We start from the raw sequence: 56093 nt of genomic DNA, 5'->3' as shown, positions 1-56093 counted from the left end.
CAGTCGCGCCGGGTGGGCGTGCGGCCCTCCGGCAGTTGATCCAGCGCCGCCCTGATCTCGCTCAGCGGTATGCCGACACGCTGGGAGATGCGGATGAACGCCACGCGGCGCAAGGTCTCGCGGGCATATCTGCGCTGATTCCCGCTGGTGCGTCTGCTCGTGATGAGCCCCTCGCGTTCGTAGAAGTGCAACGCGGAGACCGCGACTCCACTACGCTCGGAGAGCTGGCCCGGAGTCAGCTCTTTCGCCCGCCAATCGGCTGCTGTCGACATGCACGCTCCTCCCAATCACCTCAACAATACTTGAGGTTAGGGTGTGCTGGGACCGGATTCGCCAGTCGCGAAGCGATCCATACGAGAAGCCGGGTTTACCGTGCTCTTCCGGCCGCGGCGCACTACGGTTCGATCATGGGAGCAGATGCTGTGTCCGCGCGGGAGGGTGCGCGTTTGGCCGTGACGTCCGAAGTCGGCGCGCTGCGTACGGTGCTGCTGCACCGGCCGGGCAACGAGCTGCGCAGGCTCACTCCGCGCAACAACGACCAGCTGCTGTTCGACGGTATCCCGTGGGTGGAGCGCGCGCAGCAGGAACACGACACGTTCGCCGAGGTCCTGCGCAGCCGCGGCACCGAGGTGCTGTTGCTGTCGGACCTGCTCGCCGAGACCATCCAGGTCAGCGGCGCCGCCCGTATCCAGGGCATCTCGGCCGCGGTCGACGCGCGCAGGCTCGGGCATACGCTGGCCGACGAACTGGCCGCCTTCCTGCGCGGCGTGCCCGCCGGGGAACTGGCCGACATCCTGATGGCGGGGATGACCTTCGACGAATTGCCGTTCGGGCCCGACGCCACATCGCTGGTACGCCGCATGCACCACGGCGGCGACTTCGTCATCGATCCGCTGCCCAATCTGCTGTTCACCAGGGATTCCTCGTTCTGGGTCGGTCCGCGCGTCGCGATCACCTCCCTCGCACTGCCCGCCCGCGGCCGGGAGACCTCGCTGACCGATCTCATCTACGCCTTCCATCCCCGTTTCCTCGGGGTGCGCCGGGCGTACGAATCGCACACCGCCCCGATCGAAGGGGGTGACGTGCTGCTGCTGTCGGAGGGCGTGGTCGCGGTGGGCGTCGGCGAGCGCACCTCGCCCGCGGGCGCGGAAGCCCTGGCGCGCAGCCTGTTCGACGACGACCTCGCCCACACCGTGCTGGTGGTGCCGATCGCGCAGACCCGCGCGACCATGCACCTGGACACGGTGTGCACCATGGTCGACGCGGACGCCGTGGTGATGTATCCGGCGGTGCGCGAATCGCTGTGCGCCTTCACCATCCGCAAGGAGGACGACTACGGCGGACGGCTCGGCAGCGGCCGGGTCGGCATCAGCGGCCCCGATCCGTTCCTGCCCGCGGCCGCCGAGGCGATGGGCATCGGCAAGCTCCGGGTGATCGACACGGGGCTGGACGGCGTCACCGCCGAACGGGAGCAGTGGGACGACGGCAACAACACCCTCGCGCTCGCTCCCGGCGTCGTCGTCGCCTACGAGCGCAACGAGATGACCAACGCCAGGCTGGAGGACGAAGGCATCGAGGTGCTGCGCATCCCCGGCTCCGAACTGGGCTCCGGCCGCGGCGGCCCGCGCTGCCTGTCCTGTCCGCTGTCCCGCGACGAGCTGTGAGCGCGGGCATGTTCACCATCACGGTCTCGCACGACTCGACTGTGCCGCCCTACGAGCAGCTACGCCTCGGCATCATCGCCCAGGTGCGCTCCGGCGAGCTGACCGCAGGAACCAAGATCCCGACCGTCCGCGCCCTCGCCGCCCAACTCGGCCTCGCCCCCAACACGGTGGCGCGCGCCTACCGCGAGCTGGAGGCCGACGGGGTGGTCGAAACCCGGGGCAGGCAAGGCTCCTTCATCGCTTCGTCCGGCGATCCGACCCGCGACGTGGCGGGCCGCGCGGCCACCGCCTACGTCGCGACCGTGCGCAGATTGGGTCTGGACGACGCGACCGCCCTCCGATATGTGCAGGCAGCCTTGGAAAGTTGACGTGCTCTCAGCGCCAGCTGGGCAGCCAGAGATGGTCGTGCCAGTTGCCCGGAGTGATCGGCAGCGCGGTGAGAATCGGCCAGAGCCAGATGAAGTTGGCGATCACCAGGCCCAGGTAGAGGCAGACCGCGAGTAGCCCGAGGCTGCGCCGTTCGTTCGGCGGTGCGGGCAGATAGGTCCCCGCGGGGCTGCGCGGGATGGTGCTCGGACGCGCCGGGCCCAGCACGTCGCCGAGCGTCAGCGCCACGCCCATCGCCAGGAACGGGGCCATCGGGACGGCGTAGAAGTAGTACATCTGCCGGTCGAGGGTGGCGAACCAGGGCAGCAGCGCGGCGCCGTAGCCGACCAGCACCGCGCCGTGGCGCCAGTCGCGACGGACCACGGCGCGCCACAGCATCCAGGCCAGCACCGGGAAGGCTACCCACCAGATGGCGGGCGTCCCGATCAGCATCACGGCCTTCACGCACTGGGTCTGCCCGCAACCGGTGACGCCGCTGTCGGCGTAGTAGTACAGCATCGGGCGCAGGCCCATGGGCCAGGTCCACGGCTTGGATTCCCAAGGGTGATGGTTGCCGGCCGAATTGGTCAGCTCCGTGTGGAATTCCAGCGATCTGGCGTTGAAGTACCAGAGCGAACGCAGCGCGCCGGGCACCACATGCGACCAGAATCCTCCGGTGCCGATCGGGTCCGTCGGCGCGGACGGATTGCCCGGCATGTACCGGTACACGCCGGTCTCGCTCGTGAACCAGGCCCAGTAACTGGCCAGGTAGACGCCGAGGGGGATGAGCACCAGCGCGTACAGCGCGGGGCCGATGTCGCGCAGCGCCACTCCCAGCCACGGACGGCGCACCCCGTATAGCCGCCGCGCCGAGAGGTCGAAGTAGACGCTCATCAGGCCGAAGGCGGCGATGAAGTAGATGCCGGACCATTTGGTTCCGCAGGCCAGCCCGAGCAGCACGCCGGCGCCGAAGCGCCACCAGCGCACCCCGAGGCGCGGTCCCCAGTCCGTCACGCCGATCCGGCCTTCCGCGTCGGCGCGCGCGATCCGGGCGCGCACCTCGTCGCGGTCGACGATCAGGCAGCCGAAGGCGGCGGTGACGAACAGCGCCATGAAGATGTCGAGCATGCCGATGCGCGAGGAGACGAAGGTCAGCCCGTCGGCGATCAGAAGGATGCCCGCGATCGCGCCGATCAGGGTGGAGCGCGTCATCCGCCGGGTGATCCGGATCACCAGCAGTACCAACACCGTTCCGGCGAGCGCGGCGGTGAAGCGCCAACCCCAGCCGTTGTAGCCGAACATCGCCTCGCCGATCGCGATGAACTGCTTGCCGACGGGGGGATGCACCACCAGCCCGTAGCCGGGGTTGTCCTCCACCCAGCCGCCGGTGAGCATCTGCCAGGCCTGCGGGGCGTAGTGCTTCTCGTCGAACACGGGGGTGCCCGCGTCGGTCGGGTAGTTGAGCATGGTGAAGCGCGTCACCGCCGCGATCGCGGTGAGGAATGCCGTCACCAGCCAGCCGCGCGCGCGGTCGGTCGGCCCGAAGTCGGGCGGCGGCCGCAGCGGTCCAGGGCTCGACCAGGAGGGCACGGTTCCGAACCGTGCGGTCGCGCGCTGGTCGGTCACCTGGGTCACGCCCCGATCGTATGCTCCTCCGCCTCTCCGGGTCTTCAGGCCGTACCAGTTGGGGGGTTCGGGGTTTCCGTCATGAAGGCTGCCGAACCTCGTTGCGCCGGTGTCTGCTGGGGCCGGTGGTGGCGGTGGATAGGCTGCGGGTGGGCGGTTGTCGCCGGATACATGATGCGGACAGGAGTGCGGTGGCTGACGAGACGGCGGGCGGGCTGGTGCTCGCGGCGACGCCGATGGGTGATGTCGGTGACGCCTCGCAGCGGCTGCGCGAGGCGCTGGCGACGGCCGATGTCGTCGCCGCCGAGGACACCCGCCGCACCAGATCGCTGGCCAAGGCGCTCGGCGTCGAGATCTCCGGCCGGGTGGTCAGTTTCTACGACCACGTCGAGACCGCCAGGATCCCGATGCTGCTCGACGAGATCGCCGACGGCCGCACGGTGCTGCTGGTGACCGACGCGGGCATGCCGTCGGTGAGCGATCCCGGCTATCGCATGGTGGCGGCGTGCGTCGAGCGGGACCTGCCGGTGACCTGCCTGCCCGGTCCGTCGGCGGTGACCACGGCGCTGGCGCTGTCGGCCTTGCCGGTCGAACGGTTCTGCTTCGACGGATTCCCGCCGCGCAAATCCGGTCAGCGCCGGGAGTGGTTGCGCACCTTGATCACCGAACCGCGCGCCTGTGTCTTCTTCGAGGCGCCGCACCGGCTCGCCGACTGCCTGGCCGACGCGGTCGAGGTGCTCGGCCCGGATCGCCGCGCCGCCGTCTGCCGGGAGCTGACCAAGACCTACGAGGAAGTGATCCGGGGGACCCTGGCCGAACTGGCCGAGTGGGCTGTCGAGGGCGCACGCGGCGAGATCACCGTGGTGCTCGCGGGCGCCCAGCCCCCCGCCACCGACCCCGCGGACCTGGTGGACGCCGTGGAGTCCCGCACCGCGACCGGCGTGCGTCTGAAGGACGCCTGCGCCGAGGTCGCCGCTGCCCACGCCGTCTCCCGTCGCGAACTCTACGATGCGGTTCTGGCCGCGCGCCGCACCTCCTAGCCGCCCGCGGCCGCTTCGCTCCGCGCGGGTGGTCGACCCGGAGCGGGGCGGCGGGCATGATCATCGGTATGACTTCTCTGGAGAGCAAAGCCACGACGTTTCTCGGGTTGCACGTGCCGGGTGATCCGGGCGTCTTCCCGACGGTGTGGGATGCCTGGTCCGCGAAAGTCGCCGTCGCGGCGGGCTTTCCGGCCTTGACAGTGGGCAGTCATCCGCTGGCCGATTCGATCGGCCGCTCGGACGGGGAAGGGATGACGTTCGACGAGTCGCTGACCCGGGTACGGCAGATCACGGCGGCGGTGGATGTCCCGGTGTCGGTGGACATCGAGTCGGGCTACGGGCAGGAGCCGGCACGGCTGGTCGAGGGCCTGCTCGCGGCGGGGGCGATCGGACTGAACATCGAGGACACCGTGCACAGCGAGGGCAGGCGCCTGCGCACCGGCCAGGAACACGCCGACCTCGTGCACGGGCTCCGCAAGGCCGCCGACGCGGCGGGGGTGCACGTGGTGATCAACGCGCGCACCGATCTGTTCCTGCGCCAGGACGGGGACGAGGCCGACCGCGTGGACCGCGCCATCGAGCGGCTGAAGCTGGCCGCCGAGGCGGGCGCCGACGTGCTGTTCCCGGTGGGCCGCCACGCCGAGGCCGACATGCGCCGCCTGACCGGTGAGCTGCCGCTGCCGATCAGCGCCACCGTCCTCCCGGATCAGGCCGACAAGGCCGCCCTCGCCGACCAGGGCGTAGCGCGGATCACCTTCGGCCCGTTCCTGCAGGCCGCGCTGACCAAGGAGATCAATACCCTGCTCGACCGCTGGAAGTGAGACGGGCGGAAAGCGATGACGCGCCCGGTGACAGTCACCGGGCCGCGTTCAGGAGGGAACCGACAGCCCCAGGGCGCTCATGACGAACTGGACGAAAAGCGGCGCCATGTCCGGGACGCGCGCGGGTCCGTCGGAGACGATGATCCGCCGCGTCCGCTCGCCGATCGCGTCCGGGATCAGGGCGATCAGCCCGTCGGACAGTTCGGGGAGCGTCGGGTCCGCCGCGCGAGCCTGGTCGTAGAACACCCGGTACAACTGGGCGAAGCGGTCCACCGCCAGGTCGCGGTAGCCGACGGCGTCCTGGTTCACCTTGAACGACTCCACGAGCACCAGCCGGGCGAAATCCGGCTCGGTGGCGACGGTCTGGCAGAAGGTGACCACGATGGATTCGATCTTCGCGTAGGCGTCGGCGTCCGGCGGCAGCTGGGCCAGTTCGTCGGCGATCCTGGTCGCCATGATGTCGACGCCGGTGTGCACCGCCTCGGCGAAGCACTCCTCTTTGTTCGCGAAATGGTCGTAGAAGGTCGTTCGCGAGACTCTGGCTCTGGCAACGATATCGGTGAGGGTGGTGGCGGGGTAGCCCTTGTTGTCGACGGACTCCACCATCGCCTCGACCAGCCTGCCGCGTTGCGACGTGAGCACGGCTTCGCGTGCCGCCCGATGCCGCTCGGCGAAACCGGACCGGTGAACGGATGCCGTCGCGTGCTGCTGGCCCATGTGTGCCCTCTCTGTGCCGGAACCGATTCCGAACGGAACGTCGTCGTACCGATCGCACACGGTCCGGGGGCGTCGCCAGGCCGCGAACCGGTGTTTCATTATCCGACAACACATTCCACGACGGGAAGCCAGGTGGATCCATCCGTGGGCATGCCGCCGTGGAGCACCGCGAAACCGTTGTGCGCCTTATGGTTACGGCAGGACGGAGGGGGTCAGTCCTTCGGTTCGACGTACTTCGGGAACACCGGTTCCGGCGCGGGCAGCGCCAACCCGGGCTCGATCGGCGTCGCGATATCGGCGAAGGTCCGGCTCTGCTGCCCTAGCTGATCGAGGATGCGGCCCGCCGATCCCGGCATCACCGGCTGCACCAGGATCGCGACGATGCGCAGCACCTCCAGCGTCACGTACAGCACGGTGGCCTCGCGGGCGAGATCCTCCGGGGTGCCCGACTTCGCCAGCGCCCACGGCGCCTGCGCGGAGAAATACCGGTTCGTCTCGCCGAGGGCCAGCCAGATCGCCTCCAGCGCCAAATGCATCTGCTGGGCGTCGAATTCGGTCCGGCAGCGCTCCAGCAGACCGCCCGCCAGATCCAGCAGGGCGCGGTCGTCGTCGGTGAACTCGCCCGGCGTAGGCACCACGCCGCCGCAGTCGCGCGCGACCAGCTTGGTGCTGCGCTGCACCAGGTTGCCGAACTCGTTGGCCAAGTCGCTGTTGATCCGGCTCACGATGGCCTCGTGGCTGTAGCTGCCGTCCTGGCCGTAGGAGATCTCGCGCAGCAGGAAGAAGCGCACCGCGTCCAAGCCGTAGTTCTCGACCAGCTCCAGCGGGTCGACCACGTTGCCGACCGACTTGGACATCTTCTCGCCCTTGTTGTACAGGAACCCGTGCACGAAGACGCGCTTCGGCAGTTCCACTCCGGCCGAGAGCAGGAACGCGGGCCAGTACACCGTGTGGAACCGCGTGATGTCCTTGCCGATGATGTGCACGTCGGCGGGCCAGAACTTGGTGAAGGCCGCGGAGTCGGTGTCGGGGAAGCCGACGCCGGTGATGTAGTTGGTGAGCGCGTCCACCCACACGTACATGACGTGATCGGGATGGTCGGGCACCGGCACGCCCCAGTCGAAGGTGGTGCGCGAGATGGACAGGTCCTTCAGACCCGCCTTGACGTAGCTGACGATCTCGTTGCGCCGGGTGGCGGGCGCGATGAACTCCGGATGCTCCTCGTAGAGGGCCAGCAGCTTGTCCTGGTAGGCCGACAGCCGGAAGAAGTAGTTCGACTCCTCGGTCCAGGTGACCGGCGTCTTGGACTCGGTGGAGATGCGGGTGCCGTCCTCCAGCACCGTGGTCTCCTCGTCGGTGTAGAACGCCTCGTCGCGCACCGAGTACCAGCCGGAGTAATTGCCGAGGTAGATGTCGCCGTTGGCCAGCATCCGCTCCCAGATGGCGACGCTGGCCGCTTGGTGGTCGGCGTCGGTGGTGCGGATGAACCGGTCGAAGGAGATGTCGAGCGTCTTGTCCAGCGCCTCGAACACGTCGGAGTTGCGGGCCGCGAGCTCTTCCACCGGGATGCCCTCGGCGGCCGCGGCCTGCTGCATCTTCTGGCCGTGCTCGTCGGTGCCGGTCATGAAGAACACGTCGTAGCCGTCGAGGCGCTTGAAGCGGGCGATGGCGTCGGCCGAGATGTACTCGTACGCATGCCCGATGTGCGGCGCGCCGTTCGGATAGGCGATGGCCGTGGTGATGTAGAAGGCGGGGCGGTCAGCTGCGCTCATGGTGTGTCTACTGTAATGCGCGTGCATTCTTTCGCTCGCGTGAATATGCCCCTCGTCGATTCGCGGGTCCCGGCGTCCGCGCCGCGGGGTGGCCGCCGATGAGTGCGAAGCGTTCCGCACCCGAGCTGCCCGAGCCGCTGGCACCGATCGTGGACGCGCACACCCACCTGGACGCCTGCGGCGCGACCGACGCGGCGTCCACCGTCGCGATCGTCGACCGCGCCGCTTCGGTCGGCGTGGGCCGGGTGGTCACCGTCGCCGACGACCTGGCCGCCGCCCAGTGGGCGGTGCGGGCCGCGCACTGGGACGATCGCGTGTTCGCCGCCGTCGCGCTGCACCCGACCAGGGCGAACGCGCTCGACGACGACGCGAAGGCTGAGCTGGAGCGCCTGGCCGACGACCCGCGGGTGGTCGCCGTCGGCGAGACGGGCCTGGACTACTACTGGCCGGGCAAGCTGGACGGCTGCGCCGACATCGAGACGCAGATCGAGGGCTTCCGCTGGCACATCGACCTGGCCAAGCGGGTGCGCAAGCCGCTGATGATCCACAACCGCGAGGCCGACCACGACCTGCTCACCGTGCTGCTGGACGAGGGCGCGCCGGACCGCGTGATCTTCCACTGCTTCTCCTCGGACACGAACATGGCGCTGTCGTGCGTGGCCGAGGGCTACATCCTGAGCTTCTCCGGAACGGTGAGTTTCAAGAACGCGCACGAATTGCGCGAGGCGGCCAAGGTGGTGCCGGACGATCAGATCCTGGTCGAGACCGACGCGCCGTATCTGACCCCGCATCCGTTCCGCGGCGCGCCGAACGAGCCGTACTGCCTGCCGTACACCGTGCGGGCGCTGGCCGAGTTGCGCGAGCAGGATCCGCTGGAACTGGCGAAGATCACCACCGCCAACGCGCGTCGCGTCTACCGGATCTGAGCGGGACGCCCGCCGAGGGGCGCGCGCACCCGAGGGGCATCACGGATGCCCGTAATGCATCGGTGTACACGAAATGTGTCCTATGTCACTTTCGGCGTCCCGTTTCGTGATTTACCTGCGGGGTCGATATTTGATCGTGATATTGAAAAGGCGCTGTTCCTGAGCTTGCTGTTGTCGGCGCCGGACCCCCTCGTTATCGTGCTGTGACCATGTCCCCCTTCACGCGGATCAACCAGTCGCGTTCGCCGCTGCTCTACATCGCGGTCGGCGCGCTGCTGCTGACGCTGATCGTCGGCGCCGGTCTCGCGATCGTGAATCGCAAGACGGTGACGGTCGTCGTGGACGGCGAGAAGCTCTTCCAGACCACGATGTCGCGCGACGTGCGCGGTGTGCTGAAGGCTGCGGGCTTCGCCGTGACCGACCGCGACAAGGTGGCTCCCGCCCTGGCCGCGCACATCGCCGACGGCGCGACGATCACGCTCAACCGCGCCAAAGAGGTCGATCTGTCGGTCGACGGAATGACGCAGAAGGTCTGGACCACCGGCGTGACCGCGGGCGAGGCGCTCGAACAGCTGAAGATCCCGAAAGAGGTGTACGTCTCACCCGCCCGTGACGAGCGGCTCCCGCTGCAGGGCGCGTCGCTGACGATCGCGACGCCGCGCGTGGTCTCGCTGGTGGACGGCATGGGCAATCCGGTGGACGTGCGCGCCGCCGCACCCACCGTGGGCAAATTCCTCGAGGTGACCGGAATCCCGCTGATCGAGCAGGACTCCGTCGAGCCGGCCGCGTCCACCCCGCTGACCAACGGGCTGCGCGTCACCGTGACGCGCAAGCGAGTCGAACAGCACACCGAGACGCTGCCGCTGGATCCGCCGGAGAACGTCATCGAGGACCCGACCATGAACATGAGCCGCACGGTGGTGGAGGCCCCCGGCGCTCCCGGCGTCCAGAACGTCACGTTCGCGGTCACCATGGTCAACGGCCAGGAAGTGGGCCGTCAGGCGGTCGGTTCCACGGTCACCGTGGCCGCGCAGCCGAAGACGGTCCGCAAGGGAGCCAAGCCGGGCACCGAGGTGCCCCCGGTGCGCGACGGCGACGTCTGGGACGCGCTGGCCCGCTGCGAGTCCACCGGCAACTGGTCGATCAACACCGGCAACGGCTACTACGGCGGCGTGCAGTTCGACCAGGGCACCTGGGAGCGGCAGGGCGGGCTGCGGTACGCCCCGCGCGCCGACCTGGCCACCAGGGAAGAGCAGATCGCCATCGCGGAGATCACCCGGCAGCGGCAGGGCTGGGGCGCTTGGCCCGCATGCACCGGTCGTCTGGGCATCAGCTGATACGGGGAGACGTCACGGCCGGCCGGATATGCCGGTTGATAGATTCTCGAGGTGTCCGAACCTGATATTTCCGCTCGTGGGAGTGCGGCGCTGCTCGGGCCCGCCGAAGTGCGGGTGCTCGCCGAGCGGTTCGGGGTGCGGCCGACCAAGCAACTCGGGCAGAACTTCGTGCACGACGCGAACACGGTGCGGCGGATCGTCGCGGCCGCCGGGGTGGGGCGCGGAGACGTCGTGCTCGAGGTCGGGCCCGGTCTCGGTTCGCTGACCCTCGCACTCCTGGACGTGGTGGACTCGGTGGTCGCCGTCGAAATCGATCCGGTGCTGGCGCGCCATCTGCCGGTGACCGTCGCGGACCGGGCGCCGGAACTCGCGGCGCGCCTGTCGGTGGTCGAGGCGGACGCCCTGCGTGTCACCGCCGCGGATCTGCCCGCCACGCCGACCGCGCTGGTGGCCAATCTCCCGTACAACGTGGCCGTTCCGGTGCTGTTGCATCTGCTCGCCGAATTGCCCGGTATCGCGGTCGCCCTGGTGATGGTGCAGTCCGAAGTGGCCGATCGCCTGGCCGCCGAGCCCGGCGGCCGCATCTATGGCGTGCCCAGTGTGAAGGCGGGCTTCTTCGGGACGGTCCGGCGCGCCGGGGCGGTGGGCACCCAAGTGTTCTGGCCGGTTCCGCGAGTCGAGTCCGGTCTGGTCCGGATCGACCGCTTCGCCGAGCCGCCGTGGCCGATGGACGACGAGCACCGCCGCCGGGTCTTCGAGGTCGTCGACGCCGCCTTCGCGCAACGCCGCAAAACGCTGCGCGCGGCGCTCGCCAATTGGGCCGGTTCGCCCGCCGAAGCCGAGCGCCGTCTGCTCGCCGCGGGCATCGCTCCCACCGCCCGTGGCGAAACCCTCGACACCGCCGCCTTCGTCCGGCTGGCGGCCCAGGCGTAGCGCAAAGCAGTGGCTCCGCTACCGGCATCGGCGGGTAGCGGAGCCACGCGAACAGGGGCGGGCCGGGTCAGACGGCGACTTCGTAGCCGGCTTCGTCCACGGCGGCGACGATATCGGCGTCCGCGATCTGCGCGGTGCTGTCGACGCGGACGGCGCCGCTGGCGAGGTCGACATCCACGCTGGTCACGCCGTCGATCTTGCCGATCTCGGTCTTGACGGAGCTGACGCAGTGCCCGCAGGTCATCCCGGTGACGGTGTAGGTGGTGGTGGGCATGTCCGACTCCTTCGCATCCATCTCATTCATACGGGCGGGGGGTACCCGACGTATCGAAAGATACCCCCTGCGGGTATTTACCGCAAGGGGTGTCGGCGTGATGGGCGCCGGGGCCGCGAGTCCGCCCTGGACGCGCTCAGCGGCTTTGCGAACCGGGCGGTGCGGCTCACACGCCTTCGGCCAGTTCCAGCCAGCGCTCTTCGGCCGTTTCCTTCTCCGCGAGTACCTGCTTGAGTTCCGCGCCGAGGGTGACCAGCTTGTCCGGGTCGGTGGCGGCGTCGGTCAGCGCGACGTGCAAGCGCTGCTCGCGCTCGGAAAGCTTATCGATGGCGCGTTCCAGCCGGGTCAGCTCTTTGCGGGCCGCGCGGTAGGCCGCGGAATCGGTGGCCGGGGCGTCGGCGGGCTTGGCTTCCGATGCGGCGGTGCGGGTCTGGTTCGCCGCCAGGGCCGCGCGCTTGGTCAGATACTCCTCGATGCCTCCGGGCAGGTTGGTGAGCTTCCCGTCGCCGAACAGCGCCCAGGTCGAGTCGCAGATCCGCTCGATGAGGTAGCGGTCGTGGCTGATCACGACCAGCGTGCCCGCCCAGTTGTCGAGCAGGTCCTCCAGCTGTTGCAGGGTGTCGATGTCCAGGTCGTTGGTCGGCTCGTCGAGCAGCAGCACGTTCGGTTCGGACATGAGGATGCGCGTCAGTTGCAGGCGCCGCCGTTCGCCGCCGGACAGATCGCCGACCGGCGTGCGCTGGCGGGCGGGGGTGAAGCCGAGCCGCTCGGCCAGCTGTCCCGCCGAGATCTCCTTGTCGCCCAGCATGATTCGCTGCGCGACCTGCTGCACCGCCTCCAGCACGCGCAGGTCGGTGGGCAGGTCGTCGAGTTCCTGGCGCAGCCAGCCGATCTGGACGGTCTGGCCTTGGACGCGCTTGCCCGCGGCCAAGGTCGCGTCGGTGTCGCCCGCCAGGGTGCGCAACAGCGTCGTCTTGCCCGAGCCGTTGACGCCGACCAGGCCGACGCGCTCGCCCGGCGCCAGCCGCCAGGTCAGGTCCCGCACCAGTTCCCGGCCGTCCGGCGTGGTGAGCGTGACGTCCTCCAGCTCGACGACGACCCGGCCGAGGCGTTTGCGCGCGAAGGCCGCCAGCGAGACGCTGTCGCGCGGCGGCGGCACGTCGGCGATCAGGGCTTCGGCGGCCTCGACCCGGTAGCGCGGTTTGGAGGTGCGCGCCTGCGGGCCGCGCCGCAGCCAGGCCAGTTCCTTGCGGGCCAGATTGCGCCGCCGGGCCTCGGACGCGTCCGCTTGGCGGGCGCGCTCGGCGCGGGCGAAGATCCAGTCGCCGTAGCCGCCCTCGTAGCTTTCGACCTTGCCGCCGACCACCTCCCAGGTGCTGGTGGCGACGGTGTCGAGGAACCAGCGGTCGTGGGTCACCACGACCAGTGCGCTGCGGCGGCCGAGCAGATGGGCGGCGAGCCACTGCACGCCCTCGACGTCCAGATGGTTGGTCGGCTCGTCGAGCACGAGCAGGTCGAGTTCGCGCACCAGCGCGGCGGCGAGCGCGACCCGGCGGCGCTCGCCGCCGGAGAGGTTGTCCACCGAGGTGTCCATGCCGAGATCCGCGATGCCGATGCCCTCCATCACCGAGCGGATGCGTGGGTCGGCGGCCCACTCGTGTTCGGCGACCTCGTCGGTCATCGCGTCGTCGGCCAACCCGGCCAGCACCACCGAACCGACCGTCGCGCCCGCGGGCAGCGTGCCGCGCTGGGTCACCACCGCCATGCGCAGGCCGCCGAGCCTGCTGACCCGGCCGCTGTCGGGTTCCTCGATGCCGGTGAGCACCTCGAGCAGGGTGGTCTTGCCGCCGCCGTTGAGGCCGACGACTCCGATCCGTTCGCCGGCGTGCACGCCGAGCGAGACGTTGTCCAGCAGCGGCTTGATCCCGAAGCTCTTGTGGACCTGTTCGAGATTGATCAGGTTGGACATGGATCCTTCCGTGTCTTGCGGGGGCGGTCCGATCAGCGCCCCGAGCCAGCGTACCGACCTGGGCGGACCGCCTGTCGTCCCGGCGAACGGCGGAGAGCTTGCGGGACGAACGCTGTTCGTTTAGATTGATCGCGAACGAACACTGTTCGTTCGATGAAACCGAATCGGCGCTCCCCAGAAATACAGCCGCAGAGTGGGACGCCCGCCTCGAGCAGAGGCGTCGGCGGGCGGCTCCGTTCCCATTCCGCATGTTCTCTGGAGGATTCCCATGCATGTCGGCCTCGGCCTGCCCATTTCCGACCCCGCCGCGCTGCTCGACTGGGCCCGGCGCGCCGACGCGGGCCCGTTCCGCACGCTCGGCCTGCTCGACCGGCTGGTCTACGACAACCCCGAACCGCTGATCGCGCTGGCCATGATCGCAGGCGCGACCAGCCGCGTCGAAGTTCAGACCGAAGTGCTGCTCGCGCCGCTGCGTGACCCGGTGCTGCTCGCCAAACAGGCCGCCACGCTGGACCGGATGTCCGGCGGACGGCTGGTGCTCGGCCTCGGCGTCGGCGGTCGCGCGGACGATCACCTGGCCTCGGGCACCGACCTGCGCACCCGGGGCCGCCGCCTCGACGAGCACGTCGCGCTCATGCGCCGCCTGTGGGCCGGTGAGCCGTACGGCGAGGACTGCGGGCCGATCGGCCCCGCGCCGCTGCGCCCGGAAGGGCCCGAGATCCTGTTCGGCGGTTTCCAGCCCGCCGCGCTCGAGCGCGTCGGCCGATGGGGCGGTGGATTTCTCGCCGCCGCCCCGCCGTCCTGGGCGGGCGGCCTGTTCGACACCGTGCGCCGTTCCTGGACCGACCACGGCCGAGCGGGCGAGCCGCGGATCGTCGCCCAGGTCAACGTCGCTCTCGGTCCGGACGACGTGCTCGCGGACGCCCGCGCGTCGATGGGCGCCTACTACGAGTTCAGCGGCCGCGCCGAGGACATGCTCGCGGGCATGCTCACCACGCCCGCGCAGATCCGCACGGCACTCGCCCAATTCGGCGATCTCGGCGCGGACGAGGTGATGTTCTACTGCTACGGGCGCGACGCCGAGCAGGTCGATCGGCTCGCCGACCTGCTGCCCTGAGCAAGGCTGCGCATCGCGAGGCGCTCGGTGATGCCGAGCGTTCCCGCTGGATCGGCTGACCGGCCTGCGCTGTGCACCGGTCGCGATGCCGAGTATTCCCGCGCGTTCGGCAAGAGGCCACGGAAGATACTGTGCTCGCCGCAGTGTCATCGCATCATCGCAGTGGACACCCATCGGAGCTCATGCTGTTTCGGCCGGGCTGCCCGGATCGCCGCGGCGCGGCCGACAAGGCGCGGAACCGATGCGTCGGGCCACGTGGTACCTGGACGAACGCGCTCGCGACTGCGGTGTAGTCGCCAGCGCCGTGGTCCGGCGCGCTTCGACCGGGCGCCGCCCTCGGCGCGCCCATCGGCGACTTCCGGCGTCGGGCGCCGCGTCTGGCCGCAGCCTCCTGCGGTCAGTGCTTACCGGGTGCGTCGCCGCTGAGAACGCGTGCACCCGGTACGGGTCCGCTGGCCGTCCGCACGCTGCGGCAGACGCCCGCGCCCGCGAGTTCGGCGGCCACCGAGATCGCCGATTCCTCGCTCTCGCAGAGGAACGCGCAGGTGGGGCCGGAGCCGGAGACCAGTCCGGCCAGCGCGCCCGCGGCGACGCCCGCGCGCAACGTGCGGCGCAGTTCCGGCTTCAGCGAGACCGCCGCCGCCTGGAGGTCGTTGCCGAGCAGGGGTGCGAGCTGTCGCGGGTCGCCGGAGGCCAGCGCCTGCATCAGCTGCTGCGGCTCGCCGAGCCGCGGCGGTTCGCCGTGCTCGCGCAACCGGTCGAGTTCGGCGAACACCGCCGGAGTGGACAAGCCGCCTTTGGCGAAGGCGAGCACCCAGTGAAAGGTATTGCGGGACAGCACCGGTAGCAGGCGCTCACCGCGGCCGGTGCCCAGCGCGGTGCCGCCGTGCAGAGCGAACGGCACGTCGCTGCCGAGTTCGGCCGCCACCGCGCTCAGTTCCTCCCTGGACAGTCCCAGATCCCACAGTTCGTTCAGCCCGACCAGCGCGGCGGCGGCGTCGGCGCTGCCGCCCGCCATGCCCCCGGCCACCGGAATGCCTTTGGCGATGGCGATCTCCACCAGGGGAGCGCGGCCGCCGAGGTGGGCCAGCCGGACCGCGGCTTTCCAGACCAGATTCGTCCGGTCGGTCGGCACCTCCGCGGCGCCCTCTCCGGTGACCCGGACGGCCAGCGAGCTCGACGGCGCGATCTCCAGATCGTCACTCAGGGACAGTGCTTGGAACACCGTGGTCAGGTCGTGGTAGCCGTCGGCCCGCAGGTCGCCCACTCCGAGATGGAGGTTCACCTTCGACGGCGCCCGCACGGTGACGGGACTCGGCACAACTGACAGCACGATGCTAAAGCCTAATCGGTGCGGTCGGGCGGAGTCCGTCCTCAGCCTGCGCATGGCCGGAGCGAAGGCGGAGGTACGCCTAATCGGTGCAGTCGGACGGAGTCCGTCGTCAGCCCGCGCATGGCCGGAGCGAAGGCGGAGGTACGCCTTATAGCAGCGCGCCACCGGTGGCATCGATCCATTGCCCGGTCACCCAGCGGGCGTCGTCGGAGGCGAGGAACCCGACGACGTCGGCGACGTCGGCGGCCTGCCCCACGCGCCGGAGCGGGGACATCGTCGCCACCGATGCCTGTGCTTCGGCGTTGCGCAGCCAATTCGCGTTCATGTCGGTGTCGATGATGCCGGGCGCCACCGCGTTCACGGTGATGCCGCGCGCGCCGACCTCCTTGGCCAGCACGCTGGTGAAACTGTCGATCGCGGCCTTGGTCATGGTGTAGGCGATCAGTTGCGGCATGTATTCGCCGTGGGTCAGGCCGGTGGAGATGTTGACTATCCGCCCGCCCGTGCGCAATCGGTCCAGCCCGAGGCGGGTGATGAAGAACGGGGCCTTGGCGTTGATCGCGAAGACCCGGTCGAACGCCGCCTCGTCGGTCCCGGCGATCGGTTCCCTGATGCCGTCGGTGCCCGCGTTGTTCACCAGGATGTCCAGCCCGTCGGCGTGCGCGTCGAAGGCCGCCCACAGCGCCTCCGCGTCACCCGGCACGCCCAGTTCGGCGCGGATCGCGAACGCCGCGCCGCCCGCGGCCTCGATCGCGGCCACGGTCGCCTTCGCGGCCTGCTCGTCGCGGTTGTAGTGGACCGCGACGCGTGCGCCGTCGCGCGCCAGCCGCTCGGCGATCGCCCGTCCGATGCCCCGGCTGCTCCCGGTGACCAGTGCCGTCTTGCCCGTCAGTGCGCCCATCACGCTGCCTTTCTCTAGCGACCGCTACAGAAAGCAAGGTAGCACATTGTCTAGTGACCGCTATAAAATTGCGCCATGAGCACGACGACCCGGGGACGGCCGCGATCCTTCGATCGGGACGCGGCGCTGGACAAGGCCATGCGGCTGTTCTGGGCGCGCGGATACGAGGCCACCTCGATCGGCGACCTCACCGCGGCGATGGGCATCGGCGCACCCAGCCTGTACGCGGCGTTCGGTGACAAGAAGACGTTGTTCGGCGAAGTGGTAGCGAATTTCGGCGCACGCTACGGCGGATTCGTCGCGCGGGCGCTGGCCGAGGAGGACACCGCCGAGGCGGCCGTGCGGCGGATTCTGCGGGAGGCGGCGACGGAGTACACCCGGCCGGAGTGCCCGCACGGCTGTCTGGTGATCAGCGCGGGTATCAACACCACCAGCCCCGAGATCGCCGATCTCCTACGCGACCTGCGGAATCGGAATATCGACACGTTCGCCGCACGCATCGAGGCCGACATCGACGCAGGCCTCCTGCCCGGCCATCTCGACGCGCGCATACTGGCTCGCTACGTCGGCACGGTGATGCAGGGCATGTCCCAGGCGGCGCGAGACGGGGCGAGCCGGGCCGAATTGGAGCAGGTGGCCGAGATGGCGCTGCGCGGCTGGGGGACCTAGTGGCCCGAGGCGCGTCCGTCCTGCACGACCACCGGCAGGCAGGTGCGCACGAAGTCCGCGCCGAAATCGGTGAGCACCACGCTGCGGTAGATCACCTTGGTGCCGAAGCCGGAGCGCTTCAGCATCTCCCGCACCGGTGACTGCGCCTCCAGCAGCTGGTAGCGGTTCGGGTTGCCGACCGGCTCGCGCGCGTGCTCGATCAAACCGAGCCTGCGCAGGTTGGTCAGGTACGGCTGGATCCGATTCGGGAAGCGCAGGCCCGCGTGCTCACCGATCAGCGTGAGCATCGAGCCGAGGCGTTCGGAGCCGAGCGCGCGCGGGCGGCCGGTGCGGATGTCGATCGAGGGCTGCGGGCCGTCCAGATGCAGGAAGCGCAGGATGCGCGCCTCGTCCGGGGTCAGCTCGGCGAGCATGCCCGCGAAGGCCGGATGGTTGTCGTCCTCGCCGTGCGGACTGGCCGACAACCGCAGCAACGCGGCTCCCTGCTCACGCAGGGTCGGCACCGCTTCCTGCGCAGGCGGTTCCGCGGCGGCGGGCATCCCGAGCGCCTTGCGCATCGCGTCACGGACCTCGGATTCGGCTTCGGCCAGCACTTCTCGCGGCGGCGCTCCCTCGATGCTGCGCCGCACGACGGTCGAGGTGACCCCGACCGCGGTGCCGACGCTCCAGGACGTCACCCCGGTGACCGCGGTCCACGCGACCCGCGCGACGCCCGTCGCGGCGCGCACGGTGGCCAGGGGAACCGTTACCCGTCTGGGTAATTCGTCGGTGTGCGTGATGTGCGAAGCCGGCCGCCGGGCGATCTCCTGCGCTGGCTCGGCATTCGCCGCCGCCGCGTCGAGGTGCTCGACGGCCTCGATATCGCCGTCGTCCGGACCCGCTACAGCCATGATGTCGCCACTCCCGTTCCGAAGATCAGGATATGAGCGTATCCGGCGAACAGCCCCAACACGCCGCCATGGACGAAAAGGAGCCATTCGTCCTGCTTGATGGCCGCGCGCAGCATGTCGACGAAGTCCGGCGGCGACAGCATCGCCATCTGCCTGGCGATGTATTCGTTGATCTGCCTGCCCTGGCGGACGTTGAATTCCGGGTCGGCGAACGCGATCGGCGCGATGGCCATGGCTTCGCTGGTGAAGGTCGACTGCAGCGAGTCGTATTCGCGGCTGCCGAGCATGAACTTGACCGCGGGGCGCGCGGGGCCGAGTGCGCGGTCGGCGGCCGGGCGCAGGGTGTCCTCCAGCATCTGCATGGTGCGGTCCGAGCGCGGGCCGTTGAGCAACTCGTCGCCGATATTCGCGACGGTGATCACCTGGCTGGAAACCAATTCCGCGTATCCGTCGGTGATTTCGGACTTGCGTTTGATCAGCAGGCCCTGCCGCCACGGGACCCACCACTTCGGATATGCGGGCGCGAAGATCATATTGATGCCGATCCAGTTGACCACCCAGCCGATGATCACGCCGCCGACCGGCAGCACGACCAGGCTGGACCAGCCGGTCAGATGCAGGACGGCGACCAGCACCGCGCCCATCGGCGCGCCGAAGTAGAAACCGAAGTTCTGCATGAAACGCAGTTCCTTCGCGCCGAGCACCTGGAACAGCGTGTTGAGCAGATGCGGCCGGGCCTGGAAGTAGCGGATCACCATCTGCTTCACATCGAGCAGCTGATCGATATTCGCGCCCAATTCCTCGGTCAGCTCGCGCAGGATCTCCGGCAGCTGCTGGCGCACCCTGGCGTGCACCATGTCGCGCACCTGGGCGGGCAGGTTGTACCAGAGCTGCGGATGCTCGCGGCGCAGGATTTCCTCGACGATGTCCTTGATCTGCGCGTCGGCGATGCTGGCGAGGTGCTCGGCGAGCTTGTCGGGCTCGAGTTCCCGGTAGAAGTCCGCGACGCTGCCGAGTTTGGCCAGGCCCTTGTCGACGGCGATGCTGGCCATCTTGTCCGCGCGCGAGGGGACGATGCCCTGCCACCCGAACCGGCCGTCGTAGCTGAGCAGCGGGAGAACTTGAATTCGCTTGGGCAGGAACGGATACAGCGCGCGCAGACCGGGAACTCGGATGCCGTGGAAGGCGACCGGCTTGAACAGCATGAGCACGCCGGTCCAGTTGGTGATGTAGCCGATCACCCCGGTGAAAAGCGGTATGGTCACGAGCTCGAGGAGGATCGTCGGGTGGATTCCGAATACGCTCTCTAACACGACACCCTCCTGCCGATACACCGGTGATCGCCGCCTCACCGGCACCCAAAACTAGCACCCCCTCGGCGAAGAAACCTTATTGCGCGCCGCGCGCCGGTCGCACTGTCCGAGTCAGGCGGTGCGAATGCCCCGCGACACAAGGGGAAGTAATCTGTGGGACGGATTCGTTCCCCCGGCGATATCGGAGAAAACGTGGCAGACGACAGGACCGGACAGGACGTGGCGCGGCCAGGTTCCCGCGCCGTCGAGCGCAGTTCGGATGTCGAACAGCGGCAGATCAGCAATGAGGCACGGCTGATCCGCGGCGTGTTCCGTGCGGCAGGGGTGGCCGCTGGCACCGTCGTGCGCGGAAGCCAATGGGCGGTCGGCACGACCTACGAGGTCACCAAGGAGATCACCCAGGCCGCTCTGGACGGTGAGTCCTCCGCGGAGATCGCCGAGCGGACCGGAAACGCGTTGCGTTCCATCGCCCGCAGCGCGCTCGGCGTCACGGAGGGCTCGGTCCGGGAAATCGTCAGCTATGTCCCGACGTCCAACGGGCCCACCTCCTCGCAGCAAGCGCTGGCCGTCGGGCCCTACCTGCGCTCGGCGAGCACGGAGGAGCTGCGCCGCCGCGGCGACGCGCTGCTGGCCAGGTCCGCCGACGTCTACTTCACCGAGGACGTGCATCCGGCCTACGACCGCATCCTCGACGAGCTCGCTCCCGATGAGGCGCGCATCCTGCGCTTCATGGCGCTCAACGGCCCGCAGCCGTCGGTCGACGTGCGCACCAACCGTCCGCTCGGGATCGGCTCGGAACTGGTGCAGGGCGATCTCACCTCGGTGCCCGAGCAGGCCGGGGTGCGCTACCCGGACCGGGCGCGGTCCTACCTGATCAATCTCAACCGCCTCGGACTCACCCTGACCTCGGACGATCCGGTGGTGCTCAGCCGTTACATGGTGCTCGAGGTGCAGCCCGTGGTGGAGGCGGCGCTGAAGAAGGCGGGCCGGGCGCCGAAGATCGTCCGCAAGAGTCTCCGGCTGACCGAGTTCGGCGAGGACTTCTGCCGCACCTGCTTCACGATCGGGAGCTGAGACCCCGAAGTTGATCTTCGTCGGAATGTTCCGCTCGCCGCGATAGCAATCTGATACAACTCTCCCAATCCGGCACTCGGGATGGGATTGTTGAGGGTATGGATCAGCGAACCGGCGGGCAGGGGCGCGGCGACCCAGGTTTGGGCATCGCTGGGCAAACGCGTAACGACCGGGGCAAGGGTCCCGGCAATCAGCAGCGCGACGACCCGGGATTTCCTCCCGGTCAGCAGGAGCGCGGCGGGGTGGACATAGATTCGAGCGGACCGGAGCCGGAGGAGCGAGACATCGAGGCCGGTCCCGGGCCGAGCCGTGGTCAGCGGGCGGCGAGCGCCGGCGAACGCGATCCGGGCGACCTGCGCGCCGACGAGCGGCTGCGCTTCGAGGCGGGCCCGATCGACTTCGGGCGGGTGCGCGACGATCCACGGTCGGACCGCGGTCGCGGCGAGGAGCGGGAGCCGGATGACGTATCGGCGATCTCCCGGCTGAAGTACCGCTATCTCCGCACCCTCGACACCAAGTCATGGGATGATTTCGCCGATACCATGGTTCCCGAGGCGACCGCTACCTACAGCGAATATCTCCAGTTCGAATCGCGTGAGGCTTTCATCGCGTTCATGCGCAACACGCTCGGACCGCACGTCATCACCGAGCACCGCTGTGACCACCCGGAGATCGATGTCGACGGCGACACGGCCACCGGCACCTGGTACCTCGCCGACACGGTGCTCATTCCGGGCCACAACATGCTGCTGCGCGGCGCGGCCTTCTACACCGACCGCTACGTGCGCTGCGACGACGGGCGCTGGCGGATCTCGCACACCGGCTACGAACGCACCTATGAAGTGGTGCTCTCGCTCAGTGATCTCCCCAGCCTGCGCCTGACCTCCAGCCGCTGGGGCCTGATCGCCAAAGAGGACGGCATCTCATCGATCGAACGCGACCCCGGCGCGGCGCCGTCGCCGCCGGAGTCCGAGGCCGGCTGACTCAGTCGGCGGTAGCGACCAGGGGCTCCAAGGTGAGCGCCGGGTGCTCCTTCTCGATGTATTGCAGCCGCCACTTGTCGCTGAACAACGCGAGCAGCGCTCCGTCTGAGCGGGTGAACACCTCCACCCCGCGCTGCCGCCCGAGTTCGTCCGCCGACGCGGCGTCGGTGCGCCGGGCCAGCGTGTAGCCGAGGTGCTCCATCGTGGTCTCGACGTTGAACTCCGCGAGCATGCGCGCGGTCACCACTTCGAACTGCATCGGGCCGACCGCGGCCAGCACGGGGGAGGCGTCGCCGCGGAAATCGTTGCGCAGCACCTGCACCACGCCCTCGGAGTCGAGCTGGTCCACGGCCTTGCGGAACTGTTTGTACTTGCCCGCGCTGCGCGCCCGCAGCACCGCGAAATGCTCCGGTGCGAACGAGGGGATCGGCGGGAACTCCACCTTCTTGTCCACGAACAGCGTGTGCCCCGGAGCCAGCGCCGTCGCGTTGACCAGGCCGACGACGTCACCCGGGTAGGCGGTGTCGACGGTGGCGCGCTCGCGACCGAACACGGTCAGCGCGTACTTGGTGGCGAACGGGCGCCCGGTCTGCGCGTGGGTGACCACCATGCCGCGTTCGAACTCGCCGGACACGATCCGCATGAACGCCAAGCGGTCGCGGTGGGCGGCGTCCATACCCGCCTGCACCTTGAACACCACCGCGCTGAACGGATCACCGGTCTCGCGCGGCTTGCCGTCGACGTCGCGCCGCGGGCCGGGCGCTGGCGCGAGCGCCACCAGGGTCTCCAACAGCTGCCGCACGCCGAAGTTGAGCATCGCCGACGCGTAGATGACCGGCGAGGTCTGCCCGGCCAGGAACAATTCCTGGTCGTGGTCCTGGCCGGTGGCCGAGAGCAGTTCGCTCTCCTCCGCGGCGGTGCTCCACGGCTCCCCTTCGCGCGCCTCGGCGGCCTCGGGGGTGAGCGACTCCTCCGGCGCGATGGTCGCGCCGCCCGCGGTGCGGGTGAAGTGGATGTATTCGAGCGGGACGCCGTCCGGGCCGCGGCGCAGCAGTCCGCGGAAATCCCCCGCGATGCCGACCGGGAGGAACAGCGGAGTGGGGGTGAGGCCGATCCGCTCGTTGATCTCGTCGAGCAGTTCCAGCGGCGCGCGGCCCGGCCGGTCCCACTTGTTGATCACGGTGATCACCGGGATGCCGCGGTGGCGGCAGACCTGGAACAGCTTCAGCGTTTGCGGCTCCAAGCCCTTGGCGGCGTCGATCAGCATCACCGCGGCGTCGACGGCGGTGAGCACGCGGTAGGTGTCCTCGGAGAAATCCGAGTGGCCAGGGGTGTCGACCAGGTTGATGACGCTGTCCACCTCGGAGCCCGCGGCCCGGTAGTTGAACTGCAGCGCGGTCGAGCTGACCGAGATGCCGCGCGCCTTCTCCATCTCCATCCAGTCCGAGACGGTGGACTTGCGCCCGGCCTTGCCGTGGATCGCGCCCGCCTCGGAGATCATCCTCGCGTGCAGGGCCAGCGCCTCGGTGAGCGTGGACTTGCCCGCGTCGGGATGGGAGATCACCGCGAACGTGCGCCGGCGGGCTACCTCGGCGGGTAACCCGCGGCATGCGGGCGCGACAACGCCCTCAGGGGAGGCGCTCAACGCAAGACAACCTTTCACAGACGACCGATCGGCAACCACGCCAGCGTACGCGACTCGCTCGAGCGCGGGCCGAACCGCCGGTGACCACCCGATTCAAAGAGCGCCCCTGCGCTGGGGTATGGTGTTCGGGTTGTCTCGGCGAGGGTGTCCGCAGACCAGTTTTGCGACACCGTGATCGACGCGGCGCGGCTTCCGGCCGTCCTCGTTCGGTCTTCGCCCCGACGAATAGACCATCCGTCAGGTGTGCAGCACCCCTGACGTGTAATTGACAGCCCGGAAGAGCCGTAGGAGTAGATCCAGTCATGTCCGACGTCAACCTTCTCGAAGCATCCGTACGCACCGAGTTCGGCAAGGGCGCCGCGCGCCGCACCCGTCGTGCGGGCAACGTCCCGGCCGTGCTGTACGGCCACCAGGCCGACCCGCAGCATCTCTCGGTGAACGCCCAGGCCTTCGCCGCCATCCTGCGTGAGCACGGCACCAACGCGGTGCTGAACCTGGTCATCGACGGCAAGAAGCAGCTCGCGCTGACCAAGTCCGTTGTGGTGCACCCGATCCGCCGCTACATCGAGCACGCCGACCTGCTGATCATCAAGCGTGGCGAGAAGGTCACCGCCGACGTGAACGTCACCGTCACCGGCGACGCCGCCCCCGGCACCCTGGTCACCCAGGAAGCCACCACCGTCTCCGTCGAGGCCGACGCGCTGAAGCTGCCCGAGGCCATCGAGGTCTCCGTCGAGGGCGTCGAGGCTGGCACCCAGATCACCGCGGGCGAGCTGCAGCTGCCCGAGGGCGTCGACCTGGCCGCCGATACCGAGACCCTGATCGTCAACGTCATCGCCGCCCCGGCCGCCGAGCCCGTCGAGGGCGAGGGCGCCGAGGCCGAGGGCGAGAGCGCTGAGTAGTACCGAATCGTCCGCCGGGCCCGCGCTCGTCGTCGGACTGGGCAATCCAGGTCCCGAATACGAGCGCACCCGGCACAATGTCGGTTTCCTGGTCGCCGACGTGCTCGCCGAGCGCGTCGGCGGCCGTTTCGGTGTGCACAAGAAGTCCGGCGCCGACCTGCTGCAGGCGCGGCTGGACGGACGCCAGGTGCTGATCGCCAAGCCGCGCTCGTTCATGAACCTGTCCGGCAGACCGGTCGCCGCCTTGGCGAAATTCTTCTCCGTGCCGCCGACCGAGGTGATCGTCGTGCACGACGAACTCGACCTGCCGTTCGGCGCGATCCGGCTCAAGCGCGGCGGCGGCGAAGGCGGGCACAACGGTCTCCGCTCCGTCTCCAGCGCCCTGACCACCAAGGACTACTTGCGCACCCGCATCGGCATCGGCCGTCCGCCCGGCCGCCAGGATCCGGCCGATTACGTGCTGAAGCCGTTCTCGGCGCCGGAACGCAAAGAGGTTCCGGTGATCGTCGAGCAGGCCGCCGACGCGGTGGAACTGCTGCTGCGCGTGGGTCTGGAGACCGCGCAGAACCAATTGCACTGAGCCACAAGCGCTCCCGCACGCACCGGGGCGACATTCGGCAGAGCTCGGCCGCACGATCGCCACAGGGAAGCGATCGTCCTGCGGCGTTCTCGGCTCGCGGGCTTCCTTGCGGTCTCGGCGCGACGAAGGCCGCGAGTATTCGCGATGATCCAGCTTTCAGGACGCCGACGGCTGCGTCGGTCACAGCGAGCGGCCGCTGAGCGGGCCTTTCCGGTTTCACGGCAGACCACGAAGCATCCATCGCACCCGATGGCGTCCGCCGCATCCGATCGGGGACGCGCATGCCCTTTCGTATGTCGTGTCATCAAATGTCCTGACATTTATTTGTCGCACGGCAGGTGACGCCGCTCACAAATTAGATTACACGACACGTATGTCGTGTAATCTAATGACATGACCAATCCAACGCTTGTCTTTGTCCCTTGTTTCTCCGGTGCTCCCTGGGACCTCCGACAGCTCGTCCCGCTGGCCGGTAGGCCGATGCGTACGATGCGACTGCCCGAAGCCGTGGCGGACATGGAAACCTATGCCGATGCGGTCGCCGCCGAAGTGGCTGATCTGGATGAGTACGTCCTGGTCGGCGACTCTTTCGGGGCCAATGTCGCCCTGGCGCTCGCGGTGCGCCGCCCCTCGGGTCTGCGGGGCCTGGTCCTCTCGGGTGGATTCGCGGCCGATCCGATTTCCTCGCCGGTGCTGAAGGCGGCCATGCGTGTGATGGGAAAGATGCGCGGCCCCCTCTACCGACAGGTGGCGCTTCGCGCCCACGCTCACAATCTGGCTTCGCCGCATGACAAGGAAGGTCAGGCTCCCTGGGGTGAAAGTCGTAGTCGCCAGCTTTTCTTGGAGAACACGCCCGCATCGTCGTTCGGCGCGCGTGCGGTCGCCGCACTGAACGCCGATTACACCGCTCGCCTCGGTGGGGTGCAGGTGCCGACGCTGATCTTGACGCCTTCGCACGATGTGCTGATCGGTCCGGAAGCCGCAACGGTTCTGCGCGAAGGAATCCCGGACGCCCGCGAGGTCGTCTTGGACCGCACCGGACACATGTTCCGCTTCACTCATCCGCGAACCTATGCGCAGACGGTCGAGAAGTTCCTCCAGGAGGTCGGCCTGACCCGGCCGAGTCTCACACCCGCATGAGTCAGCAGGCGGATCCGGCGACGGGTAGTGCCGCAACCGCCGCACTACCCGGACTGTCGGCCGGTGTCACCCGGCGTCGGGGCCGGTCGCATCCGCTGAATGCCGTGTGATCTGATTACACGGCATCAATACATGAGTCACGTGGTGAGGAGGCCTTTCGATGCGGCCTGCCGAAGAGTTGCGCTACCTCGTGTTGGCTGTCCAGCGGGAAGGTAATCGAATGCTCGCGGCCGAACTGCGGCCGTTGGGGCTGACTCCTTCCCAGGCCGAGGTCCTGCGGGTGCTGGCCGACTATCAACCCCTGACGCTCGCCGGACTCGGGGAGCTTCTGGTCTGCGAAACCGGGGGGAGTCCCAGTAGGCTGGTCGATCGCCTCGTCGCCATGGAACTCATCCAGCGAGAGTCTGCGACGGACGATCGCCGGCGGATCATGCTCTCGCTGACCCCGGCCGGAGAGCAACTCGCTTCCCAGGTGGCCGACGTCGAAGAGCGGTTGTACCGAACAATCGATGAGCTGACGGTCGGCAAACCCATGACCGGCGCGCTCGAACTACTGCGCGGTTTCGCCGAGCAGTTCCCGGCGGTCCAAGCCGTCGGACGTCGCGCCGATCGTCGTGGCCACCGCTGACAAGCCGTTCGGCGACCGGCGCTCCCGACGGGCGGCCTACCCGCGCGGCAGATGCATCGCGGTCGCGGCCCTGCGCAATTTGCCGGAGGACGTCTTCGGCAGCGCTCCAGGACCGAGCACGGTGACGGTGCGCGGCCGCGCGCCGACCTCGGCGAACACCGCGTGCACGATCTCGCGCTCGATGCGCTTGACCTCTTCGGGATCCTGGTGGCTGCCGCTCTCCACCACCACGGCGAAACTCTCCCGCTTCTGACCCGCGTCCAAGCGCACCGCCACCGCGTTGCCGGCACGGACGCCCGCCACCCTGGCCGCGGCGCGCTCGATGTCGGTGGGGTAGATGTTGCGGCCGCCCATGATGATCACGTCTTTGATCCGGCCGCACACCACGATCAGTCCCTCGTCGGTGAAGTAGCCGATGTCGCCGGTGTCCAGCCAGCCCTCGTCGTCCTGGGCCGATTGGAAGCCGTCCACCGTCACATACCCGGAAGTCACGGCGGGACCGCGCAATTCGATCACGCCGACCGAACGGGCGGGCAACGGCTGACGCTCGCTGTCGACGATCCGGCCCTCCAGGTTGTCGACCAGGTAGCCGAGGGTGGGCAAGCGCCGGATGTTGGCCGGTTGGCCGTGCTCCTCCGGCACGGGCACCGCCTTGCCGATCGCCTCGAGCAGATCGGCGTCGATCACGTCGAGCACCTGTCCGTGCCCGGGGTCGGGGATCGACACGGCGAGCGTGGTCTCGGCCATGCCGTAGACCGGAGTGAGCGCCATCGGGTTGAGTCCGAAGCGTTTCCCGGCCTCGGCCAGGACCTCCATGGTGTCCGGGTCCACCGGTTCGGCGCCGTTCCACATGTACCGCACGCTGCTGAGATCGAAAGCGCCGTCGTCGGCCTGCCGCAGCCGCCTGGCCAGCAGCGAATAGGCGAAATTCGGTGCGGCGGTGACAGTTCCGCGGTATTTGCTGATCAGCTCCGCCCATAGCAGTGGCCTGGTGAGGAAGTCCAGCGGCGTCACGCACACCACTTCGGCGCCGAATTGCATGGGAACGCTGAGGAATCCGACCATGCCCATGTCGTGGAACAGGGGCAGCCAGCTCACCATCACGTCGTCGTCGAGCTGGAACTTCACCCGGTCGAACATGGCGTAGGCGTTGACGAAGAAGTTCTCGTGCGTGATCCGCACCGCCTTGGGTGAACCGGTCGAGCCGGAAGTCAACTGCTGCAACGCGATATCGCCCTCCGAGGTGGGCACCGGATCGATATCTGGGCCGTCGGGCAGCTGGTCGATGCGCACGACCGTGATGCCGCGTTCGCGCAACAGCGGCTCAGCGGCCTCGAACGGCGCGCCGAGCACGACCGCGCGCGCCCGGATCATGGTCAGCACGGTTTCGGTGTCGCGCGCCCAGACCACCAGATCGGTGCGTGGGGTCGGCTGGTGCAGCATGGTGATCGACGCGCCGCGCATCCAGACGGCCTGGCAGGCCGGAGCGATGTCGGCCGGCATGCCCGCGAGCACGCCGACCGCGTCGCCGTGTCCGATGCCCGCTTCGGCCAACCCGCCCGCCATGCGCCGGGCGAGCCGGTGGATCTCGGGCCAGGTGCGCCGCAGCGGGGCGCCGGGCTCGCCGGTCACCAGTCCGCGCTCGGAGGTCTGCGCGGTCGCATACATCTCGTCGGTGAATCTGCTCAAAGTCCCAACTCCTCCATCACCAACCGTTGCCGGGAACCGGCCTCCCCCAACTATCACGCCATAGTGGCCCACCGTTAACCCCATTACCAGGGGCGCAGGTCAGGGGCGTGAAACGGCGGTCGGAAAGGTTGCGGCGTAACTATCGACGTAGCAGCGGCCGGAGCGGGCGGCCAGTTCGCGCATCAACTCGTCGGTGGCGGTGCGCACCAGATGGCGCTGTTCGGCGGGCGGATAGCGACGCGGCGCGCCGAACGCGATGCGCACCTTGCCGAAACGCAGCAGACGGCTGCCGCGCGGGTTCACCCGATCGGTGCCGGAGAGGGTCACCGGAACGACCGGCGCGCCGGTGGCCATGGCGACCCGCAGCGTGCCGGTGCGGCCGCGATAGATCCGCCCGTCCGGGGAACGGGTGCCCTCGGGATGGATCGCCCAGACCCCGCCGTCCGCCAGGATGCGGGTGGCGGCGGCCAGCGCCGCCGCGGCCGCGTCACCGCCGGTCCGGTCCACCGGCACCTGCCCGGAGACCGAGTAGAACCAACGATTGATCCGGCCACGCAAGCCCTTTCCGGTGAAGTACTCCTGTTTCGCCAGGAACGTCACCCGCCGGGGCACGACCAGGGCGAGGTAGAGCGAGTCGATCACCGCGAGATGGTTGGCGGCGATGATCACCGGTCCGGTGCGCGGAATGTTGTCCAGTCCTTCGACCGTGGGCCTGCCCAACAGTCGCAGCAGCGGACCCAGCAGAACGTACTTGAACAGCGAGTACCACACGAGACCTCCCGGAGAGTGAGCGTAGACATTGTCTACTCGATTGCGTAGACATTGTCTACGCCCGGCGTGCGATCCCGTGCCTGTGGGCGTAGACAATGTCCACATGACCGAGAGCGAGTCGCTGCGAGATCGACTGGTCGACGTCGGCGTCGATCTGCTCGAAGAGGTCGGCGCCGCCGGGCTGGGACTACGGGTCATCACCAGGGCCGCGGGCGTCTCGCACGGTGCGCCCCGGCGCTATTTCCCGACCCACCGCGCACTGCTGGCCGCCATCGCGGCGCGCGGTTTCGCCGACCTCGCGGACCGGTTCGCCGCGGTGGACGCCGGCGCCGCGCGCGACCGTCTGACCCGGATGAGCGTCCAGTACATCGAGTTCGCCGCGCGGCGGCCGGAGATGTTCACCCTGATGTTCCGGCACGACCTGCTCGAAGGGTCCGGCGAGAATTTGCGGTCGATCAGCCTGCCGCTGTTCGCGCGATTCGCCGAGCTGGTCGGCGCGGCGGCGGAATCGAGCGCGGTAGACCCGCGTCACCGCGCGATCGCCCTGTGGACGAATGTGCACGGCATCGCCACCGCTCAGGCCAACCGCAGCTTGCGCCTGGTCGACCCGGGAACGGACGCGGCGGCTCTGCTGGCCAGGGCACTGGCCGTGCACCTGGCCTGACCGTCGCGGCTCAGGCTCGCAGCCGCGCCACCGCGGCGACGAAGCGGTCGAGTTCGTCGAATCCCACGAAGCAGTGCGGAGATGCGCGCACCACGGAGGTCAGACCGCGGCCGGTCATGTCGAGCAGCGTCGAACCGGCGTGGCTGACCGTGACCGTGATGTCCTGCGCCAGCAGCCGGTCGCGCACCTCGACGGACTCGACGCCGTCGACGGTGAACGACACGATGCCGCTGTGCCGGATGCCGAGATCGCGCACGGTGACGCCGGGAATCTCCGGAAGCGCCTTGCGCAGGTGCTCGGCGCGGGCGGCGATCGCGGCGTAGACCTCCTCCGGGCCCAGTTCGAGCAGGTATCGCACGGCGGCGCCCAGGCCGAGGCGGGCAGCGACGTCGCATTCCCAGAACTCGAAGCGACTGGCGTCCGGCGCGAGCCGGTAGTCGTGCGGGCCGGTCCATTCCGCGCTGTGCAGGTCGAGCCGTCCCGGCTCCATCGAGCGCGCCAACTCCGGCCGCAGATACAGGAACCCGGTGCCGCGCGGACCGCGCAGCCACTTGCGACCCGTGGCCGACAAGGCGTCGACGCCGAGTTCGGCGACGTCCAGGGGCAGCTGCCCGGCGGACTGACAGGCGTCGAGCAGCACCAGCGCGCCGACCGAGTGCGCGATCCTGGTCGCCTCGGCGGCGGGGTTCACCAGCCCGCCGTTGGTCGGCGCGTGCAGCACCGAGACCAGCTTGACCCGCTCGTCGACCAGCGCTTCCAGCGCGTCGAGGTCGATCTGCCCGCTGCCGTCGCTGGGAATCCTCTCCACCGTGGCGCCCGTGGCGCGGGCACGTTGCAGGGCGGCGATGGCATTGCTGGCGTAGTCCGCCTCGGAGACCAGGATGCGGTCGCCCTCCGCGAGCGGCACCGAGTAGAAGAAGTCCGCCCAGGACCGGGTGGCGCTGTCGCTGAGCGCGATGCTCTCGGGTTCGGCGTTGATCAGCGCGCCGATCGCGGTCTTGACGTCGGCGAGATCGTCGAGGCGCTCGTTCGCCGCGCGATAACCCCCGATCTCCGCCTCACGCAGCAGATGCGCGACGACCGTGTCGGTGACGACCCGCGGCGGCAGCGACGATCCGGCGCTGTCGAGGAAAACGGGTCCGGGTTCCGGCCCGGACACGCATCCGGGAGTGTCGGCTCGTACGCGCGCGTCATCCAGCATGGAGCCGACCTTATCGGGTCGATTGTTCGGCTTCATGTCGGTTTCTTGTCGGCCGGCGTGGCTACGCTGGATGGATCGTCGCAGCCGAATTTCGGCTCGGGAGCGGAATATCACCGCGCCGAATGGCGATAACCGAAGAACAGCGGACAACGTCCCCGGGGCCCACTGGAGGTTGGCATGGCGGTCACGCTCGAGAGTCCTGAGTCGGCCGGATGTGCCACCGAGCAGGGAGAACTGTCCTCCCGCGCGGCGGCGGAAGCCTATATCGGCGGGGTCTGCTTCAAGCTCGGACCACCCGCTCTGATCGGCGCCGAACTCGAATGGCTCACGGTGCACGGTGAGTGTTCGGCGTCGGGACCCTCGGCCGCTCCGCGCCCGCAGCTGTCCGTCTTGGCGGACGCTCTCGGACCGTACGCACCACGGTCCATCGCCCCTGATTCGCCGGCGCTCGCGCTGCCGGGGGGCAGCCGGGTCACCCTCGAACCCGGTGGTCAGATCGAACTCTCCAGCGCTCCCTACGGCGCTGCCGCGCAGCTGTGCGATCGGCTGCGCGACGATGCCCGCCTGTTGCGGGAACTTCTCGAATCCCGGTCCATCCGCACCGTTTCCGTCGCCGCCGACGCGGACCGCCGCCCCAAACGCTTGCTTCAACTGCCGCGCTATCGCGCGATGGAGCGCTCCTTCGGCGGCATCGGGCCGTTCGGCAAGCTGATGATGTGCAATACCGCGGCCACTCAGGTCAGCGTCGACGCGGGCGCCGATCGCGCGGACGTCATCGCGCGGTGGACCGCCCTGTACGCCGTCGGCCCGGCGCTGCTGGCCGCCTTCGCCTGTTCACCCGCCCTGCGTGGCGCGCCGCCCGGAACGTGGGCTTCCCAGCGCATGCGGGCCTGGCTGCGGTTGGACAACACGCGCACCCGTCCGCCGGTGCTGGACTGGAGCGACCCGGTGGCCGCGTACGCCAGATGGGCGCTGGACGTGCCGCTGCTGTGCGTGCGGCGGCCCGACGGTGAAGCGGAATGGTCCGCGCCGCCCGGAGCCACCTTCGCCGACTGGCTGTCCGGCGCGCTGGACGACGAGGTGGGCCGCCGCCCCGATACCGGCGATCTCGACTACCACCTCACCACGCTGTTCCCCCCGGTGCGCGCATCCGGCCACCTGGAGGTCCGCTATATCGACGCGCAGCCCGGCGACGGGTGGACCGTTCCCGTGCACGTGTTCGACGCGCTCATGTCCAGCCCTTCGGTGGTCGCGGAGGCGAGTGCGATCGCGGCGCCGCTGGCCGGTCGCTGGATCGACGCCGCCCGGTACGGATTGGCCGATCCGGACATCCGGGCCTGCGCGGTCGCCCTGCTGCGCCTCGCGGCCGAGCACACCGCGAGCGACGAGGCCGCCCGCGCCGTCGAGTCCGCCGCCGAACGATGTCACCGCGGACGCACCCCGACCGAGGACGGCCTCGAACACGCCCCGAGCCCCGAGCTTCCTGGAGTCGCCACGTGAACCAGCCGTGCTGCGGCGCCGCACCGGCCCCGCAGGCCGCCGCCACCCGAATCGCCGACCCCCACGAATCCCGGAGACGTTTCTCGTGACCACTTTCCATCCCGCCCCGACCGACAACTCCGGCACCGAACAGCTCAGAGACCGGATCGCCGACGTTCTCACGCGCGCCAGGCAGCGCACCCACACGCTCACCGACTGCGTCGACGAGGCCGAACTCGTGGCCCAGCACTCCCGGCTGATGAGCCCGCTGGTCTGGGACCTGGCGCACATCGGCAATCAGGAAGAACTCTGGCTCGTGCGCGATGTCGGCGGACGCGACCCGGTGCGGGCCGACATCGACGAACTCTACGACGCCTTCAAACACGCCCGCGCGAATCGGCCCGCGCTACCGCTGCTGGATCCCGCCCAGGCGCGCGACTATGTCGGCACGGTTCGCGACAAGGTCTTGGACGTGCTGGAGCACAGCGACCTGCGCGGCCGTCCGCTGATCGACGACGGATTCGCCTTCGGCATGATCGCCCAGCACGAGCAGCAGCACGACGAGACCATGCTGGCCACCCACCAGTTGCGCGCGGGCGCCGCCGTGCTGTCCGGGGTCGACGCACCGGCGGCGGCGGGGACGGTCGGCGGGGAAGTCGTCATCCCGGCGGGGGAATTCACCATGGGCACCTCGACCGACCCGTGGGCGCTGGACAACGAGCGTCCCGCCCATCCGGTCCGAGTGGCCGGTTTCGCGATCGACGCCGCACCGGTCACCAACGAGCAGTACCTGGCCTTCGTCGACGACGGCGGCTACGAGCGCCCCGAACTCTGGTCCGAACGCGGCTGGGCGCATCGCGTCGAGGCCGGCCTGGTCGCGCCGCAGTTCTGGGAGCGCGATCCGTCCGGGCACTGGTGGCGGCGGGTGTTCGGGGTGATGACCCCGCTGCGGCCGCGGCAGCCGGTCGTGCACGTGTGCTGGTTCGAGGCCGAGGCCTATGCGAACTGGGCGGGCAAGCGCCTGCCCACCGAAGCGGAATGGGAGAAGGCGGCCAGGTTCGATCCCGCCACCGGCGCGTCGCGCCGATTCCCTTGGGGCGATGCCGATCCCGATGCCGCCACCGCGAACCTCGGACAACGGCATCTGGAACCCGCCGAGGTGGGCGCGTATCCGGCCGGCGCGTCGCCCGCGGGCGTGCACCAGTTGATCGGCGACGTCTGGGAGTGGACCGCATCGGGTTTCGAGGCGTACCCGGGGTTCCGCGCGTTCCCGTATCGGGAGTACTCCGAGGTGTTCTTCGGCGGTGATTACCGCGTGCTGCGCGGCGGTTCCTTCGGCACCGATCCGGTGGCCTGCCGCGGCACCTTCCGCAACTGGGACCACCCCGTCCGCCGCCAGATCTTCGCCGGGTTCCGCTTGGCGCGGGATCTGCGCCCGGGAGAAGGGGAGTGAGCGACGCCCGTCGTGCCGGGCGGTGGTGCGGTCATGCGGCGAGCGGTCCGCGCCCGGCGACGGCGGCCCCGGCGGGTGCGGATGTGTAGACACCTGGGTTACGTCGGCCCGCCGGTGCGGGTGGGGGACATGTTGACCCTCGGCTCCCATTCGCTGCGCACCCAGGCGTGGGCGCCGCGCGACATGCGTCACGGCGGCACCATCAACGCCGACGGCTTCGGCGTCGCATGGTGGCGCGTCGCGGAGGACGACACGGTCACCGTCAGCCGATACCGCAATGCCGCGCCGATCTGGACCGACCCGGCCGTGGACGAGGTGCTTCCGCAACTGGAGTCCGCCGCGGTGCTCGGTGCGGTGCGGTCGGCGACGATCGGCATGCCGATCGAGCGGTCCGCGTGCGCGCCGTTCACCCGCGACCGCTGGGCGTTCAGCCACAACGGCGTGGTGCCGGACTGGCGCCGCACCCTGACCGGCGTGGCGGCCGAATTCGCGCTCATCGCGACCGAACTCGGCGCCGAGGATCTGTTCACTCCGGCGCGGCTACTGGAGGCGGAATCCGCGACCGACGCGGCCACGCTCTGGGTGCTGCTGTGCGATCTGCTGTCCACCAGCGCACCGGACGGCGAGTGGTCGGCGGCACCTGCGGCACTGCGGCTGCTGGTCTCCGCGATCCTCGACCGGGCGCCGGAAGCACGGCTGAACCTGCTGCTCTCCGATGGCGCGCAGCTGTGGGCGACCACCTGCTACCACTCGCTGTCGGTGCTGGTCACCGACGATTTCGCCCTCGTTTCCTCCGAACCGTTCGACGACGACCCCCGCTGGCAGTCGATCCCGGACCGCAGCCTGGTGAGCGCAAAGCCCGGCGCGCTGTCCGTCGACTCCCTCCCCTGAAAGGCCGGTGCCATGACCGCAGTCACGCTGGACATCCACCTCACCGAAGACGACCTGAACACCGCGCTCCGCTCGGACGCCCGGCTGGGCCTGACCGCGAACCCGAAATGGCTGCCCCCCAAGTGGTTCTACGACGCCAAGGGCAGCGAGCTGTTCGAGCAGATCACCGAGCTGCCCGAGTACTACCCGACGCGTACCGAGCGCGCGCTGCTCGAACGGGTGGTCGACGAGATCGCCGACGCCGCCCAGGCCGAGGTGCTGGTCGAACTGGGCGCGGGCTCGGCGGCGAAGACCCGCCTGCTGCTCACCGCCCTCAGTGCGCGCGGACCGTTGAAGACGTATGTGCCGCAGGATGTTTCGTCGGCGGCGCTACGTGCCGCCGCCGACGAGGTCGCGGTCGAGTTCCCCGGCCTCGCCGTGCACGGTGTGGTCAGCGACTTCACCGACACGCTGGACAATCTCCCCCGCGGCGGACGCCGGATGATCGCGTTCCTCGGCGGCACCATCGGCAACCTCGTCCCCGCGGAACGAGCCGCATTCCTCGGCCGGATCCACGACGTGCTCGAGCCCGGGGAGCAGCTGCTGCTCGGCGCCGGGCTGGTGACGGATCCGGCGGTACTCGTCCCCGCCTACGACGACGCGGCGGGCGTCACCGCCGAGTTCAACCGGAACGTTTTGCACGTATTGAACGCTCGCCTGCGCGCCGACTTCGCACCGGAGAAATTCCGGCACGTCGCGGTATGGGACGCCGAGCGGGAGTGGATCGAGATGCGGCTGGAGGCGACCGAGGACCTGACCGTCACGGTCGCCGATCTCGGTCTCACCGTGCGCTTCGGCCGCGGCGAACAGATGCGCACCGAGATCTCGGCCAAATTCCGGGTCGAGGGCCTCGAAGCCGAACTCGCCGCCGCGGGCTTCGCCACCGGACACGTGTGGACCGATCCGGACGATCGCTTCGCACTGCTGCTCGCCGGGCGGCGCTGACCACGCCTCGATCGGCGGCGCTCACCACGAGGGCGCGCCGCCGACCACCGCCCCGAGCCACTCGACCAGCGGCCGCATCGTCTCCCACGCGGCCCGGACTTCCTTGGCCGTGCGCGGCTTGTCCAGCCAGGCGGGCGCACCGAATTCCCGGCCGCAGGTGATGGACTTGTGCCGCAGCAGGTCGATGCGCGGGTGGTCGGCGTCGTAGCCCTTGGGCTTGGTCTTCAACTTCTCGCCGCCGATGGTGTAGCCCGCGTCGGCGAGTTTCGCGAGGATCGCCGCCAGTTCCGGCCCGCGCACCTCGTCATCGATGGTGGCGCGCAGCTGCGCGAGTTGCTCGGGCGAGCCCTGGTAGAAACCGCCGCCGACGAACAGGCCCGCGGCGTTGATCTGGACGTACCAGCCGACCCCCGCCGCGGCGCGCACCACGGCGCCCTGCGCGGTCTTGTACGGCGACTTGTCCTTGGCGAATCGCACGTCGCGGTAGGGCCGGAAGATCTTGGCCGTCCCGAAATCCGGCTCCAGCTCGGCCACGAGCGCCTTCATGGGCGCGAGCACCGACTCGTCGTAGATCTGCTTGTGCGCGGTCCAGAATGCCTTGGAGTTGTCGGCCTCCAAGTCTTCGTAGAAGTCCAGCCCGGCGAGCGGGAAGCCCGCGAATCCGGTCATGCCCGCACACCCGCCGCGCTGATGTCACCCGATAGACGCATACCGAAAATCTACGTCGTGATGTCTCCGCCGAACACGGCGAATCCCACGATCAGGCCGATCACCATTCCGACGGCCGCCGCGATCGCTGCCCATTTGCCGAGCGATTCGCCCTTGTTACGCCCGATCAGGCCCAGGATGATCCCGACCGGACCGAACAAGATCGGGCAGAACAGCACCGCGGTTATCGCGCAGACGAATCCGATGATCGAGTACACCTGGCTGGTCGGCTGCTTCGGCGGGGTGGCATAGGGTTCGTACCCCTGCTGCGGATACGACGGGTAGCCGTACTGCGGCTGCTGCGGCCCGGACGTCGGGTAGCCGTACCCACCGCCCGGCGGGTATGGGGGTTGCCCGGTCGGCGGATACGGCTGCTGAGCGGGATACGGCTGCTGGAAGTCGCCGGGCTGTCCACCCTGCGGATAGGGCGGTTGTTCGCCTTGCGGATAGGGCGTTTGCCCGCCCGGCCCGTATTGCGCGTGCTCGTCCGGCGTGAACCGCTGCGTCGTGTCGTCGGCCGGAGGCGGCGGCGCGGAACCCGGCGCGGCGGGTTCCGCGCCCCAGGACTGCTGATCACCCCCGCCGTTGGCGCCCCAAGGCCGGGGTTCGGCGGGCTGACCGCTGGGCTCGGCCCCCCACTGACCGCCCAGCGGTTCCGCGGTCGGCTGGCCGCTCGACTGCCACCACTGGTCGGCCGAGTCCGGCTCGTGCTCCGGTGGTCGCGCGGCGGCCGGATCGTGCTGGGTGGGTCGCTCGCCGGGTGTCTGCGCAGGGGTGCCGGTCGATGGCTGGACAGGCTCGGCACCGGGGGTTTCCCCGGTCGGCTTCGACGACGACTCCGGCGGCCGCTGCTCGTCGTCGGGGTGGTCCGGATCCTTCGGCGTGCTCATCGCACCCTCCTCGTATCGTCCCGGTCACGCAACCTATGCCTACCACGATGAGCGCGTCGTCATAGCCGATTGCTACAGGCGCGTCGGGGACGGAGCGGGTTCAGAGATCCTCGTCGTCGACGATCTCGATCGCGGCCACCTCGGCGGAACGATCGTCCGACTCGTCCTCGGCGCGCGTGTCGCGGGCCGTCCACTCCTGGTCGAGCTCGTCACCGATGCCGAGCCTGCCGTCGTCCTCGTCCTCGTGGTAACGGATACGCAGTTCGTCGGGCGGATCCTCGATGTTGCGCTGGTACTCGCGGATCTCGTCCTCCTGGTCGTCGTCGCCCATCTCGGTCTCCAACGGGTCACGGTCCATACCCCCAGTATCCCCATTGATCGCCGCGGCTAACGCGGACACGACAACGGCGGCCCCGACCGGAGTCCGAGCCGCCGTTCGCGCGGTATGAGTCCTATGCGTTGCCGTTGAAAAGGCCGGTGACGGAGCCGTTCTCGAAGACCTCGCGGATGGTGCGGGCCAGCAGCGGCGCGATGGAGAGCACGGTCAGCTGCGGGAACTTCTTCTCCTCGGTCAGCGGCAGGGTGTTGGTCACCACGACCTCCTTGGCGCCGCAGTTGGCGAGGCGCTCGGCCGCGGGCTCGCTCAGCACGCCGTGGGTCGCGGCGATGACCACGTCACCGGCACCGGCGTCCTTCAGCACCTTGACCGCGCCCGCGATGGTGCCGCCGGTGTCGATCATGTCGTCGATCAGAATGCAGGTGCGGCCCTCGACGTCGCCGACCACCCGGTTGGACTTCACCTGGTTGGGCACCAGCGGGTCGCGGGTCTTGTGGATGAAGGCCAGCGGCGAGCCGCCCAGCGAGTCGGCCCACTTCTCGGCGACGCGCACGCGGCCGGAGTCGGGGGAGACGACGGTGATGTGCTCGAGGCTGTAGTTGGTGCGGATGTACTCCGCCAGCTGCACCTGCGCGTGCATGTGGTCCACCGGGCCGTCGAAGAAGCCCTGGATCTGGTCGGTGTGCAGGTCGACGGTGATGATCCGGTTGGCGCCCGCGGTCTTCAGCAGGTCGGCGACCAGGCGGGCCGAGATGGGCTCGCGGCCGCGGTGCTTCTTGTCCTGGCGGGCGTACGGGTAGAACGGCAGCACCGCGGTGATCCGCTTGGCCGAGCCGCGCTTGAGCGCGTCGATCATGATGAGCTGCTCCATCAGCCACTGGTTCAGCGGCGCGGGGAAGCTCTGCAGGACGAAGGCGTCGGATCCGCGTACCGACTCCTCGAACCGGACGAAGATCTCGCCGTTGGCGAAGTCCCGCGCCACCTGCGGCGTGACGTGGACGTCGAGTTCCTTGGCGACCTGCTCGGCCAGCTCAGGATGAGCGCGTCCCGAGAAGAGCATCAGATTCTTCTGGTTGTCCATCCATGACGCGGTCACTGCTGTTTGCCATCCTTTTGCTCTATTGCCTGACCCGACATCTCCTTGGCCGCGATGGCTTCCGCCGCCGCGCGCGCCGCGTCCGTCCCTGGACGGTGTCGCTGCACCCAGCCCTCGATGTTCTTCTGCGGTCCACCGGACACCGCGAGAGCTCCGGGCGGAACGTTTCTGCGCAGTACAGTACCCGCCGCCGTATAGGCTCCGTCACCCACCGTCACCGGCGCCACGAACATGGTGTCGCTGCCGGTGCGCACGTGCGAGCCGACGACGGTGTGGTGCTTGGTCACGCCGTCGTAGTTGACGAAGACGCTCGACGCGCCGATGTTGCTGTGCTCGCCGATGGTGGCGTCGCCGACGTAGGTCAGGTGCGGGACCTTCGAATGCGCGCCGATCGAGGCGTTCTTGGTCTCGACGAACGCGCCGAGCTTGCCCGCGTCGCCCACGATGGTGCCGGGACGCAGGTAGGCGAACGGGCCGATGGTGGCCTTCGGGCCGATGGTGGCGCCCTCGCCGTGGGTGCGGATCACCTTCGCCTCGTCACCGACGATCACGTCGGTGAGCGTGCTGTCAGGGCCGATCTCGGCGTCCTCGCCGACGATCGTGTTGCCGAGCAGTTGCACACCGGGCCGGATCACGGCGTCCCTGCTGATGCGCACGCTGGCGTCCACCCAGGTCGAGGCGGGATCCATGATGGTGACGCCCGCGCGCATGTGGCGTTCCAGGATGTAGCGGTTGAGCGTGCGCGCTGCCGAGGCCAGCTGCACCCGGTCGTTGACGCCGGTGACCTTGGCCGCGTCGACCAGGCGTGCGCCGTGCACCGGGTGACCGGCCTCGCGGGCCAGGCGCAGCACGTCGGTCAGGTACAGCTCGTGCTGGGCGTTGGCGGTGGAAAGGCGGCTGATCATGGTGCGCAGCACGGCGGCGTCGAACGCGTAGACACCGGAGTTCACCTCGGTGATCGCGGCCTGCTCCGGAGTGGCGTCGGCGTGCTCGACGATCTCGGCGAGCTGGCCTTCGGCGTCGCGGACGATACGGCCGTAACCGTTGGGGTCCGGCGGCACGAAGGTCAGGACGGTGACCGCGGGGCGTTCGGCGTAGCTGCGGTGCTCGTCGAGCAGCGCGGCGAGGGTGTGTCCGTCCAGCAGCGGCACGTCGGCGGAGGTGACCAGCACGTCGCCGGTGAAACCGACCGGCAGGGCGGCCAGCGCGCACTGCACCGCGTGCCCGGTGCCGAGCTGCTCTTCCTGGATCGCCGGGGTGATCTCCCGGCCGAGGTCGTCGGCCACCGCGGCCACCGCCGCGCCGACTTGTTCGCGATCGTGCCCCACCACGGTGATGAGGTATGCGGGGTCGATCTCGTTCGCCGCATGCAGCGCGTGCGCGAGCATGCTCCGACCGGCCAGCGAATGCAGGACCTTGGGGGTCTTCGACCGCATTCGCGTCCCGGCACCGGCTGCGAGAACGACGACGGCGGTCTGCTGTGGCATGGATCTCCCTCGGCTGCCTGTCCTCGTGCGGGGCGTCGTCGTGCTTGGTCAGCGATGTGCGGGCCAACGATAGGTCATCGTGCTCTCGAGCTCCGCCGCCAGGACTCGAACCTGAACTCTCTGAACCAAAATCAGATGTGCTGCCATTACACCACGGCGGATTGCCACACCGGCGGTTGGCGAAACCCCCGCCGCTGTGCCACGGCACGGGATGAATCCTCGCATACTCGGCCGCCTCCCCGCGAATTCTCGCACGCGCGGCTTCTGGTATTCGGGCGGGACCAGCGCGGGAGCGCCCGTGTCCGCCGGCGCTCGTGTGCTGGGCGTCCTCGGGTGGACGTAAGGTCTGCGTCATATCGACGGCGGTGCGCCTGTGTGCTCGAGCCGGGTATCGCAGCTCGAAGACCCGGGGAGGCGGACTGCCGACCGGTCTGGGACAGTGGTATCCGAATGTCGGTGTAGTGCGTCGGAGGCCCGATGCGATGGCTGACTCGGCACGAACGAGAGCCCGGGCTCGCCCGCGGTCTGCCCCGGCATGCTGCCGTCGGCTCGGAGCGAACCGTCGAGGCACTCACGACCGGCAACAACGCGGGAAGGGCGGAGGAGCAGGGGTGTCTTCGGGTGAGTCGCATCGAGTGTCCCGGCCACGGATGACCGGCACCCAGCGGCGTCAGCAGCTGATCGAGATCGGGCGCGCGCTGTTCGCCGAACGCGGCTACGACGCGACGTCCATCGAGGAGATCGCGCAACGCGCCCAGGTCTCCAAACCCGTGGTGTACGAACACTTCGGCGGCAAAGAAGGGCTGTACGCGGTCGTCGTGGACCGGGAAATGTCGATGCTCCTGGACATGATCACCTCCTCGCTCACCCGCAATCGGTCGCGCGTCCGGCTCGAACAGGTCGCACTGGCGCTGCTGACCTATATCGAAGAACGGACCGACGGGTTCCGAATTCTGGTGCGCGATCAGCCCGCCGCCGCCGCCGAAGGCCGCTACTCCAGTTTGCTCAACGAGGCGACCAATCAGGTGGCCCACATCCTGGCCGGAGATTTCGAGCGGCGCGGGTTCGACACCAGCCTGTCCACCTTGTACGCGCAGGCGCTCGTCGGTCAGGTCGCGACCGCCGCGACCTGGTGGCTGGACGAGCGCACACCGTCGAAAGAGGTTGTGGCGGCGCACCTGGTGAACTTGTGCTGGAACGGGCTGAGCCATCTGGAGGCCGATCCGAAACTGAGTTCGGAATGGCGCGCGGGCGCCGGTGAGTGACCCGGATTGTTAACCAGCAAATTGCGCGACAGGTCTCGCCGAATGCTCGAATTGGCTGCTCGGCGCGCGCCTGGTGGTACGGTTCACCCATCCTTTGGGTGCTGTTCGGGCGGTAAGTCGGTCAACTTCGGGATGTCGGTCTACTTCAGGATGGCTGGTTTTGGGATGACAGGCGGATCTGATGGCTAGGCAAGCGCGCGCGGAGATCACCCGCGACTCCGTCCTGGCAGGCGCTGCCGATGTCTTTCTGCGCTTGGGCTATGCGAATGCGAGCCTCAGCGAGATCATCGCGCAGTCCAATGTGACCAAGGGCGCCTTGTATTTTCACTTCGGCTCCAAGGAAGAGCTGGCGCGCGCCGTGGTCGACCAGGGCAACGAGCGGCTGACCAGCTCGTGTCAGGGCTTCTTCGATCCCAGGGTGCCCGCGCTGGAAGCGTGCATCGGCATCACCTACGTCGTCGCCGATCTATCGATGAACGACCCGATGGTCGGCGCCATGCTGAAGCTGACCCACCAGATCGGCGACTACCGCGGCGCTCAAGGCGACAACATCGCCAAGAACTGGGGCGACACCTACCGGCTGCTCGCCGAGCGGGCCATCGCCCAGGGCGACCTGATCGCCGATCTGGACGCGGAGGTCATCGGCCTGCTGTGGCAGGAGATGGCGGCGGGCGTGCACATCATCGCCGTCGGCACCGAATCCATCGACCAGATGGCGGTCCGGATGGAGCGCGCCTGGTACTTCCTGCTCCCGGCCCTCGTCCCGGCCGAGAAGCTCTCGTACTTCAGGGAATTCGCGGCAAGGCGGTTGCGGCGCTACGTGCCGTAGTACTCCTCGGCGGCGCGTGCCGAGGTGGATCCGTCGGATGTCGACGGGCGGGCACTCGGCGGTCTCGATGACGTCCGGAGTTTTCTGCACCTCTGGTGAAGCCGGCCCCCGCAGTGTGGGTCGGGCGAGGTTCGCCCTGGCCATGGCCTGACGTCGGTGCCCGTCGGTGGTCCCGGCGCAGGGCAGGGGCGGCAGTCACCTCGCGCCGGTGCGGGCGCTGCAAAAACCAGATGCCCGCTTAACTAGACTCGGTTGGCCGCTCGAAACGTGTCGCCTGCGCTCAGGAGTTGTCGATGTCCACCCACCGCCCCCCGTTGGCGGGACTGGCCGCTGCGGCCGGTGCCGATACCTCGCTACGGACCGTCGCGGAGTTGATCGGCACATCGTCGGTCGAGCTGGTCGCGCCGTCGGCGGTGCGACCGTTCGTCGCGGCGCGGGTGGCGGCCGAGCGGCCGTTGGTGGTGGTCACGGCCACGGGGCGAGAGGCCGACGACCTGAGTGTCGAGCTGGTGGAGATGCTCGGTCCCGCGGTCGCGCAGTTCCCGTCCTGGGAGACGCTGCCGCACGAGCGGCTATCGCCGGGCGCGGACACGGTGGGGCGCAGGCTGGAGGTGCTGCGCCGGATCGCCCACCCCGACGACCCGCATTTCCCCGCGCCGCTGCGCGTGGTGGTGACCACGGTGCGGTCGCTGATGCAGCCCATGGCGGGCGGGCTCGGCGATATCGAACCGATCGTGCTGCGCGTCGGCGCCGAGCTGGACTTCGACGAATTGCTCACGCGGCTGGTGGAATTCGCTTACACGCGGGTCGACATGGTGGGCAAGCGCGGCGAGTTCGCGGTGCGCGGCGGCATCCTGGACGTCTTCCCGCCCACCGCCGACCACCCGGTGCGCGTGGAGTTCTGGGGCGACGAGATCACCGAACTGCGGCCGTTCTCCGTCGCCGACCAGCGCTCGCTGCCCGACGTCGCGGTGGACATCGTGGTCGCGCCACCCTGCCGGGAGCTGCTGCTCACGCCCGAGGTGCGCGAGCGTGCCGCCGAGGTCGCCGCCGCCAACGCGGCCGACGCGGCGCTGGTGGAGATGCTGGAGAAGCTGGCGCAGGGCATCCCGGTCGAGGGCATGGAAGCGCTGCTGCCGGTGCTGCAACCGGGGCAGTTGCGCCTGCTCACCGAGGTGCTGCCGGAGGGCACCCACGTGCTGCTGTGCGATCCGGAGAAGATCCGCACCCGCGCGGCCGACCTGGTGCGCACCGGCGAGGAATTCCTGGAGGCCTCCTGGACCGCGGCCTCGTTCGGCGGCGCCGCGCCGCTCGGCGGGCACGGGCTCGACCTGGCCGCCTCGGCCTACCGGCCCCTGCCCGAGATCCAAGCCAGCGCCGACCGGCAGGACCTGCCCTGGTGGACGCTGAGCCCGCTCGCGTCCGGGGATTCGTCCGAGGTCGTGCTGCCGGTGCTGCCCGGCCCGGCCGCGCGCGGGTCCGACGAACTGGTGGCGACCATGTTCGCCTCGTTGCGCGCCCACGTGCTCACCGGCGGCAGGGCCGTGGTGGTCGTCGCAGGCCACGGCACGGCGCAGCGCATTCTGGAACGGTTGGCGGACGCGGAGGTGCCCGCCGCGGCGCTGGAGACCGGCGCGGAGCCGAACGAGGGCGTGGTGGGCGTGCTGTGCGGCTCGCTGCACGACGGCCTGGTCTTCGAGGGCGCCGGTCTGGTGGTCGTCGCCGAGTCCGACCTCACCGGCAACCGGGTCACCGCGCCGACCGAGGGCAAGCGGATGCCCGCCAAGCGCCGCAACCAGGTCGACCCGCTCGCGTTGAGCGCGGGCGACATGGTGGTGCACGACCAGCACGGCATCGGCAAGTTCGTCGAGATGATCGAGCGCACCGTCGGCGGCGCGCGGCGCGAGTACCTGGTGATCGAGTACGCGCCGAGCAAGCGCGGCCAGCCCGGTGACCGGCTGTTCGTGCCGATGGAGTCGCTCGACCAGCTGTCCCGCTACGTCGGCGGCGAGATGCCGAGCCTGTCCAAGCTCGGCGGCTCCGACTGGGCCAACACCAAACGCAAGGCGCGCAAGGCTGTTCGCGAGATCGCCGGCGAGCTCGTACAGCTGTACGCCGCCCGCCAGGCGGCACCCGGCCACGCCTTCGGGCCCGACACGCCGTGGCAGAAGGAGATGGAGGACGCGTTCGCGTTCACCGAGACCGTCGACCAGATGACCGCCATCGCCGAGGTGAAGTCGGATATGGAGAAGCCGGTCCCGATGGACCGCGTGGTCTGCGGCGACGTCGGCTACGGCAAGACCGAGATCGCGGTGCGCGCGGCGTTCAAGGCGGTGCAGGACGGCAAACAGGTCGTGGTGCTGGTGCCGACCACGCTGCTCGCGCAGCAGCATTTGCAAACCTTCACCGAGCGCGTCGCGGGTTTCCCGATCACCGTCAAGGGCCTGTCCCGCTTCACCGATCCGGCCGAGGCTCGCGCGGTGCTGGAGGGCATGGCCGACGGCAGCGTCGACATCGTGGTGGGCACGCACCGGCTGTTGCAGACCGGCGTGCGCTGGAAGGACCTCGGCCTCGTCGTGGTCGACGAGGAGCAGCGGTTCGGCGTCGAGCACAAGGAGCACATCAAGGCGCTGCGCACGCACGTCGACGTGCTCACCATGTCGGCCACCCCGATTCCGCGCACGCTGGAGATGAGCCTGGCGGGAATCCGCGAGATGTCGACCATCCTCACCCCGCCGGAGGAGCGCCACCCGGTGCTCACCTACGTGGGCGCCTACAACGACAAGCAGGTCACCGCCGCGATCCGGCGGGAGCTGCTGCGCGACGGCCAGGTGTTCTACGTGCACAACCGGGTGTCATCGATCGACAAGGCGGCCAAGCGGATTCGCGATCTGGTGCCGGAGGCGCGGGTGGTGGTCGCGCACGGTCAGATGAACGAGGACGCGCTGGAGTCCACCGTGCAGGGCTTCTGGCAGCGCGAATACGACGTGCTGGTGTGCACCACCATCATCGAGACCGGCCTGGACATCTCCAACGCCAACACCCTGATCGTGGAACGCGCCGACGCGCTGGGCCTTTCGCAGTTGCATCAGCTGCGCGGCCGGGTGGGGCGCAGCCGGGAACGCGGCTACGCCTACTTCCTGTATCCGCCGGAGAAGCCGCTCACCGAGACGGCCTACGACCGGCTGGCCACCATCTCGCAGAACTCCGATCTCGGCGCCGGCATGGCGGTCGCGATGAAGGACCTGGAGATCCGCGGCGCGGGCAACGTGCTCGGCGCCGAACAGTCCGGCCACGTCGCCGGTGTCGGCTTCGATCTGTATGTGCGGCTGGTCGGTGAGGCCGTCGAGGCGTATCGCGCCGCCGCCGACGGCAAGCCGATCACCACCGAGGAGGTCAAGGAGGTGCGCATCGACCTGCCCGTCGACGCGCACATCCCGCCGGACTACATCGCCAGCGACCGGCTGCGCCTGGAGGCATACCGCAAACTGGCCGCCGCGCAGGACGATTCGGCCCTGGCGCAGGTCGTGGAGGAGCTCGTCGACCGGTACGGCCCGTTGCCGGTGGAGGTCGGGCGCCTGGTGTCGGTGGCCAAGTTGCGGCTGCTCGCCCGCGAGTACGAGGTCACCGAGATCGCGGTCACCGGGACGACCTTGAAGATCTCGCCGCTGCACCTGCCCGATTCCAAGCAGATGCGCCTCAAGCGGCTCTACCCGAGTGCGGGGTACCGCGCCGCGTCCGGGGTGGTGCAGCTTCCGCTGCCGCGCGTGCAGGACAGTGTCGGGGCGGAGCGGGTCCGCGATGTCGTGCTGCTGCAGTTCGTCGCCGATCTGTTGCTGGCGTTGGACGGAAAGGCGCAGGGAGCGGTCGACCTGACCGTCGCCGCCGAGATGGCCGCTCGATGAGTTCGACCGATCGCGACGAGTCCGTCCTGCGGGCTGCCCGTCATCGCGCGGTACACGGTGCGGGTCGAACCGAGCCCGGCGGGGAGCCGCGCACCGACACGGCGGTGGTCGCGGCGGGTTTGGCCGGAGCGGTCGAGGTGATGGACCGCCTCTGGCATTTCGGCGGGTGGGAGGTCACCCAGACCCACGACTCGCTGCGCCCCTATCTGCTCGAGGAGACCTACGAACTGCTCGACGCCATTCAGCACGAGGATGCCGAGACGATCAAGGAAGAACTCGGCGACCTGCTGCTGCAAGTGCTCTTCCACTCCAGAATCGCCGAGGCCGCAGGCGAATTCACCGTCGACGACGTCGCCGCCGCGCTGGTCGCCAAACTGGTCAACCGCAGCCCGCACCTGGTGGACTCCGCGATCGATCCCGACGCCTCGGTGGCCGAGAAGATCGCCGCCCAGGAACGCGCCTGGGAAGAGCGCAAATCCGCCGAGAAGTCCCGCCGCTCCTGCCTGGACGGCATCGCCATGGCCCAGCCCGCCCTCGCCCTCGCGGAGAAGATCGTCTCCCGCAGCACCAAAGCGGGCCTGCCGTCCGACCTCGTGCCCGAAGCCCTGCGCGTCGTCCATCTCGGCGGAGCGGAGAGCGCCGAAGAACGCCTCCGCAAAGCGACGCTGACCTTCGCTGCCGCCATTCGAGCGGCGGAGGATGTCGCGGAAAAGGAACGCGGTGAACGTCTTCCGCTCACCGCGGAGGATTGGCGTGCCTTCTGGCCGGAGTAGGTAGGCCGACGAGCCCCTGCATCCGCGCGGCCGTGCGAATCAAGAGGACACTGAAAGAATGCCGTACCCGGAACTCAGCGCACGCCCGCGATGGCAGTCGACCGGGAATGGCAAGTTCCCCGTCGCCGCCCACGTCGACGGCCAGTGGTGGGTGCTGCGGATGAACGGCTTCCCCGACCACCCGCTGTGGACTCTGTTCATCGACGGCGCGCCCCGTTTCGACCTCGACGACACCCCGCCCGATTGGGGCCGACCGAGCGTCCGATCCGCACCACCCCTCGACCCCGAAACCGCCGAACGGATTCTGAGCCCCATCCAGCACTTCGTCACCTACGGCAGCGAAGTAGGCGACCCCTGCGACGACCCGTTCTGCTGCGGGTGACCGCGCGTGTCGTGCCGCTCCCTCGCGATGTAGTCGAGCTACCGCGCGTGGGGTCCCGGTTCTCGATGCCGAATCGGCACCGGCCGAAAGACCCGCGCGGCGAACGGAGTCGAACGGTCAGACGTTGACGCCGTAGTCCCGCGCGATGCCCGCGAGGCCGGAGGCGTAGCCCTGGCCGATGGCGCGGAACTTCCACTCGTTGTTGTGGCGGTAGAGCTCGCCGAAGATCATGGCCGTTTCGGTGGAGGCGTCTTCGGTGAGGTCGTAGCGGGCCAGTTCGACGCCGGTGGTGGCGTCGACGACGCGGATGAAGGCGTTGCGGATCTGGCCGAACGACTGGCCGCGGGCGTCGGCGTCGTGGATGGACACCGGGAAGAAGATGTTGGTGATGTTCGGCGGAGTGGCGGTGAGGTCGACGTTGATCACCTCGTCGTCGCCTTCGCCCGCGCCGGTGAGGTTGTCACCGGTGTGCTCGATGGATCCATCGGGCGAACGCAGGTTGTTGTAGAAGATGAAATGCTGATCCGACAGCACTTTCAGGTTGGGCCCGCAGGCGAGCGCGCTGGCGTCGAGGTCGTAGTCGGCGCCGGTGGTGGTGCGCACGTCCCAGCCGAGTCCCACCGACACCTTGGTGAGATTCGCGGCCTGCTTCGACAGCGAGACGTTGCCGCCTTTGGCCAGAGTGACGCTCATGATCCCCTTCCGCGCGGCACGGCCGGTGCCGCCTCTTGTCTGCTCCCGGGAACGCCGGGCCGATTCAGTTCTGGTCGTCTGCCCACGATCGGAGGGTGTCGACCCGGCCGCGCAGCGCGCGCAGTTCGCTCTCGTCGTCGAGCACCGTGCGCTGGATGCCCTGCACGACCGCGAAGGCCGACTGGCGGTGGTCATCGATCACGTCGACGTCGATGCGGACGGCGACGTAGTCGGCGGCGTCGGGCATCTGCTCGGCGACCACGTGCGCGGTGCCCCTGGCGCACATCGCCACGTTGCCCCCACCGAGGATCAGCAGCGCCACCTCGGGATGTTCGCGCAGCCGCGCCAGCGAGCCGCGATCGTACTTCAGGCTGATCAGGATGCGGCGGTCGCCGGCCCGCACCGGCCAGGACACCGGAATCGCGTGCGGCGCAGGGTCGGTGGTCACGAGCACGCCGATGGTCTCCAGCGGCCATTCCGGGAGCACGTCCAGCTCGGGATGATCTGTCGAGTTGTGCTGACGTTGGGCGGGGCTCGCTCCGGCTGCCATCTTCGTCACCTCAGGATCGTCGAGCGCGGCGGGCTGTGCCGCGCTTGATAGCAGTCTAAGGTGCTGTGCGCCTTGTGCGCTGGGGCTGGGCGCTTTGTCCGGACCGCTTCCCGGTGCCCCGCCGCAGAGTCCTGTGCCGGTCAGGCCGAGACCAGTGCCGGAATGTCGAGTGCCGCGGCCCATTCCCTGGCCATGTCCCGGACGCGGACCTCCGTCGACGCGTCGTGCCGCGCGTGCTCGCCCACCTGGACGGCGCCGCGAGCGGCGAGCTTCTCGGCGATGATCTCGCCACCCCGGTTGAACGTGCCGCCGTACACGATGTCGCCGAGGCCGAAGACGGCGAACCGCAGGCCGCTCAGATCCGGCGTGTCGCGGTCGAGCGCGTCGGCGAAGGGTTCGGCGCCGGTCGGCAGCTCGCCGTCGCCGTAGGTCGAGCACACGACGATGTGGAAATCGCGGACGTCCAGATCCGCGATGTCGAAGTCCGTCATGTCGTGCACCGAGACGTCGTGCGTCCCGCGCAGTTCCTCGGCGATACTGTCGGCCGCGGACTCCGCGGTGCCCATCTCGGTTCCGAACAGAATGACGACGCGCACCGGCACAACCCTTTCCTTCGCTGATATGGTGAGGCTATCCTAACTGTATTGCGGACTGTGTGCTACGGCCGCGAGCAGCACATGAGCAGGGGTCGGTCAGCTGCACCGATTGACGGAATGTCGAGCGCGTTGCATCATTCGTAGAGGTGCCCGGAGTTTCCTGGGCAGACCACTTTTTCAGCCGGCCGATGACCGTCCGGCGTGCGGCTGCCACCCGTGCCCTTCGATCGTCCCCGCACGAGTGCAGCGCTTCCATCCATGACGCCATGCGCGTCCGGCCGTGAGTGAGGTGAAACGAAATGGTCTTCCAGTCGTCTGCATACCGGGTGATCAATTCGTACCCGCGCTTCGGCACCCTTCCCCACTTCTGAATGTCACCGCGCCAGGCGCGCGGTCCGCACACGTCGATGCCTCGGCATCGACGGATCGCCGCTCGGCGCGGTGCCCCGGACGCGAGGTTCAGACCGGTGGTTCGACGGAAGTGGAGGCAGTCATGACGGACAGGGGAGCAGTGGATTCGGGGGCGGTGGAAATGGTGACGCGGTCCATGGCGAGCAATCTCGCCGTGTCGGCCGCGATGATCGAGGATCTCGGCTACCTGCGCGCACAGCTGGCCGCGGCGGAGGTGCCGTTCCTGCTCGTGCGCGACAGCGGGCACCGGCTGGTGCTCGCGGCCGACGCCGCGCACCGCACGATGGTGCGCCGGGTGACCGCCACGGCGAGGTCGGCGGGATTCTCCTGTGTGGAGTTGCAGCACAACGTCTTCCGGCTCGGGCGCGACCACGATCCGGCGCATCACGTCGAGCTGGAACTGTGGGAGTACCACGGCGACACGGTGACCTGTCCGCGCCCGAACGCGCTCACCCGCCCGGTCTTCGACCTCGCCGACGTCCAGCGCACGCAGGTGCGGCTGTTCGACCGGACCTGGCCCACTCTGGCGGACATGTTCGCGCCCCAGACCGGTGACGTGGGCTTCGACATCGACCTGGTGTTCTCCTGGGTGGACGGCTCCGATCCGGAATTCCGCGCCCGCCGCGCCGGGATGCTGGCCCAGGTCGTGGTCGGCGAGGGCGACGACGCGGACGCCAGGATCCGCCAGATCGACGAGTTGAAGTACGCCCTGCGGTCGGTGCACAAGAACGCGCCGTGGATCCGCAGGATCTTCATCGCGACCGACTCCACGCCGCCGGAGTGGCTGACCGCGCATCCGAAGGTGACCGTGGTGCGTGCGGTGGACCACTTCCGGGACGTCAGCGCGCTGCCGGTCTTCAATTCGCACGCGGTGGAATGTCAGTTGCAGCACATCGACGGGCTCAGCGAGCACTTCCTGTACTCCAACGACGACATGTTCTTCGCGCGTCCGGTGCGTCCGTCGATGTTCTTCACGCCCGGCGGCGTGAGCCGATTCATCGAAGCGGACACCAGGATCGGGCCGGGGCGAAACAACGAGCGCCGCAGCGGTTTCGAGAACGCGGCGCGGGTGAACCGAGCGCTGCTCGCGGAGCGCTTCGGTTATGTCATCACGCGGCACCTGGAGCACACGCCCGTGCCGTTGCGGCGCAGCGTGCTGCTGGAGATGGAAGACGAGTTCGCCGCGGATTTCGCCCGCACGAGCGCGAGCCGGTTCCGGGCGGCCACCGACATCTCGGTCACCAACTCGCTGTATCACTACTACGCCATGCTGACCGGGCGCGCGGTGCCGCAGGAAGCGGCGAAGGTGCGTTACGTCGACACGACCAGCTACGGCGGTCTGGCTTTGCTGGACGGGCTGGCGCGCCGACGCGACGTCGACTTCTTCTGCCTCAACGACGGCAGTTTCCCCGAGGTCGCCGAGTCCGAGCGGGTGCGGATCGTGTCGGAGTTCCTGGCCGGGTACTACCCGGAACCGGCGCCGTGGGAACGGCTCAGCACACCGCCTCGTCATCCGCTTCCGGAGTCGACGCAGGGCGCCGCATGACGTGCGGGATGCGGCCCGCCGGCGGGATCACGATCCCTTCCTCCGCCAGCCGTTGCCGCGCCTCCTCCGGGGTGGCGGGAGCGCCGACCGTGCCGCCGCGCTCGATGGGCACCACGGAGTGCACCACGGTGTTGGGATAGATGTGCACGTAGTTGAAGGCCTGCGCGCCGTCCCGGCCGCGCAGGCCGCCCTGCGCCACACCGAGGTCTTGGCTGTAGCAGGTGGCCGACGCCACCGAGACCGGGATGCCCGCGAACGTGGCGCTGGTGGAGAAGTGCAGGTGCCCGGCGAGGATGGCGCGCACGTCGGTGCCGTCCAGCACGTCCGCCAGGCGGCGTTGATCCCGCAGTTCCACGGTGACGGCCAGGTCGACCACGCACGGCACCGGCGGGTGATGCATGGCCAGGATGGTGCCGAAGGGCGCGGGCTCGGCCAGGACCGAGCGCAGCCACTCCAGCTGGTCGTCGGAGATCTCCCCGTAGTGGTGCCCGGGTACCGAGGTGTCCAGGGCGACGATGCGCAGTCCGTCGATCAGGTGCACCCGGTCCAGCGGGGAAGTGGTGGGGCGCTCACCGAGCAGGCGGGCGCGGAGGGCGGCGCGGTCGTCGTGGTTGCCGGTGACCCACACGATGGGCGCTCGCAAACTTCTGGCGAACGGTTCGACGATCGACTTCAGCTTGGCGTATGCGGCGGGCTCGCCCCGATCGGTGAGATCACCGGTGAACACGATGGCGGTCGGCCGGATCCGGCTCGCCGCGGCTTGGTCGAGCAGTTGCCGTAACCGCAGGTCGGCGTCGACATCGCCGTACAGGGGGTCGTCGCCCGCGATGAGATGTGTGTCGCTGAAGTGGAACAACACGTGATCCGGACGCGGATACTCCGCGACTCTGGTGATGGACACCGGACCGAATCCCTCCCGGCGGTTTGCCCGCCATTGGCTTGACTCCGTCGCCACGATAGCGCCGGTTACGAACAGGTTTCCCGGCGTTCGGTGAAGACTCGCCGTCGGGAGGGTTAGGTTTCGGTGTCGAACGCTGGGCGAACGCGGGTGGATGTGGGATTGGTCACTGTCCGAGTGCATCTGCGGCGCGCAGGGCGTCCACGACCATCGCGGCGTTCACGGTGAAGGGTTCGTTGTGGATCGTTTCGCCCGGAGCGGTCGCGCGGCGCGCGATGGCCGACAGCGTCTCGTCGTCGGCGTCGGGCAGGCCGAGGGCGGCCAGCGTGGTCGGCAAGCCGACCTCGGCGCAGAAATCGAGCACCGTGCCGATCTCGGACGCGGGCGCGCCCTCCAACACCAGTTGGGTGAGGGTGCCGAAGGCGACCTTCTCGCCGTGCAGGAACGGGCGCGTTCGCGCGGCGGCGGTGAGGCCGTTGTGCACGGCGTGCGCCGCGGCCAGTCCCGACGATTCGAAGCCGAGTCCGGACAGCAAGGTGTTGGCCTCGACGACGCGCTCCAGCGCCGGTGTGACGCTGTGCGTGCGGACGGCGGTCAGCGCCTGCGCCCCGTCGGCGAGCAGGGTGCGATAGCAGAGTTCGGCCAAGGCGGTGGCGCTGCGCGTCGAGGCGCCGCCGCGCATGTTGCGCACCTGGGCGGCACTGCACGTGCGAGCTTCGAACCAGGTCGCCAGCGCGTCGCCCATGCCTGCGGCGAGCAGCCGGACCGGGGCCTGCGCGACGACCGAGGTGTCCACCAGCACCAGCGCCGGATTCCGCCGCACCAGTTGATACGCCTCGAACTCGCCCGCGTCGGTGTAGATCACCGACAACGCGCTGCACGGCGCGTCGCTGGAGGCGGTGCTCGGGCAACTGATCATGGGCAGATCGAGGTCGTCGGCGACCGCGCGGGCCGCGTCGAGCACCTTGCCGCCGCCCGCACCGAGCACGACCGTGCTGCCGGACTCCTCGACGGCGTGGGCGATCCGGGCGATCTCCGCCCGGCTGCATTCACCACCGGACAGATGAAGCGAATAGGCGATCTTCGCGTCCGTCAGCGAGCGTTCCCAGGTGCTCGCCAGCAGCCGGAAAGCGCTGGAGCCCGCCACGATGAGCACCGGCCCGCCGATCCCGAGACGGGTCATCTCCGCGCCGAGCGCGGCGGTGGCGTTCCGGCCCTGCACGTAATGGCCAGGCGAGGAGAAAACGCTCAGCATCCGGCACCTCCCGATCCCGGGCCGCGTACGTCGTCCCGGCCCGGCCGATGACGATGTTTCAACGCTACGCGACGCCCCTCTGCCATGGCCGTGGTCGACAGCGAATCGGCGCCGATCAGCTCTGCGCCGTCAGGGTTTCCGGGACCAGCCGCGGCCGTTCGCGTTCCTTCTCGTCGAGCAGGGCGAAGTAGCGGCGCAGCATGAGGATCGCGGTGGTGGCCAGGCCCGCGGTGAGTCCCCACCAGACGCCCGCGGCGCCGAGCCCGGCCGGGTAGGCCAAGACCAGGGCGACGGGCAGGCCGACGCCCCAGTAGCCGATCAGCGAGAGCCGGAAGCCGGCGTTGGTCGCCTTCAGCCCGCGCAGCAGGCCGGTGCCGATGTTCTGGGCGGCGTCGAAGAACTGCAACACGATGCCGATCAGCAGCAGGGTGTGCGCGACCCGGATGGTGTCGGCGTCCGAGGAGTCCAGGAAGGGACGCAGCACCAGATCGGGGGCCACCACGTACACCGCGCCCGTCACCGCGGCGATCACCGCGGCGTGCCGCAGCGCCAGCCAGGCCAGCGCGCGAGCGTGCGCGCGCTCTTCGCGCGCGACCGCGTGGCTGACCAGGATCGACGCACCGTGCGAGAGACCGATCGCCACCTGGAACACGATGTAGATGATCTGGTAGACGACGTTGTGCGCGGCCAGCGCCGCCGGGCCGATGCTGCCCATGACCAGCGCGAGCACCGAGAACATGCCTGCCTCGGAGCCGTAGGTCAGTGCGATCGGCGTGCCGAGTCCCAGTTCGGCGCGCACGGTGGCCGGGCGCACCGGCAGCGGCGTCATGGGCAGGGTGCGGCCCAGTTCTTCGTCACGCCACACCATCGCCCAGAACACGCCGAAGGTGATCAGGAAGACCAGCGAGGTCGCGACCCCGATACCGGTGAGCCCGAGTTCGGGCAGCCCACCCTTGCCGTGGATGAAACCGAGCGCGAGCAGCAGATTCAGCACCACCGAGCCCAGCGTCACCAGCAACAGCGCCTGCGGGCGTTGCATCCCGACGGTGTACTGGCGCAGCACCTGGAACCACAGGCACGGCAGCAGACCCGGCGCGAGCGCCACCATCAGCGGACGAGCGTCGGCCAGCACTCCCGGGTCCTGCCCGAGAAAGGGCAGCAGCCAGCCGAGTCCGATCAGCACCGCGCCGCCGAGCAGCCCGGCCACCGTCGCGATCGCGAAGCTCGAGCGCAGCAGGTCGCGGATCTCCGGATCCGGCGAGTCACCGCGCTTACCCGCCGCGCTCACCGCGGTGGCGATCTGGTTGCCGCTGGCGGTGATCAGACCGACGCACATGGTGCGGATCTGGTTGAACAGCACGATCGCCAGGCCGCCCGCGGCCACCTGTCGTACGCCGAGCGTGCCCATCAGCGCGATGTTGGTGGTGGATACCGCGATCTGGGCGAGCTGGGTCAGCGCGATCGGCGTCGCGAGCGCGGTGAGCCGCCCGCCGTCGCCGCGGAAACTCGTCCCGATCACCGGTTCTCCTTCGCAGAGGGCGGGAGCGTCGTCCCGCGCGGGTGCGGCGTCACACCGTAGAACCGACCGGCCCTCACCGCGCTTCCACCAACGTGGTCCTGGCGGCGGGCGTGTAGCGCCGCAGCATCAGCGCCACCTCGCGTTCGGTGCCTGCGTCGAGCAGGTCGCGCTCGTTCATCCACTCGTCGTCGAACACCGTGTCCAAGTACTTCTCTCCGCCGTCGCACACGATGGTGACCACGGTGGAGCCCGGCGGGAACTCCTCGAGCCGGGTGAGCGCGGCGTACACCGAACCGCCCGCCGACCCGCCGATCATCAGGCCGAGTTCGGCCGCCACCGCGCGGGCGGTCGCGAAGGCCGCCACGTCGGTGACCTTCACGCCCTCGTCCAGCAGCGAATAGTCGACGGCGGTGCCGATGGTGGCGCCCGGCGGGGTGCCGGTGCCCGACTGCCAGTACGGACCGCCCGGCCCGCCGAAGGCGATCGAGCCGACCGGTTCGACCCCGATGACGTACGGCGTGCAGCCGAGCTGGCGCAGCCGCGTCGCGGTGCCGAACAGCGAACCTCCGGTTCCCACCGCGGACAGCAGGATGTCGACCCGATCGACGTCCTCGAGCAATTCCTCGGCCACCGGGTAGTAGCCCACCGCGTTGGCGTCGTTGTTGTGCTGCTCGGTGAAGAACGCGTCGTCCCGCTCGGCCGCCATCGCCTCGGCCAGGTCCTCCCGTGCCGAGGTGGCCAGGTTGTCGTCGCCCTCGTCGGCGACGAACACCAGTTCCGCACCCATTGCCCGCATCGCGCGCAGTTTGTCCTTACATGCGTGATGGTCGACCACAGCGGTGAAGCGATACCCACGTTCGGCGGCAACTACCGCGAGGCCGAGCCCGGTGTTCCCGGATGTGGACTCGATGATATGTCCGCCACTGCGTAGCAAACCGCGACGTTCGGCGTCGAGCACCATCTCCCGCGCCATCCTGATCTTGGCCGCACCGGTCGGGTTGAACTGCTCCAGTTTGAGCAGTAGGCGGGTGCCCGTCGCGGTGGCCGCGAGGTCGAACAGCGGCGTGCGGCCGATCAGATCCGTCACGCGCGTGACGAGCGGCATCGATGTCTCCTGGTTCTGGTCGGGAAGTCGGGTCAGCTGCCGTCGCGGGTCCAGCGGAAGCTGTCGCCGGGCGCGTCGTGCAGTACGACTTTCGGT

At 69.2% G+C, this 56093-nt stretch carries 53 protein-coding genes and 1 tRNA gene (1 of these 54 running past the window's edge); 27 read left to right on the top strand and 27 right to left on the bottom strand.

Annotation, left to right across the window (positions count from 1 at the left end):
• A protein-coding gene (gene soxR / locus ON21_RS23955; RefSeq protein WP_039800994.1) for a redox-sensitive transcriptional activator SoxR crosses the window boundary here: on the bottom strand, positions 1-272 show its 5' portion. It extends 217 nt beyond the left edge of the window; the window shows 272 of its 489 coding nt (coding positions 1-272); the start codon lies at positions 270-272; the stop codon falls past the left edge of the window.
• A gap of 135 nt (positions 273-407) precedes the next feature.
• Between soxR and arcA the strand changes: the two genes are divergently transcribed.
• The gene (gene arcA / locus ON21_RS23950) at positions 408-1664 is read left to right on the top strand and encodes an arginine deiminase (RefSeq protein WP_086006479.1); all 1257 of its coding nucleotides are present in this window, start codon (positions 408-410) and stop codon (positions 1662-1664) included.
• A gap of 8 nt (positions 1665-1672) precedes the next feature.
• Positions 1673-2032: a GntR family transcriptional regulator gene (locus ON21_RS23945; protein ID WP_039801085.1), complete on the top strand. Its 360-nt coding sequence runs from the start codon at positions 1673-1675 to the stop codon at positions 2030-2032.
• A 7-nt stretch (positions 2033-2039) separates the two neighbouring features.
• Here ON21_RS23945 and ON21_RS23940 read toward each other — a convergent pair whose 3' ends face one another.
• Entirely contained in the window at positions 2040-3665 is a 1626-nt protein-coding gene (locus ON21_RS23940; protein WP_039800989.1) for a dolichyl-phosphate-mannose--protein mannosyltransferase, read from the bottom strand.
• A 182-nt stretch (positions 3666-3847) separates the two neighbouring features.
• Between ON21_RS23940 and rsmI the strand changes: the two genes are divergently transcribed.
• Together rsmI and ON21_RS23930 are read left to right on the top strand one after the other, a co-directional pair.
• Entirely contained in the window at positions 3848-4696 is an 849-nt protein-coding gene (gene rsmI / locus ON21_RS23935; RefSeq protein WP_083880839.1) for a 16S rRNA (cytidine(1402)-2'-O)-methyltransferase, read from the top strand.
• A 68-nt stretch (positions 4697-4764) separates the two neighbouring features.
• Positions 4765-5517 carry an isocitrate lyase/PEP mutase family protein gene (locus tag ON21_RS23930; RefSeq protein ID WP_039801081.1) on the top strand — a complete coding sequence of 251 codons (753 nt, stop codon included), beginning with the start codon at positions 4765-4767 and terminating at the stop codon, positions 5515-5517.
• 48 nt (positions 5518-5565) lie between these two features.
• Here the strand turns inward: ON21_RS23930 and ON21_RS23925 are convergent, their stop codons facing one another.
• Together ON21_RS23925 and metG are read right to left on the bottom strand one after the other, a co-directional pair.
• Positions 5566-6234: a TetR/AcrR family transcriptional regulator gene (locus ON21_RS23925; protein WP_039801080.1), complete on the bottom strand. Its 669-nt coding sequence runs from the start codon at positions 6232-6234 to the stop codon at positions 5566-5568.
• A gap of 212 nt (positions 6235-6446) precedes the next feature.
• Complete coding sequence (gene metG / locus ON21_RS23920) at positions 6447-8033, bottom strand: methionine--tRNA ligase (RefSeq protein ID WP_281032689.1); 1587 nt, start codon at positions 8031-8033, stop codon at positions 6447-6449.
• Between the two features lie 71 nt (positions 8034-8104).
• Here metG and ON21_RS23915 point away from each other — a divergent pair, with 71 nt between their 5' ends.
• The 4 genes from ON21_RS23915 (at position 8105) to rsmA (ending at position 11202) form a co-directional block, all read left to right on the top strand.
• On the top strand, positions 8105-8932 hold the full coding sequence (locus ON21_RS23915; RefSeq protein ID WP_039800985.1) for a TatD family hydrolase: 828 nt from the start codon (positions 8105-8107) through the stop codon (positions 8930-8932).
• 75 nt (positions 8933-9007) lie between these two features.
• Positions 9008-9139, top strand: coding sequence for a hypothetical protein (locus tag ON21_RS40635; RefSeq protein WP_281032688.1), 132 nt, complete (start codon positions 9008-9010; stop codon positions 9137-9139).
• A 2-nt stretch (positions 9140-9141) separates the two neighbouring features.
• Positions 9142-10269, top strand: coding sequence for a resuscitation-promoting factor (locus tag ON21_RS40630; protein WP_039800984.1), 1128 nt, complete (start codon positions 9142-9144; stop codon positions 10267-10269).
• Positions 10270-10320: 51 nt separating this feature from the next.
• Positions 10321-11202 carry a 16S rRNA (adenine(1518)-N(6)/adenine(1519)-N(6))-dimethyltransferase RsmA gene (rsmA, locus tag ON21_RS23905; RefSeq protein ID WP_039800982.1) on the top strand — a complete coding sequence of 294 codons (882 nt, stop codon included), beginning with the start codon at positions 10321-10323 and terminating at the stop codon, positions 11200-11202.
• 67 nt (positions 11203-11269) lie between these two features.
• Here the strand turns inward: rsmA and ON21_RS23900 are convergent, their stop codons facing one another.
• Both ON21_RS23900 and ON21_RS23895 read right to left on the bottom strand, forming a co-directional pair.
• Positions 11270-11476 (bottom strand): heavy-metal-associated domain-containing protein, encoded by a 207-nt coding sequence (locus ON21_RS23900; RefSeq protein WP_039801079.1) that lies wholly within the window; start codon positions 11474-11476, stop codon positions 11270-11272.
• A 166-nt stretch (positions 11477-11642) separates the two neighbouring features.
• On the bottom strand, positions 11643-13445 hold the full coding sequence (locus ON21_RS23895; protein WP_039800980.1) for an ABC-F family ATP-binding cassette domain-containing protein: 1803 nt from the start codon (positions 13443-13445) through the stop codon (positions 11643-11645).
• Positions 13446-13713: 268 nt separating this feature from the next.
• Here ON21_RS23895 and ON21_RS23890 point away from each other — a divergent pair, with 268 nt between their 5' ends.
• Positions 13714-14562 carry an LLM class flavin-dependent oxidoreductase gene (locus ON21_RS23890; RefSeq protein WP_039800978.1) on the top strand — a complete coding sequence of 283 codons (849 nt, stop codon included), beginning with the start codon at positions 13714-13716 and terminating at the stop codon, positions 14560-14562.
• A gap of 397 nt (positions 14563-14959) precedes the next feature.
• Here ON21_RS23890 and ON21_RS23885 read toward each other — a convergent pair whose 3' ends face one another.
• Together ON21_RS23885 and ON21_RS23880 are read right to left on the bottom strand one after the other, a co-directional pair.
• Positions 14960-15895 (bottom strand): 4-(cytidine 5'-diphospho)-2-C-methyl-D-erythritol kinase, encoded by a 936-nt coding sequence (locus ON21_RS23885; protein ID WP_039800976.1) that lies wholly within the window; start codon positions 15893-15895, stop codon positions 14960-14962.
• A gap of 148 nt (positions 15896-16043) precedes the next feature.
• On the bottom strand, positions 16044-16796 hold the full coding sequence (locus tag ON21_RS23880) for an SDR family oxidoreductase (protein WP_039800974.1): 753 nt from the start codon (positions 16794-16796) through the stop codon (positions 16044-16046).
• Between the two features lie 75 nt (positions 16797-16871).
• Here ON21_RS23880 and ON21_RS23875 point away from each other — a divergent pair, with 75 nt between their 5' ends.
• On the top strand, positions 16872-17465 hold the full coding sequence (locus tag ON21_RS23875; protein ID WP_039800972.1) for a TetR/AcrR family transcriptional regulator: 594 nt from the start codon (positions 16872-16874) through the stop codon (positions 17463-17465).
• Here the strand turns inward: ON21_RS23875 and ON21_RS23870 are convergent.
• Both ON21_RS23870 and ON21_RS23865 read right to left on the bottom strand, forming a co-directional pair.
• Complete coding sequence (locus ON21_RS23870) at positions 17462-18355, bottom strand: Abi-alpha family protein (RefSeq protein WP_039800970.1); 894 nt, start codon at positions 18353-18355, stop codon at positions 17462-17464. The two genes, ON21_RS23875 and ON21_RS23870, sit on opposite strands and share 4 nt — an antisense overlap.
• Positions 18346-19620, bottom strand: a complete 1275-nt coding sequence (locus tag ON21_RS23865; protein WP_245562703.1) for a DUF445 domain-containing protein — start codon at positions 19618-19620, stop codon at positions 18346-18348. The genes ON21_RS23870 and ON21_RS23865 overlap by 10 nt, the downstream gene beginning before the upstream one ends.
• A gap of 240 nt (positions 19621-19860) precedes the next feature.
• Between ON21_RS23865 and ON21_RS40195 the strand changes: the two genes are divergently transcribed.
• Both ON21_RS40195 and ON21_RS23855 read left to right on the top strand, forming a co-directional pair.
• A complete protein-coding gene (locus tag ON21_RS40195; protein ID WP_083880838.1) occupies positions 19861-20742 on the top strand; it encodes an Abi-alpha family protein in 882 nt (293 codons plus the stop codon).
• Positions 20743-21149: 407 nt separating this feature from the next.
• Positions 21150-21725, top strand: coding sequence for a nuclear transport factor 2 family protein (locus ON21_RS23855; RefSeq protein ID WP_063821114.1), 576 nt, complete (start codon positions 21150-21152; stop codon positions 21723-21725).
• A 1-nt stretch (position 21726) separates the two neighbouring features.
• Here the strand turns inward: ON21_RS23855 and ON21_RS23850 are convergent, their stop codons facing one another.
• A complete protein-coding gene (locus tag ON21_RS23850; RefSeq protein WP_039800967.1) occupies positions 21727-23370 on the bottom strand; it encodes a peptide chain release factor 3 in 1644 nt (547 codons plus the stop codon).
• Positions 23371-23672: 302 nt separating this feature from the next.
• Here ON21_RS23850 and ON21_RS23845 point away from each other — a divergent pair, with 302 nt between their 5' ends.
• The 4 genes from ON21_RS23845 to ON21_RS23830 all read left to right on the top strand — a co-directional run bounded on the left by ON21_RS23845 (position 23673) and on the right by ON21_RS23830 (position 26620).
• The gene (locus tag ON21_RS23845; protein ID WP_039800966.1) at positions 23673-24272 is read left to right on the top strand and encodes a 50S ribosomal protein L25/general stress protein Ctc; all 600 of its coding nucleotides are present in this window, start codon (positions 23673-23675) and stop codon (positions 24270-24272) included.
• Complete coding sequence (pth, locus tag ON21_RS23840) at positions 24265-24852, top strand: aminoacyl-tRNA hydrolase (protein WP_039800964.1); 588 nt, start codon at positions 24265-24267, stop codon at positions 24850-24852. The genes ON21_RS23845 and pth overlap by 8 nt, the downstream gene beginning before the upstream one ends.
• A gap of 393 nt (positions 24853-25245) precedes the next feature.
• Positions 25246-25992 (top strand): alpha/beta fold hydrolase, encoded by a 747-nt coding sequence (locus ON21_RS23835; RefSeq protein WP_039800960.1) that lies wholly within the window; start codon positions 25246-25248, stop codon positions 25990-25992.
• Positions 25993-26152: 160 nt separating this feature from the next.
• Positions 26153-26620 carry a MarR family winged helix-turn-helix transcriptional regulator gene (locus tag ON21_RS23830; RefSeq protein WP_051021274.1) on the top strand — a complete coding sequence of 156 codons (468 nt, stop codon included), beginning with the start codon at positions 26153-26155 and terminating at the stop codon, positions 26618-26620.
• Positions 26621-26656: 36 nt separating this feature from the next.
• Here ON21_RS23830 and ON21_RS23825 read toward each other — a convergent pair whose 3' ends face one another.
• Both ON21_RS23825 and ON21_RS23820 read right to left on the bottom strand, forming a co-directional pair.
• Positions 26657-28309, bottom strand: a complete 1653-nt coding sequence (locus ON21_RS23825; RefSeq protein ID WP_039800959.1) for a fatty acyl-AMP ligase — start codon at positions 28307-28309, stop codon at positions 26657-26659.
• 99 nt (positions 28310-28408) lie between these two features.
• The gene (locus ON21_RS23820; protein ID WP_039800956.1) at positions 28409-29080 is read right to left on the bottom strand and encodes a lysophospholipid acyltransferase family protein; all 672 of its coding nucleotides are present in this window, start codon (positions 29078-29080) and stop codon (positions 28409-28411) included.
• Positions 29081-29183: 103 nt separating this feature from the next.
• On the opposite strand from ON21_RS23820, the gene ON21_RS23815 reads away from it, so the two are divergent.
• Complete coding sequence (locus tag ON21_RS23815) at positions 29184-29744, top strand: TetR/AcrR family transcriptional regulator (protein ID WP_039800954.1); 561 nt, start codon at positions 29184-29186, stop codon at positions 29742-29744.
• Between the two features lie 10 nt (positions 29745-29754).
• Here ON21_RS23815 and ON21_RS23810 read toward each other — a convergent pair whose 3' ends face one another.
• Entirely contained in the window at positions 29755-30945 is a 1191-nt protein-coding gene (locus tag ON21_RS23810; RefSeq protein ID WP_039801067.1) for an aminotransferase class V-fold PLP-dependent enzyme, read from the bottom strand.
• Between the two features lie 177 nt (positions 30946-31122).
• Here ON21_RS23810 and egtA point away from each other — a divergent pair, with 177 nt between their 5' ends.
• The 4 genes from egtA (at position 31123) to egtD (ending at position 35752) form a co-directional block, all read left to right on the top strand.
• Positions 31123-32445 (top strand): ergothioneine biosynthesis glutamate--cysteine ligase EgtA, encoded by a 1323-nt coding sequence (gene egtA, locus ON21_RS23805; RefSeq protein WP_039800952.1) that lies wholly within the window; start codon positions 31123-31125, stop codon positions 32443-32445.
• A gap of 85 nt (positions 32446-32530) precedes the next feature.
• Positions 32531-33877, top strand: coding sequence for an ergothioneine biosynthesis protein EgtB (gene egtB, locus ON21_RS23800; RefSeq protein WP_051021273.1), 1347 nt, complete (start codon positions 32531-32533; stop codon positions 33875-33877).
• A gap of 81 nt (positions 33878-33958) precedes the next feature.
• A complete protein-coding gene (gene egtC / locus ON21_RS23795) occupies positions 33959-34768 on the top strand; it encodes an ergothioneine biosynthesis protein EgtC (RefSeq protein WP_039800950.1) in 810 nt (269 codons plus the stop codon).
• A 12-nt stretch (positions 34769-34780) separates the two neighbouring features.
• Entirely contained in the window at positions 34781-35752 is a 972-nt protein-coding gene (gene egtD / locus ON21_RS23790) for an L-histidine N(alpha)-methyltransferase (protein WP_039800947.1), read from the top strand.
• A gap of 21 nt (positions 35753-35773) precedes the next feature.
• On the opposite strand, the gene ON21_RS23785 is transcribed toward egtD, so the two are convergent.
• The 6 genes from ON21_RS23785 to ON21_RS23760 form a co-directional block, all read right to left on the bottom strand.
• A complete protein-coding gene (locus ON21_RS23785; protein WP_039800946.1) occupies positions 35774-36421 on the bottom strand; it encodes a DUF2461 domain-containing protein in 648 nt (215 codons plus the stop codon).
• A gap of 50 nt (positions 36422-36471) precedes the next feature.
• Positions 36472-37350 (bottom strand): DUF4190 domain-containing protein, encoded by an 879-nt coding sequence (locus ON21_RS37960; protein WP_051021272.1) that lies wholly within the window; start codon positions 37348-37350, stop codon positions 36472-36474.
• 100 nt (positions 37351-37450) lie between these two features.
• Positions 37451-37708 carry a hypothetical protein gene (locus tag ON21_RS23775; protein WP_039800943.1) on the bottom strand — a complete coding sequence of 86 codons (258 nt, stop codon included), beginning with the start codon at positions 37706-37708 and terminating at the stop codon, positions 37451-37453.
• A gap of 94 nt (positions 37709-37802) precedes the next feature.
• Positions 37803-38783 (bottom strand): ribose-phosphate diphosphokinase, encoded by a 981-nt coding sequence (locus ON21_RS23770; RefSeq protein WP_039800941.1) that lies wholly within the window; start codon positions 38781-38783, stop codon positions 37803-37805.
• The gene (glmU, locus tag ON21_RS23765) at positions 38780-40270 is read right to left on the bottom strand and encodes a bifunctional UDP-N-acetylglucosamine diphosphorylase/glucosamine-1-phosphate N-acetyltransferase GlmU (RefSeq protein WP_039800939.1); all 1491 of its coding nucleotides are present in this window, start codon (positions 40268-40270) and stop codon (positions 38780-38782) included. The genes ON21_RS23770 and glmU overlap by 4 nt, the downstream gene beginning before the upstream one ends.
• Positions 40271-40360: 90 nt before the next feature.
• Positions 40361-40431 (bottom strand) — tRNA-Gln (locus ON21_RS23760).
• Between the two features lie 489 nt (positions 40432-40920).
• Here ON21_RS23760 and ON21_RS23755 point away from each other — a divergent pair.
• From ON21_RS23755 to ON21_RS23735, 5 genes are all read left to right on the top strand, one after another.
• A complete protein-coding gene (locus ON21_RS23755) occupies positions 40921-41535 on the top strand; it encodes a TetR/AcrR family transcriptional regulator (RefSeq protein ID WP_039800938.1) in 615 nt (204 codons plus the stop codon).
• Between the two features lie 181 nt (positions 41536-41716).
• Positions 41717-42364, top strand: coding sequence for a TetR family transcriptional regulator (locus ON21_RS23750; RefSeq protein ID WP_039800936.1), 648 nt, complete (start codon positions 41717-41719; stop codon positions 42362-42364).
• 293 nt (positions 42365-42657) lie between these two features.
• The gene (gene mfd / locus ON21_RS23745; protein ID WP_039800934.1) at positions 42658-46269 is read left to right on the top strand and encodes a transcription-repair coupling factor; all 3612 of its coding nucleotides are present in this window, start codon (positions 42658-42660) and stop codon (positions 46267-46269) included.
• A gap of 140 nt (positions 46270-46409) precedes the next feature.
• On the top strand, positions 46410-47042 hold the full coding sequence (locus tag ON21_RS23740) for a nucleoside triphosphate pyrophosphohydrolase (RefSeq protein ID WP_245562707.1): 633 nt from the start codon (positions 46410-46412) through the stop codon (positions 47040-47042).
• A gap of 58 nt (positions 47043-47100) precedes the next feature.
• Positions 47101-47424 (top strand): hypothetical protein, encoded by a 324-nt coding sequence (locus ON21_RS23735; protein ID WP_039800932.1) that lies wholly within the window; start codon positions 47101-47103, stop codon positions 47422-47424.
• 117 nt (positions 47425-47541) lie between these two features.
• Here ON21_RS23735 and ON21_RS23730 read toward each other — a convergent pair whose 3' ends face one another.
• From ON21_RS23730 to ON21_RS23720, 3 genes are all read right to left on the bottom strand, one after another.
• Complete coding sequence (locus ON21_RS23730) at positions 47542-48117, bottom strand: TerD family protein (protein ID WP_039800930.1); 576 nt, start codon at positions 48115-48117, stop codon at positions 47542-47544.
• A gap of 64 nt (positions 48118-48181) precedes the next feature.
• Positions 48182-48667, bottom strand: a complete 486-nt coding sequence (locus ON21_RS23725; protein WP_039801061.1) for a pyridoxamine 5'-phosphate oxidase family protein — start codon at positions 48665-48667, stop codon at positions 48182-48184.
• A 140-nt stretch (positions 48668-48807) separates the two neighbouring features.
• Positions 48808-49263, bottom strand: coding sequence for a flavodoxin domain-containing protein (locus ON21_RS23720; protein WP_039801059.1), 456 nt, complete (start codon positions 49261-49263; stop codon positions 48808-48810).
• A 493-nt stretch (positions 49264-49756) separates the two neighbouring features.
• Between ON21_RS23720 and ON21_RS23715 the strand changes: the two genes are divergently transcribed.
• Positions 49757-51220, top strand: a complete 1464-nt coding sequence (locus ON21_RS23715) for a stealth family protein (protein ID WP_083880836.1) — start codon at positions 49757-49759, stop codon at positions 51218-51220.
• On the opposite strand, the gene ON21_RS23710 is transcribed toward ON21_RS23715, so the two are convergent.
• From ON21_RS23710 to ON21_RS23695, 4 genes are all read right to left on the bottom strand, one after another.
• The gene (locus ON21_RS23710; protein WP_039800928.1) at positions 51168-52121 is read right to left on the bottom strand and encodes a phosphodiesterase; all 954 of its coding nucleotides are present in this window, start codon (positions 52119-52121) and stop codon (positions 51168-51170) included. The two genes, ON21_RS23715 and ON21_RS23710, sit on opposite strands and share 53 nt — an antisense overlap.
• Positions 52122-52284: 163 nt before the next feature.
• A complete protein-coding gene (locus ON21_RS23705) occupies positions 52285-53373 on the bottom strand; it encodes a glycerol dehydrogenase (RefSeq protein ID WP_039800926.1) in 1089 nt (362 codons plus the stop codon).
• 115 nt (positions 53374-53488) lie between these two features.
• Positions 53489-54892, bottom strand: a complete 1404-nt coding sequence (locus tag ON21_RS23700; RefSeq protein ID WP_051021271.1) for an MATE family efflux transporter — start codon at positions 54890-54892, stop codon at positions 53489-53491.
• A 73-nt stretch (positions 54893-54965) separates the two neighbouring features.
• On the bottom strand, positions 54966-55997 hold the full coding sequence (locus ON21_RS23695) for a PLP-dependent cysteine synthase family protein (protein ID WP_039800923.1): 1032 nt from the start codon (positions 55995-55997) through the stop codon (positions 54966-54968).
• Positions 55998-56093 lie beyond the last annotated feature (96 nt).

Source organism: Nocardia araoensis NBRC 100135, assembly GCF_000308435.1.
GTDB lineage: Bacteria > Actinomycetota > Actinomycetes > Mycobacteriales > Mycobacteriaceae > Nocardia > Nocardia araoensis.
The sequence above is the reverse complement of the archived record's forward strand: the minus strand, read 5'-3'. Positions and strand labels throughout refer to the sequence as shown.

Excerpts from the sequence above, each read along its gene's own strand:
- ON21_RS23870 (WP_039800970.1), bottom strand. The coding sequence starts at position 18,355 with ATGGCTGTAGCGGGTCCGGACGACGGCGATATCGAGGCCGTCGAGCAC.
- ON21_RS23740 (WP_245562707.1), top strand. The coding sequence starts at position 46,410 with ATGGACCGCCTCTGGCATTTCGGCGGGTGGGAGGTCACCCAGACCCAC.
- ON21_RS23775 (WP_039800943.1), bottom strand. The coding sequence starts at position 37,708 with ATGGACCGTGACCCGTTGGAGACCGAGATGGGCGACGACGACCAGGAG.
- mfd (WP_039800934.1), top strand. The coding sequence starts at position 42,658 with ATGTCCACCCACCGCCCCCCGTTGGCGGGACTGGCCGCTGCGGCCGGT.
- ON21_RS23715 (WP_083880836.1), top strand. The coding sequence starts at position 49,757 with ATGACGGACAGGGGAGCAGTGGATTCGGGGGCGGTGGAAATGGTGACG.
- ON21_RS23915 (WP_039800985.1), top strand. The coding sequence starts at position 8,105 with ATGAGTGCGAAGCGTTCCGCACCCGAGCTGCCCGAGCCGCTGGCACCG.
- ON21_RS23725 (WP_039801061.1), bottom strand. The coding sequence starts at position 48,667 with ATGGCAGCCGGAGCGAGCCCCGCCCAACGTCAGCACAACTCGACAGAT.
- ON21_RS23875 (WP_039800972.1), top strand. The coding sequence starts at position 16,872 with ATGAGCACGACGACCCGGGGACGGCCGCGATCCTTCGATCGGGACGCG.
- ON21_RS23945 (WP_039801085.1), top strand. The coding sequence starts at position 1,673 with ATGTTCACCATCACGGTCTCGCACGACTCGACTGTGCCGCCCTACGAG.
- ON21_RS23925 (WP_039801080.1), bottom strand. The coding sequence starts at position 6,234 with ATGGGCCAGCAGCACGCGACGGCATCCGTTCACCGGTCCGGTTTCGCC.
- ON21_RS23880 (WP_039800974.1), bottom strand. The coding sequence starts at position 16,796 with ATGGGCGCACTGACGGGCAAGACGGCACTGGTCACCGGGAGCAGCCGG.
- ON21_RS23705 (WP_039800926.1), bottom strand. The coding sequence starts at position 53,373 with ATGCTGAGCGTTTTCTCCTCGCCTGGCCATTACGTGCAGGGCCGGAAC.
- ON21_RS23755 (WP_039800938.1), top strand. The coding sequence starts at position 40,921 with ATGACCGGCACCCAGCGGCGTCAGCAGCTGATCGAGATCGGGCGCGCG.
- ON21_RS40630 (WP_039800984.1), top strand. The coding sequence starts at position 9,142 with ATGTCCCCCTTCACGCGGATCAACCAGTCGCGTTCGCCGCTGCTCTAC.
- ON21_RS23830 (WP_051021274.1), top strand. The coding sequence starts at position 26,153 with ATGCGGCCTGCCGAAGAGTTGCGCTACCTCGTGTTGGCTGTCCAGCGG.
- ON21_RS23750 (WP_039800936.1), top strand. The coding sequence starts at position 41,717 with ATGGCTAGGCAAGCGCGCGCGGAGATCACCCGCGACTCCGTCCTGGCA.
- egtD (WP_039800947.1), top strand. The coding sequence starts at position 34,781 with ATGACCGCAGTCACGCTGGACATCCACCTCACCGAAGACGACCTGAAC.
- glmU (WP_039800939.1), bottom strand. The coding sequence starts at position 40,270 with ATGCCACAGCAGACCGCCGTCGTCGTTCTCGCAGCCGGTGCCGGGACG.
- ON21_RS23815 (WP_039800954.1), top strand. The coding sequence starts at position 29,184 with ATGACCGAGAGCGAGTCGCTGCGAGATCGACTGGTCGACGTCGGCGTC.
- ON21_RS23810 (WP_039801067.1), bottom strand. The coding sequence starts at position 30,945 with ATGCTGGATGACGCGCGCGTACGAGCCGACACTCCCGGATGCGTGTCC.
- ON21_RS23895 (WP_039800980.1), bottom strand. The coding sequence starts at position 13,445 with ATGTCCAACCTGATCAATCTCGAACAGGTCCACAAGAGCTTCGGGATC.
- ON21_RS23695 (WP_039800923.1), bottom strand. The coding sequence starts at position 55,997 with ATGCCGCTCGTCACGCGCGTGACGGATCTGATCGGCCGCACGCCGCTG.
- ON21_RS37960 (WP_051021272.1), bottom strand. The coding sequence starts at position 37,350 with ATGAGCACGCCGAAGGATCCGGACCACCCCGACGACGAGCAGCGGCCG.
- metG (WP_281032689.1), bottom strand. The coding sequence starts at position 8,033 with ATGCACGCGCATTACAGTAGACACACCATGAGCGCAGCTGACCGCCCC.
- ON21_RS23890 (WP_039800978.1), top strand. The coding sequence starts at position 13,714 with ATGCATGTCGGCCTCGGCCTGCCCATTTCCGACCCCGCCGCGCTGCTC.
- ON21_RS23900 (WP_039801079.1), bottom strand. The coding sequence starts at position 11,476 with ATGCCCACCACCACCTACACCGTCACCGGGATGACCTGCGGGCACTGC.
- ON21_RS23835 (WP_039800960.1), top strand. The coding sequence starts at position 25,246 with ATGACCAATCCAACGCTTGTCTTTGTCCCTTGTTTCTCCGGTGCTCCC.
- arcA (WP_086006479.1), top strand. The coding sequence starts at position 408 with ATGGGAGCAGATGCTGTGTCCGCGCGGGAGGGTGCGCGTTTGGCCGTG.
- ON21_RS23845 (WP_039800966.1), top strand. The coding sequence starts at position 23,673 with ATGTCCGACGTCAACCTTCTCGAAGCATCCGTACGCACCGAGTTCGGC.
- ON21_RS23735 (WP_039800932.1), top strand. The coding sequence starts at position 47,101 with ATGCCGTACCCGGAACTCAGCGCACGCCCGCGATGGCAGTCGACCGGG.
- ON21_RS23930 (WP_039801081.1), top strand. The coding sequence starts at position 4,765 with ATGACTTCTCTGGAGAGCAAAGCCACGACGTTTCTCGGGTTGCACGTG.
- egtA (WP_039800952.1), top strand. The coding sequence starts at position 31,123 with ATGGCGGTCACGCTCGAGAGTCCTGAGTCGGCCGGATGTGCCACCGAG.
- ON21_RS23785 (WP_039800946.1), bottom strand. The coding sequence starts at position 36,421 with ATGACCGGATTCGCGGGCTTCCCGCTCGCCGGGCTGGACTTCTACGAA.
- ON21_RS23730 (WP_039800930.1), bottom strand. The coding sequence starts at position 48,117 with ATGAGCGTCACTCTGGCCAAAGGCGGCAACGTCTCGCTGTCGAAGCAG.
- egtC (WP_039800950.1), top strand. The coding sequence starts at position 33,959 with ATGTGTAGACACCTGGGTTACGTCGGCCCGCCGGTGCGGGTGGGGGAC.